The 57,671-nt window shown below is 42.5% G+C and carries 57 protein-coding genes, 2 pseudogenes and 1 other annotated feature (1 of these 60 running past the window's edge); of the genes and pseudogenes, 11 read left to right on the forward strand and 48 right to left on the reverse strand.

The window, feature by feature from the left end; translation table 11 throughout:
* The 13 genes and pseudogenes from G586_RS27490 to G586_RS0108270 form a co-directional block, all read right to left on the reverse strand.
* Positions 1-108: pseudogene (locus G586_RS27490) on the reverse strand (radical SAM mobile pair protein A); the annotation flags it as partial.
* Positions 105-542 carry a radical SAM mobile pair system MarR family transcriptional regulator gene (locus G586_RS0108215; protein ID WP_013282512.1) on the reverse strand — a complete coding sequence of 146 codons (438 nt, stop codon included), beginning with the start codon at positions 540-542 and terminating at the stop codon, positions 105-107. The pseudogene G586_RS27490 and the gene G586_RS0108215, both read right to left, overlap by 4 nt.
* Positions 543-650: 108 nt before the next feature.
* The gene (locus tag G586_RS0108220) at positions 651-1,853 is read right to left on the reverse strand and encodes an MFS transporter (RefSeq protein WP_026527378.1); all 1,203 of its coding nucleotides are present in this window, start codon (positions 1,851-1,853) and stop codon (positions 651-653) included.
* Positions 1,854-1,856: 3 nt separating this feature from the next.
* The gene (locus G586_RS0108225) at positions 1,857-2,183 is read right to left on the reverse strand and encodes a HigA family addiction module antitoxin (RefSeq protein WP_026527379.1); all 327 of its coding nucleotides are present in this window, start codon (positions 2,181-2,183) and stop codon (positions 1,857-1,859) included.
* 17 nt (positions 2,184-2,200) lie between these two features.
* On the reverse strand, positions 2,201-2,479 hold the full coding sequence (locus G586_RS0108230) for a type II toxin-antitoxin system RelE/ParE family toxin (protein ID WP_026527380.1): 279 nt from the start codon (positions 2,477-2,479) through the stop codon (positions 2,201-2,203).
* 302 nt (positions 2,480-2,781) lie between these two features.
* Positions 2,782-3,774 carry an SIR2 family NAD-dependent protein deacylase gene (locus tag G586_RS0108235; RefSeq protein WP_026527381.1) on the reverse strand — a complete coding sequence of 331 codons (993 nt, stop codon included), beginning with the start codon at positions 3,772-3,774 and terminating at the stop codon, positions 2,782-2,784.
* The gene (locus tag G586_RS0108240) at positions 3,758-4,561 is read right to left on the reverse strand and encodes a protein-ADP-ribose hydrolase (protein WP_026527382.1); all 804 of its coding nucleotides are present in this window, start codon (positions 4,559-4,561) and stop codon (positions 3,758-3,760) included. The genes G586_RS0108235 and G586_RS0108240 overlap by 17 nt, the downstream gene beginning before the upstream one ends.
* A 188-nt stretch (positions 4,562-4,749) precedes the next feature.
* A complete protein-coding gene (locus G586_RS0108245) occupies positions 4,750-5,190 on the reverse strand; it encodes an Rrf2 family transcriptional regulator (RefSeq protein WP_022776971.1) in 441 nt (146 codons plus the stop codon).
* 369 nt (positions 5,191-5,559) lie between these two features.
* Positions 5,560-6,165 (reverse strand): cyclophilin-like fold protein, encoded by a 606-nt coding sequence (locus G586_RS26945; protein WP_051204652.1) that lies wholly within the window; start codon positions 6,163-6,165, stop codon positions 5,560-5,562.
* A 12-nt stretch (positions 6,166-6,177) separates the two neighbouring features.
* Positions 6,178-6,720 (reverse strand): flavodoxin family protein, encoded by a 543-nt coding sequence (locus G586_RS0108255; RefSeq protein WP_026527384.1) that lies wholly within the window; start codon positions 6,718-6,720, stop codon positions 6,178-6,180.
* Between the two features lie 13 nt (positions 6,721-6,733).
* Positions 6,734-6,871 carry a hypothetical protein gene (locus tag G586_RS26025; RefSeq protein WP_155834062.1) on the reverse strand — a complete coding sequence of 46 codons (138 nt, stop codon included), beginning with the start codon at positions 6,869-6,871 and terminating at the stop codon, positions 6,734-6,736.
* Entirely contained in the window at positions 6,871-7,872 is a 1,002-nt protein-coding gene (locus G586_RS0108265) for an alpha/beta hydrolase (RefSeq protein ID WP_026527385.1), read from the reverse strand. The genes G586_RS26025 and G586_RS0108265 overlap by 1 nt, the downstream gene beginning before the upstream one ends.
* Before the next feature lie 22 nt (positions 7,873-7,894).
* Complete coding sequence (locus G586_RS0108270; RefSeq protein ID WP_026525885.1) at positions 7,895-8,119, reverse strand: hypothetical protein; 225 nt, start codon at positions 8,117-8,119, stop codon at positions 7,895-7,897.
* A gap of 241 nt (positions 8,120-8,360) precedes the next feature.
* Here G586_RS0108270 and G586_RS0108275 point away from each other — a divergent pair, with 241 nt between their 5' ends.
* Complete coding sequence (locus G586_RS0108275) at positions 8,361-9,242, forward strand: LysR family transcriptional regulator (protein ID WP_026527386.1); 882 nt, start codon at positions 8,361-8,363, stop codon at positions 9,240-9,242.
* Between the two features lie 145 nt (positions 9,243-9,387).
* On the opposite strand, the gene G586_RS0108280 is transcribed toward G586_RS0108275, so the two are convergent.
* From G586_RS0108280 to G586_RS0108305, 6 genes are all read right to left on the reverse strand, one after another.
* Positions 9,388-10,353 carry a carbohydrate kinase family protein gene (locus G586_RS0108280; RefSeq protein WP_026527387.1) on the reverse strand — a complete coding sequence of 322 codons (966 nt, stop codon included), beginning with the start codon at positions 10,351-10,353 and terminating at the stop codon, positions 9,388-9,390.
* Between the two features lie 3 nt (positions 10,354-10,356).
* Positions 10,357-11,838, reverse strand: a complete 1,482-nt coding sequence (locus G586_RS0108285) for a glycoside hydrolase family 32 protein (RefSeq protein WP_035772828.1) — start codon at positions 11,836-11,838, stop codon at positions 10,357-10,359.
* 8 nt (positions 11,839-11,846) lie between these two features.
* The gene (locus G586_RS0108290; RefSeq protein ID WP_196811562.1) at positions 11,847-13,178 is read right to left on the reverse strand and encodes a family 43 glycosylhydrolase; all 1,332 of its coding nucleotides are present in this window, start codon (positions 13,176-13,178) and stop codon (positions 11,847-11,849) included.
* Between the two features lie 113 nt (positions 13,179-13,291).
* On the reverse strand, positions 13,292-14,947 hold the full coding sequence (locus G586_RS0108295) for an ABC transporter substrate-binding protein (protein ID WP_026527390.1): 1,656 nt from the start codon (positions 14,945-14,947) through the stop codon (positions 13,292-13,294).
* A 55-nt stretch (positions 14,948-15,002) separates the two neighbouring features.
* Positions 15,003-15,914: a carbohydrate ABC transporter permease gene (locus G586_RS0108300; RefSeq protein WP_026527391.1), complete on the reverse strand. Its 912-nt coding sequence runs from the start codon at positions 15,912-15,914 to the stop codon at positions 15,003-15,005.
* Between the two features lie 13 nt (positions 15,915-15,927).
* Positions 15,928-16,848 carry an ABC transporter permease gene (locus G586_RS0108305; protein ID WP_026527392.1) on the reverse strand — a complete coding sequence of 307 codons (921 nt, stop codon included), beginning with the start codon at positions 16,846-16,848 and terminating at the stop codon, positions 15,928-15,930.
* A gap of 238 nt (positions 16,849-17,086) precedes the next feature.
* On the opposite strand from G586_RS0108305, the gene G586_RS0108310 reads away from it, so the two are divergent.
* On the forward strand, positions 17,087-18,139 hold the full coding sequence (locus G586_RS0108310; protein ID WP_026527393.1) for a LacI family DNA-binding transcriptional regulator: 1,053 nt from the start codon (positions 17,087-17,089) through the stop codon (positions 18,137-18,139).
* Positions 18,140-18,641: 502 nt separating this feature from the next.
* Here the strand turns inward: G586_RS0108310 and G586_RS0108315 are convergent.
* From G586_RS0108315 to G586_RS0108345, 6 genes are all read right to left on the reverse strand, one after another.
* Positions 18,642-19,145 (reverse strand): GNAT family N-acetyltransferase, encoded by a 504-nt coding sequence (locus G586_RS0108315; protein WP_196811563.1) that lies wholly within the window; start codon positions 19,143-19,145, stop codon positions 18,642-18,644.
* A gap of 18 nt (positions 19,146-19,163) precedes the next feature.
* Entirely contained in the window at positions 19,164-19,403 is a 240-nt protein-coding gene (locus G586_RS22210) for a hypothetical protein (RefSeq protein ID WP_330363256.1), read from the reverse strand.
* A gap of 72 nt (positions 19,404-19,475) precedes the next feature.
* A complete protein-coding gene (locus G586_RS0108325; RefSeq protein WP_242831987.1) occupies positions 19,476-19,742 on the reverse strand; it encodes an aspartate dehydrogenase in 267 nt (88 codons plus the stop codon).
* The gene (locus G586_RS0108330) at positions 19,739-20,290 is read right to left on the reverse strand and encodes a GrpB family protein (protein ID WP_026527396.1); all 552 of its coding nucleotides are present in this window, start codon (positions 20,288-20,290) and stop codon (positions 19,739-19,741) included. Before G586_RS0108330 ends, G586_RS0108325 begins: the two co-directional genes overlap by 4 nt.
* 278 nt (positions 20,291-20,568) lie before the next feature.
* A complete protein-coding gene (locus tag G586_RS0108340; RefSeq protein ID WP_026527397.1) occupies positions 20,569-21,036 on the reverse strand; it encodes a GNAT family N-acetyltransferase in 468 nt (155 codons plus the stop codon).
* The gene (locus tag G586_RS0108345; protein WP_026527398.1) at positions 21,037-21,564 is read right to left on the reverse strand and encodes a GNAT family N-acetyltransferase; all 528 of its coding nucleotides are present in this window, start codon (positions 21,562-21,564) and stop codon (positions 21,037-21,039) included.
* 75 nt (positions 21,565-21,639) lie between these two features.
* Here G586_RS0108345 and G586_RS26030 point away from each other — a divergent pair, with 75 nt between their 5' ends.
* A complete protein-coding gene (locus G586_RS26030) occupies positions 21,640-21,816 on the forward strand; it encodes a hypothetical protein (protein ID WP_155834064.1) in 177 nt (58 codons plus the stop codon).
* Here the strand turns inward: G586_RS26030 and G586_RS0108350 are convergent.
* Genes G586_RS0108350 through G586_RS22215 form a run of 3 tightly spaced genes read right to left on the reverse strand, consistent with a single transcriptional unit; the run spans position 21,813 to position 24,146 of the window.
* Complete coding sequence (locus G586_RS0108350) at positions 21,813-22,613, reverse strand: ABC transporter permease (protein ID WP_026527399.1); 801 nt, start codon at positions 22,611-22,613, stop codon at positions 21,813-21,815. The two genes, G586_RS26030 and G586_RS0108350, sit on opposite strands and share 4 nt — an antisense overlap.
* Before the next feature lie 7 nt (positions 22,614-22,620).
* The gene (locus tag G586_RS0108355; RefSeq protein ID WP_026527400.1) at positions 22,621-23,403 is read right to left on the reverse strand and encodes an ABC transporter permease; all 783 of its coding nucleotides are present in this window, start codon (positions 23,401-23,403) and stop codon (positions 22,621-22,623) included.
* Positions 23,400-24,146 carry an ABC transporter ATP-binding protein gene (locus tag G586_RS22215; RefSeq protein ID WP_051204654.1) on the reverse strand — a complete coding sequence of 249 codons (747 nt, stop codon included), beginning with the start codon at positions 24,144-24,146 and terminating at the stop codon, positions 23,400-23,402. Before G586_RS22215 ends, G586_RS0108355 begins: the two co-directional genes overlap by 4 nt.
* Before the next feature lie 109 nt (positions 24,147-24,255).
* Between G586_RS22215 and G586_RS0108365 the strand changes: the two genes are divergently transcribed.
* Positions 24,256-25,128 carry a LysR family transcriptional regulator gene (locus G586_RS0108365; RefSeq protein ID WP_026527401.1) on the forward strand — a complete coding sequence of 291 codons (873 nt, stop codon included), beginning with the start codon at positions 24,256-24,258 and terminating at the stop codon, positions 25,126-25,128.
* A gap of 198 nt (positions 25,129-25,326) precedes the next feature.
* On the opposite strand, the gene G586_RS0108370 is transcribed toward G586_RS0108365, so the two are convergent.
* The 4 genes and pseudogenes from G586_RS0108370 to G586_RS27215 all read right to left on the reverse strand — a co-directional run.
* Positions 25,327-25,851, reverse strand: coding sequence for a hypothetical protein (locus G586_RS0108370; protein WP_026527402.1), 525 nt, complete (start codon positions 25,849-25,851; stop codon positions 25,327-25,329).
* A gap of 211 nt (positions 25,852-26,062) precedes the next feature.
* Complete coding sequence (locus tag G586_RS0108375; RefSeq protein ID WP_026527403.1) at positions 26,063-26,899, reverse strand: YitT family protein; 837 nt, start codon at positions 26,897-26,899, stop codon at positions 26,063-26,065.
* A 29-nt stretch (positions 26,900-26,928) separates the two neighbouring features.
* Positions 26,929-27,216: a tetratricopeptide repeat protein gene (locus tag G586_RS22220; RefSeq protein ID WP_051204655.1), complete on the reverse strand. Its 288-nt coding sequence runs from the start codon at positions 27,214-27,216 to the stop codon at positions 26,929-26,931.
* A pseudogene (locus tag G586_RS27215) lies at positions 27,205-27,270 on the reverse strand (hypothetical protein); the annotation flags it as partial. The gene G586_RS22220 and the pseudogene G586_RS27215, both read right to left, overlap by 12 nt.
* A gap of 762 nt (positions 27,271-28,032) precedes the next feature.
* Between G586_RS27215 and G586_RS0108385 the strand changes: the two are divergent.
* On the forward strand, positions 28,033-28,257 hold the full coding sequence (locus tag G586_RS0108385) for a hypothetical protein (protein WP_026527404.1): 225 nt from the start codon (positions 28,033-28,035) through the stop codon (positions 28,255-28,257).
* A gap of 12 nt (positions 28,258-28,269) precedes the next feature.
* On the opposite strand, the gene G586_RS26035 is transcribed toward G586_RS0108385, so the two are convergent.
* From G586_RS26035 to G586_RS0108455, 12 genes are all read right to left on the reverse strand, one after another.
* Positions 28,270-28,437 (reverse strand): hypothetical protein, encoded by a 168-nt coding sequence (locus G586_RS26035; protein WP_155834066.1) that lies wholly within the window; start codon positions 28,435-28,437, stop codon positions 28,270-28,272.
* 209 nt (positions 28,438-28,646) lie between these two features.
* On the reverse strand, positions 28,647-29,312 hold the full coding sequence (locus G586_RS0108400; protein ID WP_026527405.1) for an ATP-binding cassette domain-containing protein: 666 nt from the start codon (positions 29,310-29,312) through the stop codon (positions 28,647-28,649).
* 352 nt (positions 29,313-29,664) lie between these two features.
* Entirely contained in the window at positions 29,665-30,861 is a 1,197-nt protein-coding gene (locus tag G586_RS0108405) for a S66 peptidase family protein (protein WP_026527406.1), read from the reverse strand.
* A 318-nt stretch (positions 30,862-31,179) separates the two neighbouring features.
* Positions 31,180-32,562, reverse strand: coding sequence for a TrpB-like pyridoxal phosphate-dependent enzyme (locus G586_RS0108415; RefSeq protein ID WP_026527407.1), 1,383 nt, complete (start codon positions 32,560-32,562; stop codon positions 31,180-31,182).
* 247 nt (positions 32,563-32,809) lie between these two features.
* Positions 32,810-33,060, reverse strand: a binding site (T-box leader).
* A gap of 115 nt (positions 33,061-33,175) precedes the next feature.
* Entirely contained in the window at positions 33,176-35,623 is a 2,448-nt protein-coding gene (locus tag G586_RS0108420) for a glycoside hydrolase family 31 protein (protein WP_026527408.1), read from the reverse strand.
* Positions 35,620-37,884 carry a glycoside hydrolase family 95 protein gene (locus G586_RS22225; RefSeq protein ID WP_051204656.1) on the reverse strand — a complete coding sequence of 755 codons (2,265 nt, stop codon included), beginning with the start codon at positions 37,882-37,884 and terminating at the stop codon, positions 35,620-35,622. The genes G586_RS0108420 and G586_RS22225 overlap by 4 nt, the downstream gene beginning before the upstream one ends.
* A 225-nt stretch (positions 37,885-38,109) precedes the next feature.
* Positions 38,110-39,006 (reverse strand): DUF4097 family beta strand repeat-containing protein, encoded by an 897-nt coding sequence (locus tag G586_RS0108430; RefSeq protein WP_026527409.1) that lies wholly within the window; start codon positions 39,004-39,006, stop codon positions 38,110-38,112.
* Positions 39,007-39,224: 218 nt separating this feature from the next.
* The gene (locus tag G586_RS0108435) at positions 39,225-40,250 is read right to left on the reverse strand and encodes an NAD-dependent epimerase/dehydratase family protein (protein ID WP_026527410.1); all 1,026 of its coding nucleotides are present in this window, start codon (positions 40,248-40,250) and stop codon (positions 39,225-39,227) included.
* Between the two features lie 161 nt (positions 40,251-40,411).
* Positions 40,412-40,978: a TetR/AcrR family transcriptional regulator gene (locus tag G586_RS0108440; RefSeq protein ID WP_026527411.1), complete on the reverse strand. Its 567-nt coding sequence runs from the start codon at positions 40,976-40,978 to the stop codon at positions 40,412-40,414.
* On the reverse strand, positions 40,893-42,542 hold the full coding sequence (locus tag G586_RS0108445; RefSeq protein ID WP_242831989.1) for a phytoene desaturase family protein: 1,650 nt from the start codon (positions 42,540-42,542) through the stop codon (positions 40,893-40,895). Before G586_RS0108445 ends, G586_RS0108440 begins: the two co-directional genes overlap by 86 nt.
* Before the next feature lie 101 nt (positions 42,543-42,643).
* Positions 42,644-44,695 carry a glycogen debranching protein GlgX gene (gene glgX, locus G586_RS0108450; RefSeq protein ID WP_242831990.1) on the reverse strand — a complete coding sequence of 684 codons (2,052 nt, stop codon included), beginning with the start codon at positions 44,693-44,695 and terminating at the stop codon, positions 42,644-42,646.
* 82 nt (positions 44,696-44,777) lie between these two features.
* Entirely contained in the window at positions 44,778-45,620 is an 843-nt protein-coding gene (locus tag G586_RS0108455) for a transglutaminase domain-containing protein (protein ID WP_026527414.1), read from the reverse strand.
* Positions 45,621-45,781: 161 nt separating this feature from the next.
* Between G586_RS0108455 and G586_RS0108460 the strand changes: the two genes are divergently transcribed.
* Positions 45,782-46,192, forward strand: a complete 411-nt coding sequence (locus G586_RS0108460; protein WP_026527415.1) for an ATP-binding protein — start codon at positions 45,782-45,784, stop codon at positions 46,190-46,192.
* A gap of 66 nt (positions 46,193-46,258) precedes the next feature.
* Positions 46,259-47,833 carry a PP2C family protein-serine/threonine phosphatase gene (locus G586_RS0108465; RefSeq protein WP_026527416.1) on the forward strand — a complete coding sequence of 525 codons (1,575 nt, stop codon included), beginning with the start codon at positions 46,259-46,261 and terminating at the stop codon, positions 47,831-47,833.
* A 41-nt stretch (positions 47,834-47,874) separates the two neighbouring features.
* Here the strand turns inward: G586_RS0108465 and G586_RS24820 are convergent, their stop codons facing one another.
* Positions 47,875-49,062: a phosphotransferase gene (locus tag G586_RS24820; RefSeq protein WP_051204657.1), complete on the reverse strand. Its 1,188-nt coding sequence runs from the start codon at positions 49,060-49,062 to the stop codon at positions 47,875-47,877.
* 120 nt (positions 49,063-49,182) lie between these two features.
* On the reverse strand, positions 49,183-50,907 hold the full coding sequence (locus G586_RS0108475; RefSeq protein ID WP_026527417.1) for a hypothetical protein: 1,725 nt from the start codon (positions 50,905-50,907) through the stop codon (positions 49,183-49,185).
* Positions 50,908-51,170: 263 nt separating this feature from the next.
* On the opposite strand from G586_RS0108475, the gene G586_RS0108480 reads away from it, so the two are divergent.
* On the forward strand, positions 51,171-52,487 hold the full coding sequence (locus G586_RS0108480; RefSeq protein ID WP_026527418.1) for a diguanylate cyclase domain-containing protein: 1,317 nt from the start codon (positions 51,171-51,173) through the stop codon (positions 52,485-52,487).
* A 38-nt stretch (positions 52,488-52,525) separates the two neighbouring features.
* On the opposite strand, the gene G586_RS0108485 is transcribed toward G586_RS0108480, so the two are convergent.
* Positions 52,526-53,599 (reverse strand): endonuclease/exonuclease/phosphatase family protein, encoded by a 1,074-nt coding sequence (locus tag G586_RS0108485; protein ID WP_242831991.1) that lies wholly within the window; start codon positions 53,597-53,599, stop codon positions 52,526-52,528.
* Positions 53,600-53,800: 201 nt separating this feature from the next.
* On the opposite strand from G586_RS0108485, the gene G586_RS22235 reads away from it, so the two are divergent.
* Together G586_RS22235 and G586_RS0108495 are read left to right on the forward strand one after the other, a co-directional pair.
* The gene (locus G586_RS22235) at positions 53,801-54,391 is read left to right on the forward strand and encodes a hypothetical protein (RefSeq protein ID WP_051204658.1); all 591 of its coding nucleotides are present in this window, start codon (positions 53,801-53,803) and stop codon (positions 54,389-54,391) included.
* Between the two features lie 39 nt (positions 54,392-54,430).
* Positions 54,431-56,182 (forward strand): carbon starvation CstA family protein, encoded by a 1,752-nt coding sequence (locus G586_RS0108495; protein ID WP_026527420.1) that lies wholly within the window; start codon positions 54,431-54,433, stop codon positions 56,180-56,182.
* Positions 56,183-56,317: 135 nt separating this feature from the next.
* On the opposite strand, the gene G586_RS0108500 is transcribed toward G586_RS0108495, so the two are convergent.
* Positions 56,318-57,262: a type I phosphomannose isomerase catalytic subunit gene (locus G586_RS0108500; protein WP_026527421.1), complete on the reverse strand. Its 945-nt coding sequence runs from the start codon at positions 57,260-57,262 to the stop codon at positions 56,318-56,320.
* A 174-nt stretch (positions 57,263-57,436) separates the two neighbouring features.
* On the opposite strand from G586_RS0108500, the gene G586_RS22240 reads away from it, so the two are divergent.
* Positions 57,437-57,671, forward strand: partial view of an alpha/beta hydrolase gene (locus G586_RS22240; protein ID WP_051204659.1) — the start only. It continues 590 nt past the right edge of the window; 235 of the gene's 825 nt are visible here — the first part of the coding sequence; the start codon lies at positions 57,437-57,439; its stop codon lies off the right edge, out of view.

Here is a 57,671-nt window from a genome sequence, read left to right on the forward strand (position 1 = left end):
GATGTGATAACGCCTCGTATTGTTTCTGGCATAGCAGTACGGACATCCAACAGTGCACCCTATAACAAGATTCATGTTCTGAATCTGATCTTTAATACAGATACTCATTTGTCACTCCATTCCTCAAGGTTTACCCTGATGCGGTTAAGATACTCTTCAAACTGAAGAATCTCTTTATCCGTAAAATCACGATAATAAATATTCCCCATCTCATTGGATACGGAGTCATATGCTTCTTTAAGTTCTTTGGCTTTATCTGTGAGGAACAGAAGAGTTTTTCTCTTATCAGCTTCATCAGTTTTGCGGCTTATCAGTCCGTTTTTTTCCATCCGCTCAAGCATGGTCGTAAGTGAAGTAATTGCAAGTCCGCTTTTCTCGGAAATAATTTTAATAGGAACACCATCTTCCTGCCATAAGACATATAGAATCCTTCCCTGAGCTCCGTTAAATGCATCAATGTTTTTTTCTGCCAGTATCCTTTCAAATATACGATCACCCAACTGTTTTATTTTTGTAACAAGAAATCCACCATTTGTCTTCATAATTAAATACTCCTATATCGTAGTTTTATACTACGATATAGGAGTATTTTTGTCAAGCACACATATCATAACTTCCGGTATAATGCTCATTCCAACAAACTGGAATTGTTAACACTCTGTCTTATTGCACCGGAGGCATAAAGCATAAAATGCAATCGCCAGAAACTGTGATACCACAGACACAGTGACAAGATACACAGGATTCAAATCATACAGGGCACCGAGAAGCCAACTGCCCAGAAACCACGCAATACCAAATCCTGTCTCAAATATTCCGAAACCGGTGCTTCGCATGGAACGCGGGACGATTCCGCTGACAGCTGCTTTCATAATACTTTCCTGCGCACCCATTCCAATCCCCCACAGAATTATCCCAGCTCCGATCAACCAGGCATTTCCAGTCATAAAAACAAAACATGAGAAGAATGTGCTGCATAGTGTGGAAATGATCAGAGCCTTCAGCCCGACCTTATCATAAAGCCAGCCAAAGAATAGTGCAGCAAAGGCATCCACAGCCATTGCCCCAGCATATAGCAGGCTGAGCATGGATTCATTAAATGCTCCGGTATTAGCCGAATGAAGTGTGATCAGGGTGAAGTCTGCAAAGCCAAAAGCAAAAAAGCAGATGGCCGCCATGAACAGAACAAATGACTTCCTGAATTCAAAGCTTGCCGGTTTATCTTCCTGCTTTTCAAAGATCTCCGGATCAGGGTATCTTATCTTTGCTGTCAAAACAAGAGCTATGGTGATCATTGCAGGAACAAGCAGTATCGCAAAAGAGATCCTATACGTTGTAAAAAGGTCGTCTGTACCTTTTACAAGAGCTGTTACAAAAAGCAGTACCGGTCCGAGAAACGCGCCAAGCTGATCCAGAAACTCCTGATAGGCAAAGCCTTTTCCGGTTCCGATCTCGCTTGCCGCAAAGCTTACCAATGTGTTTTTGGCAGGCTTTTTTATCGCTTTTCCGATACGCTCCAGGATCACAAGACCGCAGGCCCAAATCCAGCCATGTTCAGGTACGAGTGCCAGTGCAGGAATCGCAAGAGCCTGTATTACATAGCCTGTGATAACAAATGTCCAGTATTTCTTCGTTTTATCTGCTATAAATCCGGATATGAGCCTTAGTGAATACCCGCACAATTCTCCTATACCGGACACAAATCCGATGGTTGCAGCGGATGCCCCTGCGAGGTTCAGATATTCGCCCAATATGCTTCTGGCGCCTTCATGAGTCATGTCCGAAAACAGACTTACGATTCCCATCAGGGTTATAAATATTATGGCGCCAGACAAAGCCCTTTTTTTATCCATGTTCTACTCCACTAATCCCGATTTGCTTATTTCATTATCTTCTTTTACTGCGTCCAGAGGAAAGGGTATTACATTTGATGGTTCATTTTGTTGTGCTATCCATAGCGTCAGTTTCTGCTGCATATTCATCCAGCTTTCCGGAGATGTATTAGTCGCCTTGCTTATCCTTATGGCCATTTCCGGGCTAAGAGAAGCTTTCTCATTAACAAACTCTGACAATGCTTTTCTACTAACTCCTAGCATCCTCGCTGCATCGGTAACTGTGAGATTCAATGGTTTCATTACATCTTCCAAGAATACATTTCCTGGATGTGTAGGTCTTCTAGTCATGTATCTTTCCTCCTTCCTCAGTGATAGTCCATGTAGTCTACAAGAACTGCATCCTGACCCTCAAAGTAAAAAGTCATTCTCCAATTACCATTTACAGTAACAGCCCACATATCCTGCTTATCACCTTTAAGTGAGTGTAATCTATACCCAGGCAAGTTCATATCTTGAGCACTGGTGCTGGCATCCAATCGGTCAAGCATTCTCGCTAATTTCGGTGCATGATCTGGCTGAATTCCCTTCTTTGAACCAGTTTCATAGAAGTCTTTTAAGCCTTTATGTGCAAACGATTTTATCATGTCATTATTATAACCTGTAACGTTACAGGTGTCAAACTCCCTTTCTGTTTGCGCTTAGCCTTGGATCGTCATCCGCTGGCTGGTTACTGACATAAGAAAAGCGCCAGACCCATGAGTTTTAATTCTCATGAGCTGACGCTAAATCAGCCGATATTCTTTTGCAAAAGAAATGAACTCGGAAGTGAGGTGCTTTTTGTTTTCCTCATTTCTTTGTCCATTGTAAATATAACACACCCAAAATTACTTGAAAACAGACATCAAGCCGATATTTTGCAGACATTATGCGGACATTTTGCAGACATTTAAGAAATCTGCGGCTCAAATACTTCTCCTATATCACCATCAATGCATATACTTCTATCTGCAATTTCCTCAGGGCAGAATGCTTCACCGAAATTTACGCAGGCATATACAGCCTTATCATTTGCCAATGTCATCTGCCAGAACGGATACTTTATTATTACGGGCGTATTAGCTCCTACTCCCAATTCAAGGTAAAGAACATGGTGATTCTCATGTCTGCGAATAAAATCAGAATATGCCGCAGATGCCCTATGCCATCCTTCATCCTCGACAAACGAATCATCAGCTCTCAAATTCATAGTCATATCAGAGCCGTCATCAGGGCACTTTGGAATCATTTCAGAAGGAATTTCCATCAGTAGCTTACCATCAACCGGTACCTGAAATACTCCCTGAGCATCTCTTACAAAACCTTGTGCTTCCATAGCTTTCATTACCCACTCTTCATTATCAAAGGTTTTCTGAATAGCAGGATTCACGCTCTGAAACAAACCATAATCACCCTGAGTATAGAACAGTCTTTTCTTGTCAAAACCTGCTCTTTGAAACTGGTGATCTACATTTGTTGTGATAACAAAATAATCCTTATCGAAAACCATCTTAAGAAGATCCCTATACACTGGCTTTGGAGCATCAATATATCTGTTAAAATAAATATGTCTCGCCCACCAGGCCCAGCGTATTTCTTCGCTCGGAAACGGATAGAAACCACCTGAATACATATCTCTTATTCCAAATCTTTTGGCAAAGTCATAGAAGTATTTTTCAAAACGCTTGCCACTATACGTCAATCCGGCAGATGTAGAAAGTCCAGCACCTGCACCAATAACAATTGCGTCTGCCTCATTAATCTCTTTTTTTAGTCTGTTAATCTGCTCTTCTTTGCTTCCCTTACCATAGGACATGCTTGTAGTAAAGTATCTCACAGCATTCATTCCTTTCTCTATAGTTTCCTGATAACCATTAGGCATATCATCATATAAGTTTTTCATAAATGGCCTTATCCTCATCTTTGAAAACATTGAATATCACCCTTTCTATCTTACCAGGATTATCACTGAGCCATTCTGATACAGTCTCAACGGCAATCTCAGCTGCTTTTTTGTTAGGAAAATGAAATACTCCTGTTGAAATACAGCAAAAAGCAACGCTCTTCAAGCTATTTTCAGCACACATATCCAAAGTGTTTCTATAGCAGTTCTCCAAATCCTTTTCCAATTCAGGAGTAAGTTTGTACTGAACAATTGGTCCTACTATATGAATTACTTTCTTTGCCGGAAGATTATAAGCTTCAGTTAGCATTGGAACGGCGGTCGGCTGTTCATAGTCTCTTCCATATCTGATTCGAAGTTCATTCATCTGCCTGTAGCACTCAGCTCTTAATTGCACTCCAGCAAAAGTATGGATACAGTTATCTATACAGGTGTGCATCGGAACAAAACAGCCCAGCATCTGCGAATTTGCAGCATTCACAATAGCATCCACCGAAAGTCTCGTAATATCACCCTGCCAAATGGATAGTCCGTCCCTGATAACCGGGATGTCTGGCAGATTCACCACACCCTTTTCAGCCGCTCTCTCTAATAAATATTCATCCTGTACTTTCATTACTTCAGAGGACAATTCTTTTGGCATACGGATGTTCATAAGCGACCTTAAGATTCGTCTTTTATCTTCCGTACTATTTGGAGTCTTTAAATTCTTATATTCATCAGAATCTTCCTTGAACTCTTCTACAAGATAATCAAGACGTTCTTCCTGTGTTTTATTATTAGACATATCACACATCCTTCCAAGAAAGCATGTTGCTTGCAACATGCTCGCGCCGAGCGCGGTTGCTGAAGGCAACATATTCCTATCGCGCGAGTGCGCATCCATAGCGGAGCGCTTTTTATGATATAGGAATTTCGGAGAAATTTCCTATATCATAAAAAAGACTCTGAAGTAAATACCTCAGAGTCTCACGTTTACGCCTCTTTTGCCAACAGTTCCTGCATTCCGGATCTTAAATCATTAAGCGTGTATTTTTTCATCTCTGATTCCATCGCTTCCTGGATGTTTTTCAACTTATCATCCAATAGCGAATGTATATTCCTACCAACAGGACACTCTGGATTTGGTGATTCATGAAATCTGAATAGATCTCCATCCTCCAAAGGCTCAATTGCCTGATACACATCATAAAAAGTTATATCTTTAAGATCTCTTGTAAGCTCTATTCCGCCTGTTCCTCTGATAACATTTATTAGACCTGCGTTCTTAAGCTGAGTAAGTATCTTTCTAATGATGACAGGATTCGTATTTATACTGGCTGCAAGAAAATCGCTCGTTACCTTGTGTTCATCCTTAAATGTATCCACACATGTAAAAATATGAAGTGCAACCGTAAATCTGCTTGATATCTGCATTTTTAATCTCTCCATTCCATTTCGGTCTGCGCAGAACAATCGTCCACTGGACGATTTGCTCCCTCCTGCCAGATTATCCCAGTGCTCTGCAATCTTACCGTCTGCATCGAATCTAAAAACATCGAATCCGACCTGCTCTCCTGCTCCTGCAAAATTATATACTGTCTGAAGGAAAACCTTATCTCCATCCTCGAATGTTAAAAAGTTCATTGATGTAACCGCCGTGGTTTCATCTGATAGTGCAAATATATCACCTCCGAGATGTAATGTCAATAGTTACATCAAAATAATTTAAAAAAAATAGTGACTATTAATCTTTCGACTTGTAGCCACCGTTTTTGTACCAATATATTTCCACTTTAATAATCCCTATCCCATGCTAATAGTTATTGTAACATCGCCATTTGAAAGCAACTCAGTCATGCCAGCCTCATCCTTATCAGATATGTGACCTAACCGTGTGTATGACCAGCTATTAGCCCCATAGAACACAACCATTTGATTCCCTGAATAAAGAACTATATCCCCTGATGATGTTGTCGTCTGTTTGTCATTTCTTGGAAGACTCTGACCTATAGATCCCACCTGCTCAAATCCGCCATACATTGACATCTGAATTATGACATCGCCTTTTTCAACCATATTTCGCAGCGCGTCTACTGCCTGATTATTTTCCCAATCTACATTTACTTTAATATCACCAATTTTCATTATCATAGTTTTTTCTCCAATACCCGTATCATCAGAAGAAGTGTCACTCTCAACAGCTTGATTATCAGTTTCTTCTGTGTGATATGTTTTTACGTCTTCTGATAAAACGATTTCCTCTGTACTTTCTGCTTCTATATCTTCTGATTCAGAAATGGCAGCGCTCAAATCATAGTTTTCATATGGTGTCTTAGTATCACCTGAGCATGCGCTGGTACAAAGCATCATGAACACACAGAGTGTCATCATAATCAATTTCGTTTTCATCGCAAACTTCCTTTATTTTAATGTTTTTCCAAACTCATAGGCTTCACTTAATTCCTCTTTTTTACCTGAAGCTTCGCCCATATCACCTATTCCTCCACAGAATAAGGACCCTGAAAATTCTGCCTTTTCAAAGCAGTCAACCCATCCCTGAAGTCCGCTTTCAGCTTTTTTAGGCACAAACTCTTCATCCTCAGCCGCAACAGAGAGCATATATACATTCCTGAACTTATAGTCTGAAGGATACAGTGGATTGAGTCTGTCCAAAAGAGTCTTCATCTGACCGCTCATCTCGTAGTAATAGATTGGTGTTGCAAAAACCAGGGTATCTGCATTCTTTACTTTTTCTGCAATTTCAACAGTATCATCTTTAATGATGCATCTCTGAGTGTTCTGGCAGGCCAGACATCCTATACAGAAACTGATATTTTTCCCTTTCAGGCTTATATGTTCCACATCATGACCTGAAGCTTTTGCTCCCTCTATAAGCTTTTCCGTAAGTATGTCGGAATTACTCTTTGCTCGAAGACTTGTAGAAATCACTAACACTTTACTCATATCATCCCATCCTTTATTTCTTTATCGGTTTAACATTCTCTATCTTCTTGATAAATTGGCTCTGCCTCATGGAACATTCATGCATCTCTTCTGTCATATCTTCTACTCTGTCCGAATTAAGATATTTCAGTGTTTCCTCAACGGTTATCATTATTTCAGATTCTCCTTAAAGAAGCTCTCCAGCTTGTCAAAAGGAATATAATCCTTATCTCCGCCATCATATAGATCTGTATGCACCGCATCAGGGATTATCATAAGTTCTTTATTATCAGCATACTTGCTGTCTTTAATCATATCTGCATAAGCATCCTTTGAGAAATAACATGAGTGTGCCTTTTCTCCATGGACAAGTAATACTGCACTTCTGATCTCGTTTGAATATTTCAGGATGGGCTGGTTTATGAAAGACTCACATCCGGTCACATTCCAACCACCATTAGAGTTAAGGCTTCTTGCATGATATCCACGATCGGTCTTGTAATAGCTATGGTAATCCTTAACAAAGAAAGGTGCATCCGAAGGCAACGGATCGACAACTCCACCGCCAAGCTTATAATCACCCGATTTCAGATCCTCCAACCTCTGAGCACACATAGCTTTCTTCTTCTCATAACGTGCCTCTTCACTGTCCTCACTGTCAAAGTAACCTTTTGCGTTCACCCTGGTCATATCATACATGGTGGATGCCACGGTTGCCTTTATTCTCGTATCAAGTGCCGCCGTATTGATCGCCATTCCGCCCCAGCCGCAGATACCTATGATCCCTATCCTGTCAGGATCAACTCTGTCATTCAGGGAAAGAAAGTCAACCGCCGCCATGAAATCCTCAGTATTGATATCCGGGGAAGCCATATATCTTACATTCCCGCCACTTTCTCCGGTAAAAGAAGGATCAAACGCTATTGTCAGAAAGCCTCTCTCTGCCATGGTCTGCGCATACAATCCACTGCACTGCTCCTTAACTGCACCAAAGGGACCGCATACTGCGATTGCGGGAAGTCTGCCCTCTTTATCTTTGGGTACATACAGATCTGCCGCAAGTGTTATTCCATATCGGTTCACAAAGGTCACCTTGCTGTGGTCTACCTTATCGCTCATAGGGAATGTTTTGTCCCATTCAGTTACCAGTTTCAGTTCTTCCTTTTTGATCATGATTGCATCCTCCGTTCTCTTATCACTGTTTATCCGCTTCTTTTTGTGTCTGTCTGATCAGATAGTCCATCCTATCAACCTTCCTCTGACTGTCGTGCATTTCCTCCACCAGATCACATCGACATTTTCGAAGATACTTTACGAGCCCGTCCATATCTCCGGCTTCGTAAAGTGCTTTTGCTCTCTTTGTTCCTTCCGCAGAGCATCCACTGTCTGTAAGATTTTCTATCAGGGTTTTTACTTCCATCTGTCCTACCTCGTATCCTCATTATATTTACTTGACGAGTTCTTCGCTAATGAATAAAATGAATATCGTGATATTCCAAAATGGAATGTCATGTAGCAATTAGCAGTGCATATGAATTTATAATTAGTGCGTTGGGAGTTTGCTCGCATAAGCACTAAATTATAAATCCATATATTCGGCGAATGCCGAAGAACGAAAAAATGCGAAGCATTTTTGAGTGCACTGCGAACTGGAGGATTCTATGGAGATCAAAAGCCTGCGATACTTCCTTGCCGTCGCAAGGGAAGAGAATATGACAAAGGCTGCGGACATGCTTCATGTCACACAGCCTACGCTTTCAAAAACATTAAAATCACTCGAAGATGAACTGGGAAAGAAGTTGTTCACACGTCACAGCTTTAGCATATCCCTGACTGATGAGGGGATGCTTCTTCGCGACCGTGCGGAAGATCTCATCGCCATGGCCGACCGTATAGAACAGGAATTCATCACCCTTGACGATATCACCGGCGGGGATATCTATTTTGGACTGGCAGAAAGCTTTCAGATACGGCATCTTGCAAAAGAAATCCACAAGTTAAAGAACCGATATCCCGGTTTTACCTACCATATCACCAGTGGAGATACCGAGCAGGTGACGGAAAAACTTGATAAAGGCCTGCTTGATTTTGCGGTATTATGTGAAAAGCCAAACTCTGCAGAATACGATTACTTGAAATTTCCGGAAGCCGATGTCTGGGGAACTGTCATGCCTGCTGATCACCCTCTCGCCAAGAAGAAGTCCGTTAGAGTAAAGGATCTTATCGGTAGGCCATTATTCTGCTCTGAACAAAGCTGGAACAACGAAATTCCTCAATGGGCAAAGGATAGTTTTGACAAGCTTCATCTTGAGGGCTCTTTCCGTCTGTCCTATAACGGTTCCATGTTTGCAAAGGAAGGGCTTGGGATCCTGCTAACCTTTGAGCATCTGATCGACTGCTCCAAAGAGAGCGGGCTTGTTTTTCGTCCCCTTTCACCTAAACAGACATCCGAGTTGTATCTGATTTGGAATAAATATCCTTCTTTTACTCCCATAGCTGAAAAATTCCTTACACAGATCAAAACATCGTTCCACAAACCGTAGCAAAATTCTCTTCCCGTTCTATCTTCCGGTTTACAGGAAGCTATATCATAAGGAAAAATCCACGGCAGATGCCGTGGACTTTGTCTACAGTCTGAAGTGATTAACTTAAAGTTAATCACTTTTCGCATATTCTTTGTTCTTATCATTACTTGTTTGTTAGAAAAGCTGTTATTTCTTCTTGGGTTGGCATTACAGAAAGTGCACCTTTTCTGGTGGTTATAATAGATGCCGCAGCGTTTGCAAACGACAGGCATTCAAATAATCCGTCTTTTGTCAGATTATCAAGTCCGTTTCTGTGGATGTAATCTATGGCACAGGCACAGAAGGTATCGCCTGCTCCTGTAGTCTCTATAGTAGCAGGATTTCTGTACCCGTCTTTTTTGATCACCATATCTTTGTAAAGAGCTATACTTCCTTCAGGTCCAAGTGTGGCAAACACGATTGGAATACCAAAGTCTCTCTTCATTTTCCTTGCTCCTGCCTCTATATCCTTAAGGCCTGTAAAAAGCTCAATCTCATTATCTGAAATTTTCAGGATATCACAGTTTTCAAAGCCATATTTCATAGCATCTATTGCATCGTCTACGTTCTTCCATAAAGGTTCTCTGTAATTTGGATCAAAAGATATGACTGCTCCGCTCTCTTTAGCTATTGTAACAGCTCTGACAGTTGCCTCTTTTGCAGGTTCGTCTGTCATTGACAGTGTTCCAAGATGAAATACATCTGCATTCCTGATAAGATCAGCATTCTTCTCAACATCCTCTGCTGTCAGCATCATGTCTGCTCCGGGCTTTCTGTAAAAAGAAAAATCTCTGTCTCCATTTGGAAGCTTGTTTACAAATGCAAGGGTAGTATTTACCTCCTCGTCAAAGACAAGTCCGGTAGAGTCTATACCCTGCTTTTCAATTCTCTCTCTTAACATTCTCCCAAAAAAGTCGTTTCCAACCTTGCCGATAAAAGCTGTGCTGTTGCCTAAATTCTGAAGCATTGACAGCACATTACAGGGTGCTCCGCCTGGATTAGCCTCAAATAAAGGATTTCCCTGGTTGCTGTCTCCGCTTCCTGTAAAATCAATAAGCAACTCCCCTAGCGCAACTACATCTTTTTTCATAAGTTATTTCCTCTCAAGCTCATACATAGTAACATCCATAAGAAGTTCTCCAACTGCCTTAAAACTGATACCATCAGCTCTGACATCTGTAAGGATTACCATAGACATTACCTGCTGTCCATTATTGATGAAGAGCTCCATGCTGTATCTGTCAAGAACAAGTCTAAGTGAAATCTCACCCTTATTTCCTGCAACCTTACATCTTCTCTGATGAACAATGGCTCTTCTGCTTCCTGAATGCTTTCTGTCTATCTTAACAATATTGTCAACAGGATCATATTCAATCGTTGAATAAGCCTTGCCATTATCAGCAAAACGAATTTCAAATTTTTTATATGAAAGTTCTGCCTGTGTAGATCTGACTCTTACTGTCATGTCTACGCATCTGCCCTCAATACTTGAAAGTGAAGCACTATCAGAAATAAGTACATTCTGTCTGCTGATTCTTTTGCCGTAATAATTCTCTATCTCTCTGGCAGGCCACTGAATAAGTCTGTTATCCTTAATAGATATTTCCCTTGGAATACTCATCTGGCCAAACCATGGGAAGTCATCGCGCCTGATTCCGCATGTATCCCAGTTCTGCATCCAGCCGATCATGACTCTTCGTCCATCAGGAGTCTTGATTGTCTGTGGCGCATAAAAATCAATACCATAGTCAACAGCCTGACAGTTTTCTTCGCAGAATTCTCCATTTTCATCGATACTTCCTATCACACACAAGGTTCCGTTTCCGTTGTGGAACTCAAGCTCTTCAGGGAGCATATCCTGCGGGCTTGTAAGAAGGAGCTGTTTGCCGTCAAGTGAAAAGTAATCAGGGCACTCCCACATTACACCGAATCTGTGATTATTCTTGATAACAACCTTATCATAACTCCAGTGAATACCGTCATCACTTACATACTGAAGTATCTGTCCGTCCTTATCAATGGTCTTGTTGCCAACAACCATGTAATACTTGCCGTTTTCCTTCCACACCTTGGGATCTCTGAAGTCGAATTTTCCGGCTCCTTCAGGAAGGCTGTCTGCACTAATTACAGGGTTATTCTCGTATTTCTCATAATCAACACCATCACCTATAGCGATACATTGTGTCTGATACTCGCGGATTTCGCCGTTTTCATCCTCTTCTTTTCTAACGCCTGTATATACGAGAAGTTGCTTGCCGTCTTCCATCTCAATGGCACTTCCTGAAAAGCATCCAAACCCGTCATATTTTCCATCGGGCGCCATTGCGCAGGGAAGATACTTCCAGCTGATAAGGTCAGTACTTTCTGCATGTCCCCAGTGCATAGGTCCCCATACTGTCTCATAGGGATAATACTGGTAAAACATATGATATTTTCCCTTATAGATGCTAAAGCCGTTAGGATCGTTCATCCAACCGCATCTGGGCGTTAAATGAAAGAGAGGACGCTGCTCCTCAGGTATCTTGGCTTCCTTTTTTACTTCATATTCTCTTGCTTTATTTAACTTATCACTCATAATATTCCTCATTTACCATAAATCTTTATATCACTTGCGTCTGCATTTTCCATATTCAGCTTCCAGGTAGCTCCAACTGCTGAATAAATGCGGTTTGACAGTGCCTTTTGCCCGTCTACATAGATAACCACTATGTCTTTTTCAACTACAACATCAACCTGATATTGTCTGCCTTCCTCCAGCTTCATAGCCTGATAGTTGGGAAAAGCATTGTATGAAATGTTGTCCTCTTTATTATTTACAGAGATCTTGTACTCTTCTCCCTTTTCAGTATTGGAAAATACGAGATCGCATATTCCATCTGCCTGCATCGTAAGTTTATAGCTTAAATGACAGGTATCGGGTACATCTCCCAAATCAAGTGAACTATCTGCAGCTGCCTCAGATAGTATCTCCTTATTAAAATACTCATTATATTTCTCAGGCATGCACACCCCCAGTGTGCCATCCTGCAATTGTCTAAGCTCATATACCAGTACGCTTCCTGCCCATGTGTACATGAGGCCATCGCTTTCTCTCTTTTTGCGATCAAGAAAGCCGATCAGATATCTTTTGCCTTCGTACTCACATGTTTTTGCTGCATAGAAGCCATTGCCGTCAAATGTGTCAATCTCCGGTTTCTCCCAGGGTCCGAAAAAATCAGACGCTGTTCTGTAGTAAACTACATTGTTCCAGCTAAAGACGAGATAGTATTTATCTCCAAGCTTGAACACATCCGGACATTCCATAAAATAAAGTTCTTTGCTTGTATAAAAATCACCCTTAAAAGTCCAGTTCTCTAAATCCTGCGATTCATAATATATGATTGCACTTTCATCTTCTGCTTCTTTTCTGGCGCCAACCAGCATGATATAGCCGTCATCCATCTTAATAACCTGAGGATCACGGAAATCATTGGTACTGTAGCCATTAGGAGCATGCATTATTTCATCATAATTCTTCTCATATTTTTTGTTGTCTTTACTTGTTGCGTGCATTAAGCACTCTTTATCAAGTCCGTAGGTGTCATAATAGTCATTATGACCTGTGTAAAAACAGTGATATTTCCCACTGTCATCCCTGATAAAGGAACCCGTTCCTATAGCAAGATCCTGAACTTCAGAATCCTCTGCGAATTTTAGAACCTCTCCCTTATCTTCATATGTAGTAAAATCCTTGGTAAAAAACTGATGAAGCGGGTGATAACCCACGCCATTGTGATCAGTTTCATATAAATAATTCAGATATACGCCTTTATCAGTTGAAAGAGCCATTACATCCCCAACGTAGCTGTCCTCTGCTCTTGGGAAAAGGCATTGCTCGCCCTTTTTATCAGCGCATCCGGTTAATAAACATAACATAATACCAAATAAAGCTATTGTTCTTTTTTTCATCTCTTATAAAAGAGGGAGGAGATAACTCCTCCCTCACCTTTCGCTTATCAAGCTAATCCCATCAGATGTAACAATGTGTATTACTTGTAGAACTCATCAAGGTACTTCTGATAGATTGCAAGGTAATCCTCAAGACCATAAGCATTAACCTGCTTGATGTACTCATCCCAATCTGCATCTGTAAGGCCGTTCATAACGAAGTTACTTCTGCTGGAGTTGATGAAGCTGATAAGATCAGTCTGGATTGTTGTAAGCTTCTCTGTGTCATCAGCTGTCATGAATACGTTAGGATATACATACTCGCCGTGCATATCATCTGTGTAGTATTCCTTGATCCAGTCAAGACGATACTGAGCATCATCAGGGCATGTTACATATACACCATAGTACTCATCAAGGATTGCAAGAGGCCCGCCAACTGCCTCAGCCTCACGAACTTCTACAGGTGAAGCATCGCCAAGAGGCGCGTGCTTGAGCATCTTCTCACCCTTATCGTTCTCAGAAAGCTCGAAGATATCGAACTCATCATCTTCACCATAGGTTCCCCAGTTGTTCTGAGGTGACTGGAAGGGATCATACATACGATCAAGCCATGCACATACAAATGCAGGGTTGTCGCACTTAGCTGTAACTACGCATCTGCCGCGGTCAAAACCTGATGTGAATGAACCGTTCATAGGTGTTACGTTCTTGGTATCAGCCTGAAGAGCTGCAAGAGGCTCATAGTCCTCAAGGTTGTCGATGTTAGCAACGTCCCATGTGAAGCATACGCCGTATCTGTGAGATTTTCCCTTAGCAACGTATGTTGACCAATCCTGTGTGAAGCACTCGGGATCGATAAGTCCCTCATCATAGAGCTTATGAAGCCACTGCATACCTGACTTGAAGCCGTCCTGAGTAGCTGTGCAGATAACCTTCTTGTCATCTGTTACAGCGATGTGCTGTCCTATATCGTTATCACCATAACCTTCACCAAAACCGTTGATAAGAAGGCTGGGATCCTGATCGTTCATGATGCATGACATAGGGATGATATCACCCTCGATGCCAAACTCTGCCTGAAGCTCTGAAGCGTGATCCTTGAATGCCTTAAGTACTTCTTCGAACTCGTCTACTGTTGTAGGCTTTTCAAGTCCTAGGAAATCAAGCCACTTCTTGTTGATGTAAGTAAAGTTGTTACCTACTGTCTGGATAGCTGTCTTGTTGGAACCAAGCTGCTCGATCCAGGGAAGAGCCCAGATATGGCCCTCTGAATCCTCACACATTGTGCGATATTCAGGATACTTATCGAATACAGCCTTAAGATTAGGCATGTTTTTGTCAATATATTCTTCAACAGGAAGAATAACGCCCTGGTCTGCATATCTGATAAGATCAGAGTTACTGAATCCTGCATTGAATATGAAATCTGTAAGCATGTCCTTGTTAGCCATTGTCAGCTGAATCTTGTCTCCCCACTGATCGTTTGAAATAGCTGTCCAATCTACATGTACATTGGTCTCCTCTTCAAGTCTCTTGAAGATTGTTCTGTTGTTAGGCTCAGCCTCTGTTCCTGAAGGATAGCTGATTGTACCTGTGATAGTAACCTTCTCTTCAAGAGGGAAAGTGATGTTCTCAGCATCTACCTTAGCTGCACCACTGCCAGTTGAAGTCCCCTTGCCACAACCTGTGAGCGCACTTGCTGACATAGCAATGACAAGCGCTGTAGACAGTAACTTTGTTGTTTTCTTTTTCATTGTCCTCTCCTTTTCATTAGAAACTATTCAAACCTGTATAACAGGTGAATTAACGTTAGCCTTTAACTGAACCAACCATAATTCCCGAATCAAAATACTTCTGGAAGAACGGATACATAACTATCAAAGGCAAGCTTGAAATGATGATAGTTGCATATTTCAAAAGCTCTGCAAGCTGTGCTCTTTGTGCAGTACTCTGCATATCTGCGATCATACCCGGATCAGGCTCATTCTGAATAAGGATTGCTCTAAGAACGAGCTGCAAAGGCTGCTTACTTGCTGAATTCAGATAGATCATTGCATCGAAATAGCTGTTCCACATTCCTACGAACTGCCAGAGGATAAGCACTGCGATAAGTGGTGTACATACAGGAAGCAGTATTCTAAAGAAGAATGTAAGCTCATTAGCACCATCCACATCAGCTGCCTCTCTAAGCTCGCCGGGAACGCCCTTATAATAGGTTCTTGCTATGATCATGTTCCAAACACTGAATGATCCCGGAAGAATTACAGCCCACATGCTGTCTAAAAGTCCCATATTACTTATAAGTAAGTATGTAGGGATAAGTCCGCCTCCGAAGAACATTGTTATGATGAAAATCGTGTTGAAGATTGATTTTCCCTTAAAATCATCTCTTGACATAGGATAAGCACACAAAAGAGTTATAAATACTGAAATTACTGCAAACAGTACGGAATAAAGAATCGCATTGAAAAATCCCGTCCATATCTGTGAGTTGGTCATAACTCTCTCATAAGCTGTCAGTGTCCACTTACTGAAATCAAAAACAATACCTTTATTCTGAAGTGTTATCGGATCCATAAATGAAGCAACGATGATATAAACCACAGGTCCGATTATAGCCAGCACGAAAGCTGCAAGAATGATATATCCCACAAGAAGGAATATTTTATCTCCAAGAGAAGCTCTTGCGAACTCGCTCTTTTTATTTGTTGTCTTAATCATTTTCTTTTTCCCCTTATAATCCCTGTCCATCGTTAAGCTTCTCAACTATCTTGTTAACCGCAATGAGAAGTATTACGTTTACAATTGTATTAAAAAGTCCTACTGCTGTTGAATAACTGTAGTCACCATTCAAAAGACCCTTCTTATATACATAAGTAGCTATGATCTCGGATGATGCAAGGTTCATGTCAGACTGAAGTGCATACGCTTTTTCAAAACCGATACTCATGATGTTACCTGCCTGAAGAATGAACTGGATAACTACCATATCCTTGATGGCCGGCCACTCAACTGCCTTGATCTGTTGCCAGATGTTAGCTCCATCAATCTGCGCTGCTTCTTTAAGCTCCTTACTTGCATTGGAAAGAGCTGCTGTGTACATGATTGATGCCCAACCGGCTCCCTGCCAGATTCCGCTGACGATGTAGATCGGTCTGAACGCTTCCGGAATTGTAAGGAAGTTGATGTTTGTTCCAAGCATCATGTTAAGCGGTCCTGTGACTGAAAGAAGGATTCTGACCATACCGCAAAGTACGATGACTGAAATGAAGTTCGGCATGTACAGTACAAGCTGTATCTTCTGCTTGATCTTGCTGCTCGCTACTCTGTTAAGAAGGAGTGCTAAGATAATCGGCATCGGGAAACCCCAGAGAAGACCAAATACACTAAGCTTCAATGTATTTATGAGATACTGCATAAAGTCCGGTGACGATAAAAACTGTTGGAAATATTTAAGACCTACCCATTCGCTTCCAAGTATTCCTTTAAACGGGTTGTACTTTTGGAATGCGATCAGAATTCCTCCCATAGGAAGATACTTGAAGACGATTGTAAGAAGTAGTGCCGGTCCTAAGAAGAACACGTAAAGCTGCCAATGCTGTTTAACATATACCAGGGTGTTATGCATCGAATTATCTTTTACCTTTGTGTTCATGTAGTCCCTCCTAAGTTTTACATTTGCATAATTATTATTTGCATATGTAAAATATAGCACCCATATCTTCAGCTGTCAACATAATTATTTTACATTTGCACAATAAATATTTACATTTGACACTTTAATTTTTACATTTTATAATGATATAGGTGTCAAAAAGTCATAAATACTACTATCTGGGGCACACCCATCTTTTGACACATTCATCTTTTATTTAGAAAGTGGAGACTACATTATGCCAGCAAAAGTCACCTTACAGGATATAGCAGATGCTCTTGGAGTATCCAGAAATACCGTATCCAAGGCTATAAATAACACCGGAGTTTTAGCTGAAGCTACCAGACAGAAAGTTTTAGAGAAGGCTATCGAAATGGGATACAAGCAATTTTCTTATGCCAATTCCATTTCAGACATTACAAATCCTTTCAGTTCCCAGCCCAAGGCTTCAGGAGAGATTGCTCTCTTTTCAGGCAGTTTCCTTAATAATTCTCACTTTGCTTCTACCATGCTGGATAAATTTCAATATGAAATTTCTATGCTTGGCTATAGCCTGACAATGCACCGGGTTGATCATCAGAATATAGAGTCAAGAACTCTTCCTCTCTCATACAGACCGGATAACACCAAGGCTATTGTATGCATCGAAATGTTTGATCACTCCTATTGTGAAATGTTGTGCAGCCTAGGATTACCTGTTCTCATGATAGATGCTCCCGTTGCAAGCTACTGGAGACCATTAAACGCAGATGTTCTGCTCATGGATAATTTTTCCAATATATATACAGTCGTTAATGACATGAGCAAAAAGGGAATTACAAAGATAGGATTTGTAGGCCAGGTCACACATTGCCGTTCTTTCTACGAGCGATTCATAGCCTTTAGGGAGGCAATGTATATCAATAATCTGAACTTTAACGAAAAATATTGTCTTACAGAGGTTCATCCTCACGGATTAGAATATAGAGAATACTTATTCGAAGCTCTTACGAAGATTCAAGAAATGCCCGAACTCTTTATTTGTGCCAACGATTTTGTAGCTCTCGATCTGATATCCGGCCTCAAGAGAATGGGAATAGAATGTCCACGTGATATCAAGATATTCGGTTTTGATGATTCCCCCGAGTCCAAGATCATGTCTCCTTCTCTCTCAACCAGCCACATACACAGCCAGATAATCGGTTATTCAGCTGCCAACCTTGTAATCTCAAGGATTGAGCAGCCTGATCTCAATTACAGGATAACCTATACAGAGACTGATCTTATTTACAGAGAATCAACACAGATGTAATAAAATGCAAGAAAGGCTGTCTTGCGTTCCAGTCCCAGACTACTGCCCCTTCACTTTTTTGCAGGAGCCTTTTTCTTGTCCATCTATGCTTGCAAATCCTTATACTACAAATTTAAAATGGGAATGTCATCGCCGCAGCAGTGAACATTCCCATTTAGTGGTTGATTTTTCCGTTGTCTGCCAACCTCCAGCACCTATGTCTGGATAATATCAGGTTTTTCCGTTGCCTGCCAACCTCCGGCACCTACGTCCGGAAAAAATATCAGATTTTAGGTGTCAACCCACCAAGGCTTCTGCCTTTTCTTACCTATATCATATATCGGCTCATCCATAAAAACAATGTACATTTTCTCCAAAAATTCTAAAATTAGTCGATCATGAATACCTTTTTGTGTTATCTAAAATGTATTTTAATACGTTTTATGCACCGGATGTGAAGCAATTAACGACCACATTCACCTGGAATATAATTCCCTATTGTTTAGCCCGATATCTCGCAAGTTTACTCTCTTTTCTTTACCATTCTGACTATTGAAACGGGAGTGCCAAGATTCCATTGCTTTTTGCACCCATCAAATTCAAAGCCAAATTTGTGATAAAAACGAATGGCTCTCTCATTTTTTTCAAGAACCCACACAAATATAGTGTTATATTCACTAAGCCTGGAACATGCTTCATTCATCAATCTATATCCTATTTTTTGGTCATAATACTCTGAAAGTACATAGATTGCTACAACCTCTCCTGCATCCATCAAATCTTCATCTCTTGATGGCCCATATACTGCAAATCCTACAACTTTCTCTTTATCCTTAGCTACAAGAGTATTTTCCGGGAACTGCCTGGCACGCGCTGTTGTAGCCTCTACAGTCATCGTATCAAGATATCTGTCACATACAATACCTCTATAGGCTTCTTGCCATGAAGTACAATGCACATATCCTCTCCCGCACAATTCCTCATCCGTATCAGCTAATTTGATGCATATTGAATCATTCTTTACCATAATGATTTTATCCTTCAATCATTTTTTCCCTGTAGTATTTTCCAATTTATCCAACTCCCTAAGAAGCTTCTCCTTCATCTCCTCAAGTTCTTCATTTCCCGGCCTATTTGCGTCAGAATACATCTTTTCAGTTGGATACCACCAAACAGGGCCTTTGCCGCTGTTTCCATAATTTTCAATGTCACCGGCTCTTCTTGGAAACAAATGCCAATGAATATGTGCACCGCCTTCACCATTTCCCAGGCATTCATAATTCATCTTCTGTGCGCCGAAGGCTTTTTTTACAGCTTCCGTTAAACATAATTTCTTATTTCTATAAACTGCGAATTTTTAGTATTCTTTCTTTATCTCATCTAACTTGTATATTTCCTTAAACTTTTCTAAATCATTATCATCTCTAATTAGCATTACCTCAGTGAAATGACCATCTTCTTTATTCCTAAAACCTGCTACCTGCTCTCCGGTACAGATACTGCACTTAATTACAGCTATCTGTTTGTCGGGATCAAAAGGTATATCTTCGCTAAGATATTGCTCACTGTTTGGTTTCTTACCAAAATGAAAGATATTAACGTTAGGTATCCTAAATTTACTCATTTATTATTTCCACCTTTATTTTCAAAATCAGAATTTTGCTGCTCTATTTCTGCATAGATCCTCTCGATGAACGGAGACTTATGTTCTATGTATCGCTCAATGTCATAGGGATACAGTTTTGCTCCTTCTTCTTTGATATGGCTGTATTCTCGCACAGCATCAGAATGATTCCGCAGATAGTCTCTGAAAGCAATGTGTCTTTTCAGTTCCGGTGAATCTGCCGGGCACACATATAAATGATGTTTTCTCAAATGTTCTTTGCCGTCATATTTGAATGCCTCTCGCCCAGCGATACCTAAGTCGCCTTCATGGCTATAGCCTATTGATTCCAAAGCTGCTACAACTTCCTCAAACACTGTGTAATCCTTAATGACAACATCTATATCAATGATGGGTTTTGCAGATAAATTCTCCACAGATGTGCTGCCAACATGTTCAATTCCCATTGCAAGTTGTCCAAGCGCAGATGTGAGCTCATCTTTAATCATGAGGAAATCCTGCTTCCATTTTTCATCGTATGGAAGGACAACAACATGCTTTGTAACCATTTCTATCACCTCAATTTTATCTGATAACTTAATCCTATTTCACAATTATACAGAAAAAGGATTCCGATTGCCTACAATTAACAATCAGAATCCTTTATTTATTTCAGAAATTTGCAACCACAAGATATAGAGATGGGATATCTATATCTCCATCTTTACAATCGCTTTTTCTAATAGTTCCTTTAGCAGCCGCTGCTCATCCTGATCAAGTTTCATGCAGCCTTCCATTTGACAGTACACTTCTTTACTATACATTAACTACAAAAGATAACATGTCTCTACCCTCTTCTTTTCATCATCAGATAGCAGTTAATCCCCTCTTTATAAAAATCAGTTAGTTCTCCAACACACTTATATCCCAGATTTTCATATAATTTCTTCGCTCTCGGGTTAAAATCATCTACAGTTAAAAAATATTTTGCTGAAGAAGAATCGGAAGCATTATCCTCAAAAAACTTCATAAGCTGTTTACCGATGCCATAATTCCTGTATTCTTCCTTTACTGCAATAATATGAAGATAAGGGTAGCTTCCAAAAACACCATTCGTCATGTAGTAAATAAACCCCAGACATTTCTCATTTTCATCCAATGCAACATATATGTTTTCTTGTCCCATTGCATATGTAAGCATATTAGTTGCCTTTTCATGATCGCTAAAATACGCTTTTCCTAAATCAGAATTTTGCAAAATGTCTATGCAGCTATCAAGATATTTCATATCTGCAAGTTGAATATGTATATTCATTTATCTCTTACGCTCCACCAAATAAAATCTATATAGCTCTTCTTCTGCATCATTGATATCTTTGTACATTTTTTTCTCTGTCAATGAAAAGCCTGCTCTTTCTATCGTTTTCCATGATGGGAGATTATCCTCACGTATAGTGGCAATTATCTCATTTTCATCGTAATGCTCGAAGAAATAACAAACATACGCTTTTATTGCTTCTGAAGCGTATCCATTATTACGAAAATCAGCTCCGATAAAATAAGTAATGCCGACTTTTTTCAAATCTTCATAAAATGAACATCCAACAGATCCGACAGACGAACCTGTTTTTTTATCTTCAATCACATAAGCAAGATAATATTTTCGAGGATTGTCCTCTCGCGCCAGATTTTGTGCTTCTTTAATCCAGTCGCCCATCCAGGAACTACAATCTTTGTCAAAGCCTACATCATTCAGGCTCCCATCAGAAGCCATATTAATGAACGCCTCTCCATCCGACTGTGCTACATCTCTAATTATCAATCTATCATTTTCTATTTTCATGTCGCTCTCCTATAACTCACCTCTCTGAAACAAAAGCTAACATTATTAGTTACGTTATACTAACAATGTTAGTTTATGTCAAGCATAAAATGCTTCTTACTTTCAAGCGACCTGGCAACACTGTTTGGTGGAAGAGTATTCGAGGTGAAACTTTATCCATTCTCTTTTGGTGAGTACATGAAATATTATCCATCGGACGATGTAGACGTAGCATTTGATGATTATGTTAAAAATGGCGTACTTATCTGTTAATTTGCCGACTCATATCGGCGAAGCCCCATATGCCACAGCACAGAGCTGATAACCGCGATGATCAGGGCGACCACCGGCGATATATATGCAGCAACCGGGAATGGAACCGTTTTTCCTAGGAGATGCGCGATTGGGTAATATCCTGTAAGGGCGTAGGGTATGACAAACGTCAGAAGCACCGCTGTGCCCTCGCCATAGATTGTAATTGGATAGTCTGAAAAATTCTTGAGGCCATAGTTATTGTTGGTGAGTAGTGACACTATAGCCTCACTTTTTATGGCCCAGAAGCTGATTGAACCTGTGATCACAGTGATTGACGAGTATATGACAAAAGCCGATACCATGCTGATTGCGTAATAGATGATGGCTCCCGGAGTCCAAAGGATGGCAATTTTTCCAATACTATAAATCCAAAAAACAAGCGCCAAAGTCAGCCTCGGGATAAATGTGTACTGGAACTGCTCAAGGATCAGGTACACCATGGGGCTTATGGGGCGGCATAGATAGAGGTCGAGTTTTCCAGTGCGCACCAGCTCCCCCATGTCCTTCATGGGACTCCAGAAGAAGAAACAGCTCACGGAATATGTGAGCCAGCTGCTGGTCATCATGAAAAGAGTTTCATACTTGTTCCACCCTCCGATGCAGTCAAAATTATAAAAGATAACGAAGAACCCCGAGAAAAACACGCTGATGAGTATTGTGTTTGCGATAAGCTCAAAGGCCAGCGACATGTTATACTCAAGCTTTCCTTTCATGTAGGTAATGACAAATCTTCTGTAAACACGCAGATAATTCATATCTAGTTTAACCTCCTTGAACAACCAGCTTTTTATACCCCTTCATCCAAACAAATTCTGCCAAGATCAAAAATACTGAAAGCCACATGAGCTGGCACAATATACTCCCCTTAACGTCCCCGGCACTTCCTGTAAGCAGGCTTACGGGAATCGCGTACACAGCGCGAAAAGGGAGAAACATATTGATCCTGTAAAGAAACTCAGGAAACATAGTCACAGGGATCCAGATACCTGAAAGTATCTTGTATATTGCCCCAAGAAGCATGTTGAGTGGCCATGTGACGATCAGGAAAAATGCAAGCATTCCAATGACCAGGGAATAGAGAAAATGGATGGCATACGCCAAACTCACGGAAATCAGCCCCCACAAAAGCCTGTCTGTAGAAAATGGAATACCGGAAATCAATCTGATAGCAAACAAAAAGGTCGGAACCGCGATAAGAAGCGATTTTATCACAGTGTTCCCAAAGTGTTTGAACAGCATCATCAGTTTGAAATCCATTGGCCTAAGAAGGTCATTCACTATGTCCCCGCTACGGATCTGCTGATTCATGCGATCAATGGTATTGCACTCGATAATGATGGAAACGATGCAGGCCGCTGCGACATACTTAATTGTATCAATATAGCTTAGGTTTCCATGCATTGTAGAGCCATCAAACAGCGCCTTCCACAAGCAAATCTGCATGAAAAGATATATTAATTTTGATGCCAGCTCCGCAAGAATATTACTGGGATAGGCGAGATATTCTTTTATTGAAATATAGGAATAACGTAGATATTTTCTCATACCGCCTCCCCAGCAAAGATATTTTTCACAATGGTCTCAAGATTCTCAGTGTGAGCATCCGATTTAAGTCCGCAAAGTGTGCCATCGTAGCGTATCGCACCCTTTTCCAAAATGATCATATTCTCGCAAAGTGCCTCTATATCCGACATATCGTGTGTGGTCAGAATGATAGTGGTCCCCCGGGTCTTATTGATCTTCTTTATGAAATTCCTGATCTTCTCTTTTGACAGGACATCTATGCCAATCGTAGGCTCATCAAGGAAAAGAACATCGGGATTATATAGGAGCGATGCCGCCAGATCAGCCTTCATGCGCTCTCCGAGACTAAGCTGCCTTGGAGGTTTGTGAATGGTCTTGTCAATGCCGAGAATATCTGAAAAGGCTTCAAGATTTTCCTTGTAGATGTTTGTCGGAATTCGATAGATATCTTTGAAAAGTCTGAAGGTCTCTATTATCGGAATATCCCAGCACAGCACGCTTCTCTGGCCAAAGACAACGCCAATTCTTCTCATGATATCTTTTCTGTTTTTTTCAAAAGTCATTCCATCAATACTTATAGCCCCCGCATCCGGCGTGAGAATTCCGGTCATCATCTTGATAGTAGTTGATTTTCCTGCACCATTTGCCCCAATGAATCCGGTTATTGATCCCGTCTCAACAGTAAAAGAGATATCATTAACCGCATTGATAACGGCACGGCGCCGCCTGTAAGTCTTCGACAGATTCCTAACTTCTATGCCCATATTGCTTGCACCTCCTATTTTTTAGGTGTATGATATCAGCAAAAGACAATTCAGTAAAATTGAAATATTTAATATTTTAATTCATTTATTTTGAATTAGGAGATTTTCTATGACAATAATTCAGCTTGAGACCTTTATAAGCATTGAAAAGACGGGAAGCTTCTCAGGAGCTGCAGCTGAACTGGGTTATGCTCAGTCAACCGTGACCATGCAGATGAAGCAGCTTGAAGATGAACTTGGATGCCTTCTCTTCGACAGGCTTGGGAAAAAAGTCGTTCTCACCGCCGAAGGCGAGCGACTTTTGGGCTATGCCATGAAAATGATTCAGCTGGAAAGAGAGATAAAATTATCAGTCCCTGAAGGAGATGAGCCTTCCGGCACGCTGCGTCTCGGAATATCAGAGTCTCTGTGCTACAACAGGATTCCTGACATTCTCATGAAGTATAAAAAGCTATATCCGAAGGTGTCCATTCAGATCCAATTCATCATGCATGACACTTTTCCCATGCTACTAAAAAACGGTGAACTCGATCTCGTTTACACCCTGAATCCTCTCATAGAGTGCGATGAACTGAGTCTCTTACATAAAAAAGAAGAAGCACTGGGCCTGTATGTGGCTCCAAGTGATCCTCTTGCAGCTAAAAAATCCGTGAAGGAGAAGGATTTGGCTGGCGTTCCTCTTCTGCTAACTTCACATAAATGCAGCTTTAGAGCCATGCTCCTCTCTGCACTTGATAAGCATGAAGTTCATCCAACCATCGCCCTTGAAACCTCCAACAAAAGCATATTAAAGCAGTTTGCGCAAAATGGACTTGGCGTAGCGTTTATTCCTGACATGGTAGCTATAGATGAATTAAATGATGGTTCCTTAAAAAGACTTAACTGGAAAGGTGATGCTTTCCCCATTTATTCGCAGGTTTTCGTCCACAAGGACAAGCACCTTAGCCCAGCAATTAAGGCATTTATTGAAATGACATCCTAGTCAGGCAGGATTGCCCGGTCTTATAGCCTGTAAATCCGGATATGTAGATGGGTACGAAATTAAGCCAAATAAATGAAACAGCAACAATTTTGTTTGTGATCAAGCATATTGTTGCTGTTTTCTTGTTGTAAGCACTTATTTTTTTGCTTCCGCTATCTCCGCATTCATATATTATTACATTTCACTATTCATATATTATTACCTTGCCGCATTCATGTATTCTACAGCATCAAAGCTATCCGGATCAGCGTCCTCAATAAGCTTAAAGCTCATGGGACGGTCTTCTGCGCCATCAAAATATCCATAAATAACGCCATTCTCCACAGCTGTGATATTGAGGATCTCTTCGGGCTCCTCGTCTCCGCCGAATCTTATCATTATCTTTCCATTTGTCTGGGTGCACTTGAATGGAAGACCTATTCCTACTGTGCTGTCCTCTGTATGTCCAACTGCGCCATCCTCGAATACATAAAAGTATTTTAACTCAGGATTCTCAAGGCCTTCAGAGTAATTAGCATATACTCCTCTCTCAAAGTAAGGAGCATCCATGCTTAAAACTCCATCACCCAGCTTCGCAGCCATTGCTACAGGTGAATCCTGAATTGTTTCAGTGCCCACCTGGACACTCATGTTTCCGAATATACTCACGCTTAAAACAAAGGCCAGAACTGCCATTGTAGCCGCTATGGTATATATCTCTATTTTCATAGCACCGTTTTTCATTAAAATATCCCCCTATATAAACATATCATCGCGTCTCTTACCTACTGACGATATTATGTTATAAAACCTCATATCACAGTTTTATCACATAGTGCCAACAAAATGTCTACATGAAAAGTGAATACCATCTTAATATCTAATCCAAAGTGAATACCATCCTAATATCTCATCAAAAGTGGATACCATCCTAATATCCCATCTGAAGTAAATATCACCTAAGTATCTCATCTATGGTAGATACGGTACTAAAACTTCCCTTATTACGGGAGATGATCTCCTTCATTTTCTGAAGTTCAAAATAGCTCACATAGCAGATAAGTGTCTTATTCTCTCCTGCGATCATTCCGTAGGAATTCATAAGAGTGCAGGTCTTATTCAGCTCTTCTTTTATTTCTTTTACGATATTATCGGGGTCTTTCGTTATGATGGTTACCTGCTTGATAGCATCAAAGTGGTCGGTAACATTGGTGATAACTGATGTTGCGACCACGTAAACCAAGAGACTAAGGAGTGCTGCATTCTGATTTATTACGATAAATGCCGCAATATATACACACGCGTTGAAGGCTAGCAGGAAATATGTAAGACTGTGGTTCCTGCCCGTCTTCTCTTCAAGGAAATCAACGATTATATTCGCAAGTATCTCCGATCCATCAATACAGCCGCCCACTCTCAGGATAAGCGCAAGTCCAAGTCCAAGAATCGCTCCTCCGAATGCAACAGCAAGGAAGTGCTCTGTATTTAGCTCAAAGGGCACAATCTTAAACGCTTCAAGCCCCGCTGTGTAAACAACGGAGCCGATGAGTGATTTAATGCCAAATGTTCTGCCGAGGCGTCTTGCGCCTAAAATCCAGAACGGCACAAAGGTTACAATTACACATAGGGAAAGATTGATTCCAGTGAGCTTACTGATGATGATCGCAATGCCTGCTGTTCCATAGTCAATCGCATCATTGGGAATCAGAATGCATATAACAGAAAAACTGGCTAAAAGTGCGCCGATGATGATGATCAGATATGAAAGCAAATCCTCGAATTTTTTACCCATAAGACCTTCTTTGTTTTAGTGTTATTTTTTTATCCAAGTACTTCGTCGATAATAGCCTGATCCTCTTCTCCGGGCTCAAAACCGTGATCTAAGGCCTTCTGATACATTTCGGCGGACTTCTCAAAATCCTTTTCTACGCCATTGCCCTTGTAGTAGCATTCACCAAGCGCCACCCATGCCTCAACCAAATCCTGATCCGCTGCAAGATTAAAATATCTCACAGCCTCCCCGTAATTCTGCTCTGCACCAAGACCGGTATAATAGCTGTAAGCGACGGCATACTCTGCCAAAACATACCCCTGATCGGCAGCCAGCATATAAAGCCTGAACGCCTCTTCTTCATCCTGTTCCACACCGTAACCGAAAAAATAGCACCAGCCAAGCGTCTGTTGGCCTACCGGCTCGCCTGCTCCTTTTCATTGATTATACCTATCCTTTTAAAACGCACCTAAGAAAGCGTATAAACATCTACCACTTCTTTCAATATACCATGCCTGGCATGTAACTATTGTCAATTACCCACGGTCTAAAGACCGATGGGCTTGCGACTACCCAGTAGTTCGCTAAAAGCTCCTACCTTTGATGCGGTGTAACTTCCGTGGTGTCGCATTAACGGGTGATTGACAACACCCTTTGTATAAGAGATATGCTCTTATACAACTGTATCAGGTACTAAACTTCCCATGCCGTACAGTCGGTAATGCCTGAGTATATTTTACGCTGTCGCAGGACATTTGACAGCAACCTTATATATACTTGCCAATGTTCAAAAAGAGTGCCTTTGGTCGATATGTAACCTCACAGATACATCTGCCTAACGGTTTTCTCTATAAGAATATTATACCACTAAAGGCGTGGGTTAACAATTTACAAGGCTCCTCCCACCGCCCAAGGGCAGTGGGTTTCCGCCTACGACAACCGAAAGGATTTGTTTTATGAAATTTGTATTAAAATACGCATAATACATTGATTCCAATTATTTAATACTTATTTAATTCCTTCCCCACCTTCATCCAAATACAATATAACAGAGAAGCATTAATGTAGATTACGCAAGTAAGCTCAGTACAGATATGTTAATCCAGAATACAAATTTTTTGAAAAATGAATACAGGGCAGCTCTGTTACCATGTATGCTTTCGATTTTAAGCGGATGCCTGAATATTTTGGCAGACGGTGTCCTGGTCGGACAGCAAATCGGTCAGGTGGAGGTAATCCGGCTTATACTGGGAACTTTTGAGAAGTTCGAGCAGACCTTTTCCGTCAGAGATGGAAGGCGCTGTGAACAGACAAAGCCGCTAAAAATTATTCAGGAGCAAGCGCAGATATCATTTTTGCGAACACAGATAAAAGCTTAGGCAGTAATGCGCTTAATGCGCATTACTGCCGTTTTCTCCATCAGCGGGTGTCTCTTCAACAAGCTCAAACCTGTCGTCAGGTTGCTTACATCTTGGACACACATCGATGTCTCTTATGCTCTTGCCTTCTTTTTCCTCATCAAAAATGTATCCGCATGCTTTGCATCTGTATACTGCCATAATATGACCTCCTTTGCCCCTCATCCGTCAGCTTCGCTGACACCTTCTCCCAATGGGAGAAGGCACTATAGATTATTCTCTGCCTTCAACACTCCCTCAACAGAGGGCTTCTTTAGATTATTCTCTACCTTCAACACTCCCTCAACAGAGGGCTTCTTTAGATTATTCTCTGCCTTCAACACTCCCTCAACAGAGGGCTTCTTTACATGTTAATTAACATCTACCCTCTGCCTTTCGACAAGCTCCGCGAAGATTCCGTTTTTCTCTATAAGTTCGTTATAGGTTCCTTCTTCTGCGATCCGTCCCTTATCAAATACGAGGATTCGATCGCAGTTCTTTATGGTTGAGAGGCGGTGTGCGATTACGATTCGCGTGCAGCCAAGGCCGTAAAGGGCCTCGGAGATCTGCTTCTGTATTCTGTTATCGAGCGCACTTGTGGCCTCGTCAAACATCAGTATATTGGGCTTTGATGCAACGGCGCGGGCGATCATGATGCGCTGCTTCTGGCCGCCTGAAATGCCTCCCTGTCCCTCGGAGATGACTGTGTTCATCCCCATGGGCATTGCTCTTATATCATCCGCAATTCCAGCAATTTCAGCCGCTTCCCACGCATCCTCAAGTGTGCGGTGCGGCGTGGAGACCATAATATTTGAGTAGATGGAGCCATGGAAAAGGCCGCTGCCCTGCATAACTGTGCCGATTCTCCTGCGAAGTGACTGCAGATCAAGCTTACTTAAATCCTTACCATCGTAATAAATCGCACCCTTTTGCGGTGACTCGAATCCCAAAAGGAGACGCATCAGCGTGGTCTTGCCGCAACCTGTGGCACCGACGATCGCTATATACTCGCCGGCATTTATGGTAACTATTTTCATAGTTATATAGTAAACTCATGACTATCACAGGATAATCACAATAATTTTTTCATCGATATGTAAATGAAATGCCATTTTCATTCATATTAAATCATACGATAATTTGATTATTTAAATTGTAAAAAAGCAATAAATTTTCATTAAAGTATTCTAATGTAAATTAATACAAGAAAGCATGTTGCTTGCAACATGCTCGCGCCGAGCGCGGTTGCTGAAGGCAACATATTCCTATCGCGCGAGTGCGCATCCATAGCGGAGCGCTTTTTATGATATAGGAATTTCGGAGAAATTTCCTATATCATAAAAAAGGCCGCACTACGGCAGCCTTCTCGAATATTTTATAAAGTTTAAACTACTCCCAATCTATGGTGTAGCTGTTTTCGGATATATTTACATGTACTTTTTCACCCATAAGGAGTGGATAATTCACATTTGCGTGTCCTGCAGGAAAACCGAAGGCAACAGGGATGTTCAGATCAACCAGTAATTCCTTCCTGATCATGTCTGCAACTGACGAAAACTTACCACCTCGGGGAAATGCGTATTCACCGCCCTTCACAGTGGGAATATCTGTCCACTCACCAAAGATGATAGCCTCGGCATTATCGAGAACTCCGGTATTTTTAAGTACCGTAAGATACCGCTGAATATGCGTCAGATTCTCAGCTATATCTTCAAAAAACAGCACATAGGGTTGCCCGGTTTTTGTGCAGTCATAGACCGTATCGACAACCGTAGTAAAAGTCGCAAGATTTCCTCCTATAAGAATTCCTGTGGCCTCTCCCGGTATACATTTTTCCTCGGTTTCGCATTTGTATGAAGGAATAAATCCCATCATCATCTGCCGCTCTGCCTCCCTGCATTCCTCAGCAAGGTCCGTAAATGTTACACTCATGCAGGCATGCATTGATGGAAGTCCTGCATAAGTCCAGGCTGAGTGGTACACAGTTATATCACTGTAGCCGATGATGGGTTTTTCCGCTCTTTTTATCATATCAGCAGATATTGAATCCATCACATAAGTTGCTCCAAATCCGCCCCTCACGCAGAAGATAGCCTTAATCTCCGGGTCTGTAAGCGCCCACTTAAAATCCCTGACTACATCCTTAACTTGGCGCGATTCAGTGCATACGTATTTTCCCTCAACCGGAACATATCCCCACTCTTTAAGTCCGTTTATTGTAGCATCAACCTGCTCGCGGTTTGGAAGTGCTGAAGGCGATATAACAGCGATTTTGTCGCCCCTGGATAAAAAATATGACTCATGCTCGCCCCGATATTCCTTGTACACCGTTATCTCACAATTTGTATTATCTCCCTCTGAGTATGTTTCATTTAGCTCTTCTTCCTCGACCTCAGTGATCTCTTCTTCTACCTCTTTGGTAACTTCTTCAGGAGCTTCTTCTACTTCCTCTTCTGAGACTTCTTCCTCTTCCTTTATATCGGGTTGTTCATTTTGCACACGTGGCGGCACGCATGCTGAAAAACAAAGGCACATGGCCAGCAAAGTCAATGACGCAAGTGTTCCGGTAAATCTCGATGTTTTCATTTCTTTTCCTTTAAGATTTGTCTGATTTATTGGTAAAAATATTATTGTATAAAGATATCTTATTTACAATGACTTTTTGCTGGCAAAAGCGGAAATGCCTGCAAAAAGTCATAGATTAATTGGCGAAGCCAGACAATGCCGGGATCAAACGCCCAGCACTGCCTGGCCTCAGGTTATTTTGAAGATTATGTAATTCCTCTTCAAGTAGATTCATTTTACCTTTTCACATCAAAAGATGCCTATTAGCAAAATTGCCAAAAACATTTGTTTTTGAAAGATATTTTCCTGATCGGAGATTGTGTTGTTTTTAGAGTTTCATCAAAGTTCTCCAACATCCGGTAATGTAGCAAAACTCTTCTGAAGTTCCTCGTCTGAAGGAATATAGTCAGTCATTTCACCATCATTGTACTTCTGGTAAGCAACCATATCAAAGTAGCCTGTTCCCGTAAGACCAAAGAGGATTGTCTTCTCTTCGCCTGTTTCCTTGCATTTAAGGGCTTCATCGATAGCAACCTTGATTGCATGTGAGCTCTCGGGAGCGGGAAGAATACCCTCAACTCTTGCGAATCTCTGAGCTGCCTCAAATACGGATGTCTGCTCAGCGGTTACAGCCTCCATATAACCGTCATGGTAAAGCTGTGAAAGAATAGGGCTCATGCCGTGATATCTAAGTCCTCCGGCGTGGTTAGCGGAAGGAATGAAGTTGCTGCCAAGGGTATACATCTTTGCAAGAGGACATACCATTCCGGTATCACAGAAATCATATGCGAATTTACCTCTTGTAAAGCTGGGACAGCTTGCGGGCTCTACAGCGATGATTCTGTAGTCCTTTTCACCACGGAGCTTCTCACCCATGAATGGTGAAATAAGGCCTCCAAGGTTGGATCCGCCGCCAGCGCAGCCTATAATAATATCAGGTGTTATACCATATTTATCAAGCGCTGCCTTTGCTTCAAGACCGATAACTGTCTGGTGAAGAAGAACCTGGTTAAGCACGCTTCCAAGTACATATCTGTAGCCTTCTGTCTTTGTAGCAACCTCAACAGCCTCTGAAATTGCGCATCCAAGAGATCCGGTTGTGCCGGGATGCTCTGCATTGATCTTTTTTCCTATCTCGGTTTCCATGGAAGGAGAAGGTGTTACGCTTGCGCCGTAGGTACGCATAACCTCGCGTCTGAAGGGCTTCTGCTCGTAAGAAACCTTAACCATATATACCTTGCAGTCAATTCCGAGATATGCTGAAGCCATTGAGAGGGCTGTTCCCCACTGACCTGCACCGGTCTCTGTTGTCACGCCCTTAAGGCCCTGCTTCTTAGCGTAATAAGCCTGAACGATAGCTGAATTGAGCTTGTGGCTTCCGCTTGTGTTGTTACCCTCAAACTTGTAATAAATCTTTGCAGGTGTACCAAGTGCCTTCTCAAGGCAGTAAGCTCTTACAAGGGGAGCGGGTCTGTACATCTTATAGAAATCCTGAACCTCCTGCGGTATATCAACATAAGGAGTTGTATCATCGAGCTCCTGCTTAATGAGCTCATCGCAGAAAACAGGTCTTAAATCCTCAAAGCCCATTGGCTTATGAGTACCGGGATTAAGAAGCGGAGCAGGCTTATTCTTCATATCTGCTCTGACGTTGTACCACTGCTTCGGAATTTCGTCCTCGCTTAAATAGATTTTGTAAGGGATTTTTTTCTCTTCACTCATGATTTTTTGTCCTTTCTGTAAGTGGAATCAAGTATTATGGGACGTTTTGTTCTGAAATATCATAGGAACGATATTTTCTATGAAACAAGAAAGCATGTTGCTTGCAACATGCTCGCGCCGAGCGCGGTTGCTGAAGGCAACATATTCCTATCGCGCGAGTGCGCATCCATAGCGGAGCGCTTTTTATGATATAGGAATTTCGGAGAAATTTCCTATATCATAAAAGAAACCTGTCCCAACAGTTACTTGCTGGGACAGGTCTAAGATCAAACCTGCGGTGCCACCCGGCTTGGTGAAAAATCACCCACTCATACGTACTACCATACGCAAATCTTTGTTGACGGAGGATTATCTCCGGCTCACATACAAGTCATGAATAATGACGTTCAGCTCGCCCTCAGAAGCCCATTCACAAATGTCTCTATATCGTCTCGCACCAACCGACGACTCTCTGAAATAGAAGATCAGATGCTACTCTTTCTTCTTCAACGGTTTAAAACATTAAAGCATTTTCAACAGGTAAAGTCAACCACCTAAAATGGCATTTTTATTCTTTTTCTTTCATTTACGATCTACACTTTTACTTTTTCAAATACAGCCTAATTATTTGAAGCTAATTTTGAACAAGACTATATGTAATTCTCCCAGTCCTGAACCCTTCATCTCCTGTCACGTTATATGAAAATTCGCCCTTTTCGTCATTCCAGGTAAGCTCTGTAATGCAGTATTCTCCGTTCTCATAGCCATATCCATCGCCGGCATCCTCATAGAGCTTAAAGCTCGCATCAGCCCCGGGATATACTAAAACCTCGATATCACAGCCCTTCATGTCATCAGTACAGCAACCGGGCTCCTTTACAGGTATCAGCGATCCCGCCTTAACAAATACAGGAATGCTGTAGAGGTCGCACTCGCATTCAATCTCCTGTCCGCCATCATAGTATTTATGCGTATAAAAATCGTACCATCCGTTATTTTCAGGTAGATATACGGTACGCTTATCCTCACATCTGACCACAGGGCACACCATGAGACTATCTCCCAGCATATACTGATCAGTAGAGTTAAGAGCTCTTTTATCCCCGCTAAAATCAAAGAACAGTGGTCTCATTATCATCTCATCATCAAGAGCAGCTCTTGCTCCAAGTGAATAGAGATAAGGAATCAACCTGTAGCGCATTTTGATGGTCCTGCAAATGGCTTCGTAATAAAGATCACCGCAATCACCAAAGGCCCAGGGCTCGCGCTCCACATCGGTTCCATGTGCCCTGAAAACAGGAAGAAACGCAGAGTACTGAAGCCACCTCACATACAGCTTTTTATATGCCTCGTCTATTCCGTCCTCAAAATCGCCATTCCAATACCACTGAACGCCCTTTTTCACGAAAAATGCGCCTGTATCAAGGGTCCAGTACGGCATTCCGCTTGCAGCCATGCTAAGGCCCGCAGTAACCTGCTGTCTTAGGCAATCCCAGCTTGCAGAGATGTCCCCCGACCACAAAATAGTGCCATATTTCTGGCTTCCGGCCCATCCGCTCCTTGTGAGGTTCACAACGCGCTTATCTTGTGAGCACGTTCTCTGCCCCTCCCAGATGGTCCTTGCGTGATATTTTCCGTAGGCATTTGCCATATCAAAAGGCATGATATTTGCGGCATCGCTCTTAAATTCATAGTATTTATCGCTGTCAGATGGCTCCATTTTGTGCTCCCACTCAGGTGTTATGGGTTCACTCGAATCACACCACCAGGCATCGACTCCTGCCGGATAGAGGGCTCTTTCAACCTGATTCCAATAGAGCTTTCGCCCCTCTTTTGAAAAAGCGTTGTAAATATCAGTTCCCGGAAAAAGCAGCCCCTTTTCCTTAAACTCCGTATTGTTTTCAGTGCCGGGACTCATGTTTGGCCAGATTGACATCATAAACCTGATGCCCATCCTATGGAGTTCATCCGTCATTTTCTTAGGATCAGGGAATCGCTTCTCATCGAAGCTCTTCTGTCCCCACTCATTGTCCCTCCAGCTCATCCAGTCAAGGACAAGGCAGTCTATGCCTATCCCTCTCTTCTTAAATTCTCCGGCAGTTTCAAGGATTTCCTCCTGGCTCTTGTATCTTTCCTTAGACTGAATGTAGCCATAAGCCCACTGCGGCAGCATAGCTGCCTTTCCGGTTAGTCTCCTGTAATTCTTTATGACCGAAAAAAGATCACTCCCAAAAAGGAAATAATAATCAAGGTAATAGTCAGCCTCTGTCTGGATAAACGCCTCATCATCACTCTCAGAGAACATGCAAAGAGAGTTTGTGCTCAGTAAAATTCCGTAATTCTTTGCTGAAACCATCATCGGAATGCCTATTTTTCGGTTGGCCTGGTGAACATAACGGGTGCTATTCCTAAGGCTCCACTCGCCCCTTTCGCCCTGTCCAAAGCCCACAAGAAGCTCATCCTCATCAAATTCAAAGTATGTTCTCGTCTTATATGCAGAGGCATACTCCTCCCTGTCAGCAGCCTTTATTTTCTTCTTTACTCCGTCTGCAGTAACTATCTCCTCAACCTGCGTTGCGCCTGATTCCACCGTTCTATAAAGCGAAATCTGCTCCAGCTGCCTGGGCTCAAAGGAGCGCTCCTTAAGCAAAACAGCGCCTGTAGCGTCATAAAAGGTTATGGCCCCGCTCACCTGGGACACGCATACAGAGCCCTCAGAGGTTTTAATCCATATTTCCTTAATGCTCTGTGTGCTACTTTCGCAAATCTTATTACCTGCCTCAGCCTGAGGCTCAGCTTCTAAATAGTCAGGCGCAGAATGAGTCTCCAAAATATTCCGCCCATCACAGGCAAGAAGATTAACTCCCCCGCTAACTTCGTAGGGAATACTCCCTGAAAAATCCGCGTAATCTCTGCCCTGCTCACCCCCAAAGGTACCATCTTCTGAAAATGACACCCTGAAAATTCCGCCTATCTGCGGGATAATTCTCAAAACTCCCGTCTCGGATTTTAAGAAAACCGCGCCATTTTCCTGACTAATCTCTGTAATAGCCGGACTCTTTGCCGGTATAACGTCCATCATAGTTTAAGCCTCTGTTTTTCCCCATTAACGTCAACTGTTATCTCATCTTGATCGAAGGCTACGCCCTCTCGTCTCTTAATCTCAAAAGCCGTTACTGTCATGTCCTTCCACTCCATCGACAGCTCCAGGCCGCCCCTTAGGCACACTCCGCTTACGCGCCCTTCCGAAAAAGCCTTAGGCAGCGCAGGAAGGAGCTTTACATAGCCATCTCTGCACTGAACAAGCATCTCAAGCATAGCCGCTGACGCCCCAAGATTACCATCAATCTGGAAAACCGCACCCGCGCCGTAGGGATGATTGTCCATAAGGTTGACGAAAGTTGTTTTGCTAAGAAGCGCCTCCAGGTTCTTATAAACCTTCTCACCCTCAAGGAAGTGGGTCCAAAGACCTATTATCCAGGCTCTTGACCAGCCCGTATGGCCGCCGCCGTGGGCAAGACGCCTCTCCAGCGTAACCTTTGCCGCCTTCATCAGCTCGGGCGTCTTTTCATAGCTGATCGAGTTTCCGGGATAAACTCCGTAAAGGTGGGAAATATGCCTGTGTCCGGGCTCCTGCTCGTCGTAATCCTCCATCCACTCCTGGATCTGACCATGCTTTCCAACCTTGATTCCCGGGAGCTTATCGAGGATTTTCGTGGCTTTTTCTTTCGCTGTTATCAGTTTCTCAACGCCGCCCTCACACAGATTCGCTTCATTCTTATCCTGCTCAAGCACCTTGCATGCACTAAGGAAATTGCCGAGAAGCTCCATAAGAATCTCTATATCCATGGTTGCGCCTTCGCAAAGGCATCCTCTCGTTCCATCCTTCATGATGTAGACATTTTCAGGGGAAACTGATGGCGATGTAACCAGCTCTCCCTTGTCGTTCTCAATAAGAAAATCATCAAAGAAATCCACGCACTGCACCATCACTCCGATGTTTTCAGAAAGAAACTTCTTATCCCCCGTATAGAGATAATGCTCCCAGATATGTGTCGCCATCCAAGCCTCACCCATAACCCAGAAGCTGGCTGGAATATAGTGGTCCTGTGGAGCTGTATCGGCAAAAACATCGGTATTATGATGCGCAACCGAACCACTGCATCCATACATCTCCTCCGCTGTTTTCTTTCCGTTTTCACATACGCGCCTTAACAGCTGAAAATATGGCATATGGCAATCCGAAAGGTTTCCACTCTCAGCAAGCCAGTAATTCATCTCTGTATTGATATTTATCGTAAATTTGCTATCCCAGGGCGGCGTGAGGCTCGCATTCCATATGCCCTGCAGATTCGCGGGAAGGCACTTACCTCTGCTTGATGAAAAAAGCAGATACCTTCCGTATTGGAAATAAAGAGCGAATAAATCCGGATCCTTCTTGCCTTTTCTGAAATCCGAAAGTCTCTTGTCCGTTGCCTTGGTTCGCCTCTCCTTAGCTTTGTCATCACCAAGCTCAAAAGAAAGGGCTCCGAATTTCTCCAAATACTCGGTTTTATGCGCCTCAAGGAGTTCTTCACGAGTCCTTTTAATAACACGTGCAATATTTTCTTTTCCCGCAAAAATCCAGTCCGCATTGTAAAAATGAGTCTGTATATCGATGAAAAGCTCCGCTTCGGCTGCATCTTTTACTATGAGATGTTCTCCTATCGTGTCTACACTGCCGCCTGACACTCTCGCCTTGAGTCGCACTGCGAAAGGAATTCCGGTACCGGTAGCTACTTCAAAGCCAATCTCATCGCCTTCACCCCAGACTCTGTCCAGCCTGTGATGACATCTGTCCAGTCTGCAGGTAAAGTTAAGTTTCCCGCCATCCGCTGCGAGATGATAGCAGATTATCTGATCCGGATATGAAGCTAAAAGCTCCCTGTTGTACCTGCATCCGCCGGCCTCATAGGAAACCGATGCAATTCCGGTCTCTAAATCAAGCTCTCTTCTATATTTCTTAAACTCGGAAGAGCCCTCAAAATCAATAATAAGTTCCCCCGCAGGCTCATAGGATCTCTCGGAATTAGGCGTCCCAGAAAGAGCCATAAGCGAAAGCTTCTCCGCCTCCTGGATTTTGCCTTCTCTTATCAACCTTCTTATTTCTCCTAAGTATTTCCGGGCGTCCTTGTTGATTCTGTTCGCAGGGCCGCCGCTCCAGATACTATCCTCATTCAGATAGATCACCTCACGGTTTACGCCCCCTGTCACCATGGCTCCCATTCTTCCGTTTCCCACGGGGAGAGCCTCCTCCCACTTATTTGCTGGGTTTTCGTACCACAAACTCATTTTTTCACTCATAGCATCCTCTTTCAGTTTCTATCCTTTTCTTATATTTTATAAAGTAAAAAACTTTTATCAACCCTTGACATACCCACTGAAATTTCTTTTTAAATAAAGGAAAAGCGACATGCTCTCGCACGCCGCTTTTTACTCTTCATCACCAAAATGTCCGGTGCAGTAAACGACATAAGCCGTAACCTATGTCATTTACTATAAAATATGCTTACTCGTAATGATAAATTTTTAATTAGAGAATGAAATATCAAGTTCTCCGCTTGTCATATCAACTGAAATTCTATTATCCTTATCGTCGCCTGATTTGAAGTCATGGTCATAGGTTTTTCCATCCACTCTCATATCACCTGAAGTGGATCTGAGATCGTAAGAATAATCTTTACTGTTTCCTACTACATGCGCATCAATTTTTCCGGAAGTCATTTTAAAATTTGCGCTATCAAACTTAATCTCATCAAGATCCATGTTTCCGCTTGTCATGTGGGCATCAAGGGCTTTTGTATCGCACTTATATGCCTTCAGATCACCTGAGGTGAGCTTAAAATCAAGTTCATCGACGTTAAGATTCTCAAGATTTATATCTCCTGATGATGCCTTGAGTTTTAACTTCTCACCTTCAATGTTATCAAGCTTCACTTCGCCTGAAGAAATCTCGATTTTACCGGCCATATCGATATTCTCAACACTGATCAGTCCTGATGAAGCCTCCAGATCAACATCCAAAGCGCCGGCATCCTTGGGAACTGTCAGCTTGTAGTACTGCTCTTCCTCATCAAACCAGCTGCCAAGATGAAATACTATTCCGTTGTGAGAAGGCTGTCTGATTTCAAGCTCATCGCCCTTTTCCTCAACCTTCGGAATATAATCCTCATACACGCGATATTCAAGCTTGTAGTCATCCCCCTGCTCTACGTATACATTCATTGATGCCACATCAATTTTAAGTTCCTTGAACTTGGCAAGATCTACTGTGTCCTCGACTATTTCTCCTCTTCCTGCCTTTGAAAATGCCACGCTGGAAATTGTACTTGCTGCTTTTGATATGGTCTTTGTCATCAGTGAGAAAGCTCCTGTACAAAAAACCAGAACTATACCTATCAATATAAGAACTTCTTTTTTCTTCATTTTACCTCTCCTCAAATACTAATATGCTGCTGTTAACTCAGCGCTGTACACTTGCTGCGCTGACGTGAGAATGTTTAAAGAAATGTCATTCTGATAGATATAACGATAGCACTTTGCAAATGTCTTCAAATTTTTTCACGGAATCAAACATTTTTTGCACTGATTTTTGCGGTAAAAATGTCCGATGCCTTTTTGGCAGTCCCCTATCTGCCCTTGTTTTAGTTAAAAGCTGCCTTTGATTTCTCCAGAGCATCAATTACCTTGTCGCAGAATTCGTCAAACTCGGGATCTTCAACCTGGCGCTCCGGATGGGAAAGGACATAGTCAAGCGAGATGCGAACGCCCTGATCAAATCTGATATTTGTGCGCATTTGAGGCACAAGTCTCTTAAGCTTGCTGTTTTCAAAAACAACTGATACAGATTTATCGCCAAGAAGGCTTCCCTCAAAGTCATAGCCGTACTTGCTGCCAACTTCGGCAAGATAATCGGAAGCAACATGATATGCATGAAGCTCTACGCCCAGGGCATCAGCTATTGTTTGGTATATCTGATCCCAGGTCAGTGTCTCATCACCGGTTATCTGAAAAGCTTCGCCGATGGCGTGGCGGTTGCCCATAAGGCCCGTGTAACCTATGGCAAAGTCCTTATTGAAGGTTACTGTCCACAGAGATGAGCCATCACCCTGGATTATAACCGGCTTACCCTCCTGCATTCTTTTTACAACCTGATAAAAGCCCTTGTTGCCGTGTACTCCGAGCGGAATATTTCGCTCGTCATAGGTATGGCTGGGTCTCACGATGGTCACCGGGAACCCCTCTGTGCGGTATTTATCCATGAGGAACTCCTCGCAGGCAATTTTGTTCCTGGAATACTCCCAGTGCGGATTAGCAAGGGTCGTACCCTCAGTAATTACATAGCTTGCTGCAGGCTTGTTGTAAGCCGATGCGGAACTGATGAACATATACTGGTTCGTTTTTCCCTTAAAAAGTCTGTAATCGCGCTCTACGGCACTCACGTCAAAGGCTATGAAATCGCTTACCACGTCAAAGTGCATACCCTCAAGCTTTTTTGCCACATCCTGCTCATCATAGATATCGGCTGTTATCTGATGAACTCCCGCAGGTACCGCGTCCTTACGATTTCCTCTGTTTATGAGCCATACTTCCCAGGAAAGCTCCTCGACAAGCCTTCTTACGATTGCTGTACTGATTGTTCCTGTCCCACCAATAAATAAAGCCTTCATAATCTAACCTCTCTTTTTAAAATAATTTATGAACCCATATGTTAAATTGTATCAGAAAAAACCTGCAGATTATAGATACTGCAGGCTCTTTTTTGTACACTATAAGTATTTACTGTTCACACCTTGCGGTGCGAATAGTTGTATTATAAGTAACTATAAGGTTATACCCGTAAAATGGAGATAAGCCACTCGGGATCAGGTGATTCCAGCTCCTTATTTATCGTCATCTCCTCCATAATCCCCTGGATTGCTGACCAGAAGCACACTGCAAGAAGCTTGGGATCTCCTTTTCTGAAAATACCATCCTTTTGTCCCTTCTCGATGAGCCTTGCAGTATTCTCTGTTGCCTCGACTGACATGGCGAGTTTTCGCACATCTTCCGGCATTCCGGCCCTCCGCGCCTGGGACATAAGCACAAACATATTCGACACATAGGGCTGCTTTTTCACATATTCAAACAGACCATTCAGCATGCCTTTTAAGAAAACATCCCCCGGAACCCCTTCGGCTCCCGCTGTGACGCCGGTGAAATTTTTCCCGGTTTGCACCAGCTCCATAAGAAGCTCCTCTTTTGATTTAAAATAATGGAACATAAGGCCGGTGCTCATTGGCACCGCAGCCGCAATGTCGCTTACCTTAGTCTCATGATACCCTTTCTCCACGAACAGAGTCAGCGCTGTCATCAAAATTGCCTGCCTTCTCTCTTCCTTCTGTTCCTCTCTCGTCATGATAATCCTCCTCATTCAAAACACTCTCGGGCATGTCCAAATTTGCAGGCCAGCTCTTACGCATAATTCTCTGAATCGCAAATTTACCGTTAGTTACTGCAACGGGAAGTCCTCCTGGTGAGCTGTTCCACTGGCCGGCGAACCAAAGGTTCTTTATTCCCTTGATAATGCCCTTATTTCTTACCGCCTTCGCGCCGGGTGTTGTTATGAAGCTCATGTAGCTGCCGTGATAAGCGTTGCAATAGCGCTCGTAAGTAAGAGGTGTCCATGCATCAAGGAACTCCAGGTCGCCCTTAACCTCCGGAAAAGCTGCCTCAATCCTCGCTACCACAGCCTCTGTAAGCTCACTCTTTGCCTTTTTATATTCCTCCGGTGAGAGGCGCTTCCAAGCCTCATAGTCATCATCTGACTGGAAAATACTGGTCTGAACCACCTGTCTGTCCCCTTTTACAAAGGCCGGATCATATCCATAAACCTTGACATACATTCTATCAAAGGTAGTTGCTCCAACCTTCAGCGGCTCGATGTCTATGAAAACTGTCTCCCCTGGATTGAAGCTCTTATTAACTGAAAATGCAACCTGGAAAGAGCTTGTTGCAGGGTACTTTGCCGTTTTTTCATATGCAAGCTTCATATCCGAAGGCATGTACTTTCTGTCGATTAGTTTCCCGAAAAGAATATTTGTATCAAGTGTTGCGATGTAGTAATCTCCGGTTGCCGTGCTGCCATCCTCAAAACGTACTGCGCAGGCCATTTTCTTGTCTACTGTGATCTCGGATGCTGCCTTGTTATAGAATATCTTGCCGCCAAGCTCCTTAAAGCGCTTCTCCATTCTAAGAGACATCTGGAGTGACCCGCCCATGGGAATTCCACCGTTTCCATCGGCTATGGAAGCATATGATACAAGGAATGAATATGCTGTATATTCCTTGGGAAGATAGTCGCAGAGCATCTTTTGAATAACAGGTGATTTGAATCTTTTGCTGTATTCTTCAAGGGAAATCTTGCTAAGCTCCTTCATTACTTTTACAAAATCACCCATTGCTTTTCCGTAATTGATGTAGTCGCCTATTCCGAACATATCAAGCGGCTTGTCTGCCGGCATTACACACTGCTTGGAATACTCTGTATATTCGATGAACTTGTTGATCTCAACTTCATCCTCGGGAGATAGCTCTATCATCTCTTTTCTTGTACGCTCGAGATCCGCCCAAAGTGTAACCCTTTTTCCTGCATGACAGGTTGTAAAAAATGAATCAAGCGCCGCATATTCGGTGTCATCGGACAATGCCCCAACTGTTTTCCATACCTTGTAAAGTTCAGTTTTCTTGTTGGTTCCTGTAAGCCAGTGAATGCAGTTATCAATGTGGTAGCCTTTTCTGTTCCACCCTATGCACTCGCCGCCAGGTATCGCGTTCTTCTCATATATCTCAGCATCCATGCCGCACAAGCGTGCATATATACCCGCTGAAAGTCCTGAAATTCCCCCACCAATGATAATGATCTTCTTCTCTTTTTTCATGATTTTGTCCCCTGTTGTGTAGTTTGTTGAATAGCCGTTCATTGAATCTGTATTCAATATAATATTAAACCATCTTCTTGTCAACATTATTTTTGTAATTTACAACAATTCAGCTCATATTCATTGATTTGTTGCCTATCCCCCTATTTCCTGCCAATCAGAATTACCGTAGTCCTCGGCCCCAGTGTTACAGCCGACTGGTTCGCAAGCTTATCCTCCTTCCCTTCCTCAGCGCAGTATCCGTAGGCCTCGAAGGCCATATACCAGTTATATTTGTCCGGCAAAGCAGGAAGCTCATAGGTCTGTTCTTCCCAATAGGCATTGACCCCGATATAGATGAATTCATTCTTCCCGGTTCCGTACTTCTTACCATCCTCAGCAAACATATATGCAAAGCAAAGGGCAGGCTCGCCTCCGTTAAAATCCCAAGCCCTTGTGCCATGGAAGGAAAGCTCCGGATAACCAGTACCATTCTCGCCAAAAGAATAGTCAGAGGCTAGCAATATCGGGTGTTTTTTTCTAAAATTGATCAACCTCTTGATATACTCGTAATAATCTCTGTTGCGCTCAAGAGCTGACCAGTCAATCCATGAAATATCATCGTCATGGCAATAAGCATTATTATTCCCATATTGGGTGTTACCCATCTCATCCCCTGACAATAGCATGGGAATTCCTCTGCTTGTCAGCAGGATTGTCAGCATATTCTTCATTTGACGAAAACGCAGGCTCAGTACATCAGGATTCGAGGTGTCACCCTCTTCTCCGCAGTTCCAGCTGTCATTATCATTGCATCCGTCCTGGTTTCCCTCGCCATTAGCTTCGTTGTGCTTATTGTTGTAGGAAACAAGATCATACAAGGTAAACCCATCATGACATGTGACGAAATTCACTGATGCCGCCGCACTTCGCTCACCGTACATATCCCCGGACCCGCATATGCGAGAAACCAGTTCCGGAGCGCACTCAGCGCCGCCCTTTATGAATCTTCTCAGGCAATCTCTGTATCTTCCGTTCCATTCAGCCCATCTGCCCCAGGAGGGATAGCTTCCAACCTGATATAAACCATCTGCGTCCCAGGCTTCTGCAATAAGCAGGCACTTCCCCAATACAGCATCATGCGCTATTGTATCTAAAAGCGGCGGGGATAGCATAGGCGTTCCATCCTGATCTCTAGACAAAATCGAAGCAAGATCGAATCTGAACCCATCTACATGATAGGAGTATACCCAGTATCTGAGCGCATCGAGAACCACATTTCTCACAACAGGATTGTTGCAGTTCATAGTATTCCCGCAGCCACTGAAATTAATGTAATACCCATCATGTGTCAGTAAATAATATGTCCTGTTATCTATGCCCTTATAGGATATGACAGGCCCATTCTCATTTCCCTCAGCCGTGTGATTAAATACCACATCAAGGATTACTTCTATTCCGTTTTTGTGAAGGGTCTTTATAAGATTCTTAAGCTCGTCCGCCTCCATTCCAAAGGGTGCGGAAGCCGCATATCCAGCCTTCGGTGCAAAAAAGCTCACCGTGGAATAACCCCAGTAATTGTAAAGCTTCTTTCCGCCTACTTCTCTTGCATTTTCAAACTCATCAAACTCGAAAATCGGCATGAGTTCTACGCAGTTTATGCCAAGTTCCTTTAGATAGGGAATCTTTTCAAGGATACCCGCAAAGGTCCCCGGTCGCCTCACACCACTCGACGCATGCTTTGTAAAGGAGCGGACATGCATCTCATAAACCACAAGATCGCAGGGCGCAAGCTCCAGAGGCTTATCACCTTCCCAGTCATAATCCTCCAGAATTATCCGGCCTCTATGCTGAAAATTCTTTGAAGCATCAGGTTTTCTCCCCCATACGGTCCGCCCGGATACAGACTTGGCATAGGGATCAAGAACAACATTATTTTTATTGAAAAGTTGCCCCTTTGAAGGATCATAAGGTCCGTCAAAACGGTACCCATATTCCATGGTCTCGATGTTCAGGCCATAGACCATGATGCTATAGACATTGCCTATTCTGAATTCCTCCGGCAGAGGGATTTCAACGTAGGGCTTTTTGCTCCCATGATTATAAATAACAAGGGTGCAGCCCGTAGCATCCTTTGAAAAAATGCTGAAATTGACTGCACCGTCCTGAAGGAAGGATGCACCAAAGGGCAGCATCCTTCCCCTTCTGTATTCCAAATCTTTTATTTTGTTCGTCGGAAAAGTGTCTATCAGTCTCATATTTTCACCTACAAACCTTCAAAACACTCTGACCAATCTCCTAGTTTTTCCCCTTATATCGATACTTGGTACCTGTGGCTACAGGAGTCACCTGCATAAAAGCATTTGTTGCCTGATCAAGTCCGGTCCTCTGATGATAATAACTGCAGCCATTAAGCGTCATATTCGCCATCTGTGATGTGCTAAGGCAGAAGAAAGCATGTGAATTAACTCCTATATCGAAAGTTACATCAACCTCATACCATTTTCCATCATCCAGCTTTATGACATTCCATTGGTGAGCACCACTTGCACCAACACCGCCCGCATTGCCGTAAACGCAGTAGCACGGTATTCCGACTATATCGCACATAAGCTTATACGCTCTGGAAATTCCGGCGCATACAGCCGTCTTTTTGACCAATGCTTCATATGCAGACTGTCCCTGATAAGGTCCGCCCATGGAATAATCGTATTTTGTATAGCGCATCAGGGCATCGTGGAGCGCCAGCGCCTTCTTATATTTTGATTTTTTGCCCTTTGCCTTCTTTGTAAGGCTCTTTGCAACGTTATAGGTCTGCTTGGATTCCCTTACACTAAGTGCCTTTGAACTATTTGCGAATGCCGAAACATGGTCCTGTAAAAAGAACATCTTTCCCATCACTTCGTCCATGCTGTAGCCATAGCCGGTAGAAGCATTCTTTTTATACTCCTTTCTTCCGGCACTATAGCCCTTCCTGTAATTCTTTGGCATCTTTTTGTAGTAAACGCCATTCTGCTTGATGTACTTGCTGTATGAGCTGGCTGCCTTTGCTTCAACCGTAACCGGAAGGGACAAAACAAGCATCAATGAAAGAATAAGTACCAAAAAGCTACTAAATTTCTTTTTCGTTGCATTTTTCATAGGCATTACTCTCCTGAAAACTATTAAAAACTTTCTATAAACAATTATAAATTATCAGTTTCTCCACAAGTGTTAAAATCCAACGTATTTGATAAAAGTTTTATAAAACAGTGTCCTCTCATATGTTATTATTGATATATATATTCTTAAAAGGAGACGCCATGAAAGAAATCACTCTTGAAGCAAAAGTTGATAACCTTAACAATGTAATGGTCTTTATCGACGAAGAACTCGAAAGCGCCGGTTGCACCATGAAAGCTCAGATGCAGATTGATGTTGCGGTAGAAGAACTCTTTGTAAATATCGCCAGTTATGCTTATGGTGATGGCACAGGGAATGCCACAATAATCGCTGATGTTGATGGAGCTGCCTCCAAGGCAACTATTACTTTCATAGATGAAGGTGTCCCTTATGACCCGCTTGCAAAGGATGACCCTGACGTAACCTTATCCGCAGCGGAGAGGCAGATCGGCGGTCTCGGAATTTTCATCGTGAAAAAGAGCATGGATGACGTCATCTACAAATATGAGGACGGCAAGAATATCCTTACCATAGTCTCTTCCTGGGGATAATATTTTTAGTGCATCGATACTCTTGTCATTTTAAGCTTCGCCATACACTAAAGGAGTACTCTGGTAATGAAAAAAAGATGGGGAATTAACAGAAAGACTCTGACTGCGATCATTGTATTTACCCTTCTGATTAACATAATATCCTGTATTTGCGGCTCTATCATCTTTGATCGCGCAATACAGAAGCTCTATAACGATAAAGGCTACGTCGTAGCCAATATTATTCTCAACGATATAGATCATGATAAAATCGCTCAGTATGCCACCACGTGGGAAGCTGATGATTATTACTCATGGATGGTGGAATATCTCCATCACATCGAAGACTACTCAAACGCAGCGTACATCTACATTGCAGTACCCTATGAAGACAAAACCATGCGTTATATTTACGATTCGGATACCTATATAGGCGATTCGGATCCTATTGCTGCGTCCTTTGAAGAAATATGGACGGCTTATACGCAAGGAGTGCGCCCCAAGAGCTATCTTACAAGACATTCCCAGAAATATGGCTTCCTGACCTCAAGCTGCCTGCCCGTAAAGGACAGCAATGACAAGGTTGTTGCTCTCCTCTTCGTTGATACTCACATGGAGGTTGTATTATCCACTCTCCGAAGCTACATCAGGAGCATGCTTACAATTTCAATTTTGCTCCTTGCCATTTTCTGTGTACTTCACTGGCATTTCATGCACAAATACCTGATTGGTCCGCTTATGCTCATTAGGAAAAATGTGAGCGATTTTGCCACTAATAATACTGAAGTTGATGATTCTTTAGAGACCATCAAAACTAATGATGAACTTGAGGATCTTGCCACTTCTGTAAATAAAATGGAGACTGATATTGTATCCTATATTGACCATATCCAGACCATTACAGCGGAAAAAGAGCGCATTGGGGCTGAGCTGAACGTAGCCACACAGATTCAGGCGGATATGCTTCCAAGGATATTTCCACCGTTCCCTGACAGAAAAGAATTCGATATTTATGCCACAATGACTCCTGCCAAGGAGGTTGGCGGCGATTTCTACGACTTTTTCCTGATCGATGATGACCATATAGCACTGGTCATGGCTGACGTATCCGGAAAGGGCGTACCTGCCGCACTTTTCATGGTGATCGCAAAGACCCTTATAAAAAACAGAACAATGATGGGCGGAAGTCTCTCTCCTGCTGAAATACTCTGCGATGTCAACAATCAGCTATGCGAGGGAAACGATGCCGAGCTTTTCGTTACTGTCTGGCTCGGGATTCTTCAGATATCGACAGGTGTGGGCATTGCCGCAAACGCAGGCCACGAGCACCCTGCCCTCAGAAGAAAAGATAGTGAATACGAGCTTATTAAGTATAGGCACTCTCCCGCAGTTGCCATGCTTGATGATATACGCTTTGAAGAGCATGAATTTAAGCTTAATCCCGGGGATAGCCTCTTCGTCTACACCGATGGTGTACCGGAGGCAACAAACTCTGCTGATGAGCTTTTCGGAACCGACAGAATGATATCTGCACTAAATAAAAACTCCGCTGCAGACGCAACGGAGCTCCTTGGTATCGTTAAAGATGAAATTGACAGCTTTGTCGGCGATGCGCCACAGTTCGACGACATCACTATGCTGAGCTTCAGATATCTGGGTTAAAGCCCTGCTTTAAGGCCGGTCCCGGAGATCTCCGTCCGCCCTTAGCTTGGCTCAGTGCTAAAGTATAGGTTATCAACCCTTGGAAGCAATTCACGAAGGTGCTGCTTAGTGTGGTTTATTCTTATAGCACCAAGCTCACCATTTTTATAATCCGTAACAGATATAATAAATAAAAATCTGATGTAAGCAACTATCTTGAGTTTATCGAGTATAGTTGCTTTTTCTTCTTCCGAAAACCCGCTGAAATATCGGTTAAAAATCTCATTCCAGATGTGCGTGGCCATAGCATCTGTTATTCCAAGAAAACCCTCACTGTTACCGGGCTCATCTTCAGGAAATGCCATGTATGCAACATACAAACCGGCAAGGTCAAATACAGGTTGCCCCGCCATAAGCGTGTCCATATCAATCAGCATCAGCTCACCGTCCACCATCATCACGTTTTTCATCATTATATCGCCATGAACCACGTGATCATCCTGCGGAAGCTCAGAGAGATACTTCTTAAGTGTATCGTAGATATCATCATCCAGATACTCTCTCTCTACATCAAGATGGTCTATAAATTCATCCCTTGCATAGGGCAGGATTCCCTTCTCCATAACCGTGCCATGTACCGTCTTGATAAAATCCACGTATTTAGCCGTGATATCATCAACATTTTCCGGATTCTCAATCACAAGGTCATTGAGAGTTTTGGCCTTAAGCATCTCAAATACTGAACCATAGCTGTCTCCCACCCTTACAATATCATATGATATTGCAGTAGGGATACCGCTTCTAAAGGCCTGTTTTGCCCTCAGCTGCTCATTCTCGATCATAGGAATACTTTCAGGCGACTCATATACCTTAACGATGGTATCTTCGTCGATTCTGTAGACAGTTCCGTAAAAACCGCGGCCTATGACCTCGCATCCGTCAACGGATATCCTTCTCATCACCTTTCTGACGTTCATGATGTCCGTGAACCCCGTAACATTGAATATATCATAGACGTCAGAGCTAAGCTCCGTGAGCTTTAAGTCCTTTACGGTCTTTTGAATCTTAAGAAATATCCTGAGTCCGGCACTGGATACGTACTCTATGCCTTCCATGTTTATCTCAAGCTTAAGTCCTTCATTTTCTTCAATGATCTTCAGAAACTCTTCCTGATAATCGTTGGCTGTTTGAGAATCAATGCGCCCTTGTGGGTACGCTATCACATAATCATTTTTAATCTCAGTCTTCATATTGGTTTCCCTCATAGAAACATTACCGGTTAAGAAAAATTATACCTGCTTGAACCTATAATTCAAGCAGGCATATTCTAAACAAATTATAACTATTTTATGGTTAATCTGTATTAAATCTTACTGTGGAAGCCAGCCGTAGCTTCTCACATCAATGCTGACAACTTTTCCATCATGTGTCAGAATTTCGTATCTGTTAGCTGACTGAGTTCTGTCGTTGCCGGTCTGGTCAAAAGGAATCGTATAAAAACCGGTATCCTTCGAGTAGTCATAGTTTGTGATGCCATTATCCTTAATGAAATCAAGAAGCTCGGCCTCTGTCATATCGCAGCTTAAGCCTGCAGGGAACTTCATACCATTTCCATATAATCCGTCAGGATCCACACCAACGCTAGTTACGATTGTGTTCTTTATGATATTCGCCTTGTCTGACCAGTTATAGGTAACTACGCATACCGCAAGGCTTCCCTTTTCAATGTTAATAACATATCCCTGTCCTGCGCCTACGGTATAGTTTTCATCGACATCACACTTCCAGCCATTATCCTGGAAAACCTGAAGCGGAACGGGCAGATTATAGACAACACCATCCAGCTCAAAATTACCTGAAAGCGGATCATCACCAAGTGACTTTGGTGCAACATAGTCGTTAAGATAAGCCGGAACATCCGTGCTTACTTCGACCTGCTCCACATCCGCAGGAGCATTATCATTACATATGGTTATCATTTCAAAGATATCGTCCTCAGATATGCTGCATGCGACATATCCGCCGCCCGTATCGTACTCATCATGTGAAGGATCATAGTAATAATAAGTATCAGGAGTTGTTCTGTCAGGTTCGCCAAATGCATCAAGCACTTCAGCTGAGGTGGATTCCATAAGCGTTGCTCGCCCGTCTTTCACGGTAATCTGCTTGCCTGACTGATCGACAACATATTCACTGAAAGTCATCTCTGTAACGTAACAGTCCTTTGCCTCCTTGGCATCAAGACTGAAATTTGTCAGATCAACAGAGATTCTGATATTTTCATCACCCGGAAGAAACAGGGAAAAATACTCAGTACCGCCGGCGCTAAGTAGCTGTGTCTCTTCCTTTTCGCTGTTAAAGGTCCATCCGTCCTCCATAAAGTCACTGACCTTCTCCGGAAGCTGATAAGTTACTCCGTCAAAAGTAAATGCGTACATATTGTCGGGATCAATACCTTCTCTGGGCTCTGAAGGCTTTGTCGCAACCGCTTTCTCTTTTACCTCCTCTGCAGGTTCATCTGCAGGTGTCTCTGCTATATCCGTCTCTTCATTCTCCGTGGATATCACAGGCTCTTCATACTCCACAGTTGTATCCGGCTCTTCATCCCATTCAGTCTCAGGAAAAATGTCTCCATCATCAATTGTGTTTTCGACAACGTCCTCATTTCTCTCAGCGAGGCTCCTTTTTACCAGGTTCTTCACCTGGATTCCGCCGACGATAAGAAGTCCGAAAAACATTACTCCTGCAAAGCCAAGAACGGCAAATGCCAGTTTTTTGTTCTTCTCTGACTGCTCTCTCTCGATGGCTGCAGGATCGTAACCATAGGCTGCAGGCTGCTGTTCCCCAAATGACTGCTGCATGCTATAGTCCGGTGCCCCAAATGACAGCTGCGGTCCTGTTTGATACTGCTCACTGTAAGTACTTTGTACATTTGCCTGCTGATTCACAGGCTGACCCGTCATGGGGTCAAATTTAGCTCCCTCTGTTTGAGTCTGATTGATTGGCTGCCCGGTCATCGGATCGAACTTGTAACTACCGGGATAAGCCTGATTGATTGGTTGTCCCGTCATGGGATCAAAATTCCGTTCACTCATGTCTTAACTCCTTCAAAACTTTTTTCATAAAAGATTGTAATCAGTTTAGCAAAATAACTGTTACATAACAATCTCTATAACGCCCTAATATCGCATATTACAGCCCTTTATCCCATCCGTTTTTTCCGAATAATTTAATAAATATTACATATTTCTTTCATCGCCCACATGGTAAAATAATAACGCTATCCGGTATATCTTACCGGAGTCGTTTTTTCAGTCATGGTACGATCTGCACATATGACAGCAACAGAGGTGCTATTATGCAGAAAATAATGGTTGTGGATGACGAAGAGCTTTGCCTTTACGTCACAAAGAACATGCTGGAAGGTGAATATGATGTTGTTTGCGCTTCTTCAGGTGAAGAGGCTCTTTCCATGTTTGACAAAGAAAATCCGCAGCTCGTTATTACCGATCTTTTGATGCCAAACATGTCCGGCTTCGAGCTTCAGAAACATTTCAGGGAAAAATACGGTCAGGGTGTACCCATGATTTTCATGACTTCCGATGCCCGTGAAGAGCAGGAAGCCATGGGCCTGAGAATAGGTGCCGCGGACTACATCCATAAGCCCTGTAACAAGGAAATCCTCCTTAGCCGCGTAGGTCGAGTATTTGACAATCTGGAACATATGAAAAACCTGGAAGCTGAGGCCAGAACTGACCTTTTGACAGGATTATATAACAAGAGTTATTCAGAGTCGGAAATTGCATCATGCTGCGAGCACAGATCCGGTGTACTCATGGTTGTTGATCTGGATTCCTTCAAGCTTGTAAATGACCTGGCCGGTCATGACGCCGGAGACGAAGTTCTGGTGAGCTTTGCCGGAATCTTAAAGACAGTTATCAGAAACAGAGATGTGGTCGGAAGAATCGGCGGCGATGAGTTCATTATTTTTTGCAACAATATCAAGGACAAATTCATTATTGATGCAAAAACCAGGCAGATGAACCGCATGCTCAGGGCGGAGGCAGAGCGAATCCTCGGTGAAGACTGCAACATACCCCTTGGTGCCTCTGTTGGAGCGGTATTTGTTCCTTCCGAGGGTACGGAATTTGCAGAGCTGTTCAAAAAAGCCGATAAAGCCCTGTATCAGGTAAAGCAAAACGGAAAACATAGCTTTTGCATCTTTGAATCCGCAAATAAAGAACCTGCTCCGGATATCAATGCGAATATCAAAAACTGCTTTGCTCTTCTGGATGAGCGAGGTGAGCCCGGCGGCGCCTTTGGAGTATCAAACGACGCATTCACTCAGATCTACAGATATTTAAAGAGATCAGTTTTCAACTATAACACCATGGTTCAGTTCGGGGTGATCTCTCTGGAATTTGCCTCCGGAATATCCGCTGATGATGCGGAAGAAGCGATGACAGCTTTTGCAGGAGTATTAAAAACCTCCTTGCGATTCAGTGATGTTTACACAAGAAAAGGGAAAAATCAATACTGGCTCCTTATACCGGAGTCTAACCGTGAAGATTCCGTTTCTATCGTAATTGAACGAATACTCACAAAATGGAAGGCCACGCCTTCATCTGAAAAAGCAACCATAAGTTATGAAATCGAAACAATAAAATGCTCCTAAGCTAAGGCTTAAGAGCATTTTTGTTAATGCGTCTTGTTTTATTCAACTATTTTGAACTTCAATACCACCGGGTTGTGATCCGCGTACTTAAATTTACAGTCTATAGTCTGTAAATCCTCAATTTCAACATTCTTCGATACTAAAAATCCATCTATAACATAAAACTGAAACGTTGAATCATCGGCTCCCACATATGGTGTTGCCAGCGATCTACAGCTTGGACTGTTATTTGACATACAAATCTGAAAATTACTGCTGAAATCTTCCGCATTTATCTTTCCGGGCTGCCAGTTGCCTTCAAATACCGGATAGGCTGAAGTATCAATGTTTGAAAACGTCTGATTAAAATCGCCACCTGCAACGACGTAATTACCCTTACTAATCTCATTTTCAAGATAATTCTTAAGAAGAGCTGTCTGTGCTGCTTTACCTTCACCGGAATCATAAGCTTCAAGGTGAAGATTTACAATCACAAGCTCCTTTCCGACATCTCCCACGGGAATCCTTGAAACAAGCAGACATCTTCTTAGGTTTCCAAGCCTTTCAGGCCACGAAAATGGACACGGCAGGGCAATTCTCGAAGCACTTTCTATATTGTATCTGGAAAAGGACAATAGCCCGCCCTCAACCTTTCCTATTGGTGGAATTGGATATGGAATATAGAAAACCTTATAATTGTACGCAAATGTGCTGCTGAAATCGCTAAATCCTGACGTTATCAGCTCGACCTCATCTCTTCTGTGGGATCTGTCCGAATTTCTGTCAACTTCCTGCAGAATAGCAAAATCAGGTGATATCTGTTCGATAGTCTCCCGAATACCTGCGATATTTTCATCTACCTCGGCTGCCGTGTTAGATCTGACATCCTTACCACCATCCATGAAAAAATCGTCATTTTCATCAAGTGCCCCAAATCCGATGTTCCAGGTCATTATTGTATAGCTGTTATCCGTGCCCGGAAGTACGGCTTCATTTTGCACAGGCTTTACATCTTCGACATCAGCAGGCTTGTACTCAACAACTGTCAGGAACAGCATAAAAAGACCATAAGCCAGCAATGGAACTAGGATGACGATCAGTAACCCGATCAGTATCTTTTTTAATGTTTTCATTGTCATAATCTCCCTCTCATGCATTCTTAACTATTAATTATAAATATTATTTAACATCATCAGAAGAACAAAATCTCTCAAATACATTACAAAATTAATCTAATTTCTAAAAAAATGATTAAATTTGTCATCTTGCAATAGCGCGTCAAAGTGATAAAGTGTTCGTTAAGTAAAATAAGTCAATAAAAAAGGGGACATTTTATGACATTTGGGGATGTCTATCTGAAAGAGCTTCTTCGAAGATATGAAGCAAGCTTCGATATCACAAACAATTTCACATTAGGTAACACCACATATCCTGCATATGCGCGGTTTTGCTCACTCAGCGAGAAATACGTCCTGAAAAAAGAGGCAAAGCTTTGGGCTATCAAAGCCTTTGAACATGTTCTTTTTATCAGAGAAGACGAGTTCACAAATGAGAAGCTTGAAAACATCATGTCAGTCATCAGGGATCACGCCGAGCCGGAATTCGTCAGAATGGGCCAGAAGTACCCTGAAAAGGATCACATGTGCACTTACCTTACTTTTGTGGTTTTGGCGTCTAAAACGCCCGATAAAGCACTAAAAAAGGCTATCAAAAAGTTCCACTTCGACAGAGGTTATCTTTTCAATTTCAGAGGACACAGTGAAGCGAGACTCGCTGTGGTTTCTTTGGAGGATGGCGATGTAACTACCAATTATTCTGGCAGAGAGTTAAAGGACCTGTTAATTGATGTCTATAACAAAACAGGTGCTTTCTCGGAAAATTTTACAGAGGCTGCAACTGACGAGGTCTATGAATCCGTCAGTTGATATATACCCTAAGGGGGATTTCTAAGGAGGAGAAAGAATATGAATGCAGCAGTATTACTTATTGTAAGTATTGCAATCCTCGCTGCCGGATATGTTTTCTACGGTGGCTGGCTTGCAAAAGAATGGGGAATTGACCCGAGTCGCAAGACTCCGGCGCACGAGCTTGAGGACGGTATGGATTACGTTCCTGCTAAAACACCGGTAGTTATGGGTCATCACTTTTCATCAATCGCAGGAGCAGGCCCTATAAACGGACCTATTCAGGCGGCAGTTTTCGGATGGGTTCCGGTTCTGCTTTGGGTACTCATCGGTGGTATTTTCTTTGGAGGTGTCCATGATTTTGGCGCACTTTTTGCTTCCCTTCGCCATAAGGGTCAGTCAATCGGCGAAATCATTGATGATTCCATGGGAAGAACAGCAAAGAAGCTGTTCCTTACATTTGGTTACCTTACACTATTACTCGTAGTAGCAGCTTTCAGCTCAATCGTTGCTAGTACCTTCGGCACAACAACCGCAGCAGGAGCAGCTGTTGAAGGCGCAACTCTCGCTGCTAACGAGTCTACAGCTATGATTTCAATCCTTTTCATAGCACTTGCTATGGTTTTTGGATACTTTGTATACAGAAAGAACGCACCTGTTGGTATTGCATCTGTAGCTGGATGTCTTGGTATCGCAGCTATCGTAGCTATCGGCCTTAACTTCCATCCTATCTCACTTACCTACAACACATGGATGTGGGTAGTTGGAGCTTATATCCTTGTTGCTTCAGTAACTCCCGTTTGGATTCTGTTGCAGCCCAGAGATTACCTCAGCTCCTTCCTTCTCTACTTCATGATCGCAGCAGGTGTTATCGCTGTAGTAGGTGCAGTAGTAACAGGACATGGTCAGTTCGCAGTTCCCGCTATGGGAGATGCATCACTTAAGGGAACAGGCGTATTCACAACAGGAACAGCTTTCCCTGCACTTTTTGTAACAATCGCATGCGGCGCTATTTCCGGATTCCACTCACTGGTTTCATCCGGTACATCAGCTAAGCAGCTCGACAACGAGAAAAACGCTAAGCCCGTTGCTTACGGCTCAATGCTCATTGAGTGTACCGTTGCTGTTATCTCACTTTGCGCAATCGGTTTTGTATGGTCCGCTGCTTCAGATGGAACCTATGCAAGCCCCACTCAGGTATTTGCAGGCGGTCTTTCAGCAATGATCGGAAGCTTTGCTCCCGGCATGAAGGACATCATGTACCAGATGCTTATCCTTGCTGTATCAATTTTCTGCCTTACATCACTTGATACAGCTACAAGACTTGCAAGATACATGTTCCAGGAGTTCTTCCTTGAGCAGGGCCAGACTTCAAACGAAGCTACAGGCTACAAGAAGGTTCTTGCAAATCCTTACGTAGCAACTGTTATCACAGTTGTTCTCGGTGTAGCTCTTGGTATGACAGGATATACAAAGATTTGGCCTCTCTTCGGTGCAGCTAACCAGCTTCTTGCTGCTGTAGGACTTCTTGCAGTTTGCACATGGCTCGGTTCTGTAGGAAAGAACAACAAGATGTTCTATGTACCCATGGTATTCATGCTTGCAGTAACTATCTGCTCACTTATCCAGACAATTACAGCAAAGCTCACAGCATTCAGTTCAGGTGCTGCTGACATCTGGGCACTTATCCAGGCAGGAATCGCCGTATTCCTCGTTGCTCTGTCACTTGTACTCGCAGGAATCGCTGCGAAGGTACTTGTTGCTCAGCACAATAACAAGAAAAACGCTAACAAGAAAGAGAATGCTGCTTAATAAATCAGCATCAGGACTTGAATAAAGGCATAAGAAAACCTCCCACCGTTTTATACGCGTGGGAGGTTTTTTAAATATATCTGATGTCAAATGCGGCATGTTTAAAAGTATTGTCCTTTTAATAGCCTATGCTATTTATTCCTCATAGGTAATAAGCGCCTCGCACTTACCTGTGATCTCATAGTCACCGCTACCTGCAGGAAGGAAGAAGCTATCACCCTTTTTATATTCAAGCTCATCACTTCCGTTCACAATCCTGCCCTGTCCATCAAGAATGAGTATATGTAAAAATGTCTCATCCGAAACAGTTCCTGTAATTTTATCCGTGATTTTACCTGAAAGAGTCACACGATCAACCGCAAAGTACTTGCATGATCCGATATGTCCGTCCACAGGGTCAACTCTCTTTGCAGGTGCAAGGGTTGTTACTTCAAGCGCCTTATCAACATGGAGTTCTCTGAGATTGCCGTTCTTATCGCGGCGTCCATAGTCGTATACACGATATGTGACATTGGAGTTCTGCTGAATCTCAGCAAGCAGGATACCGGCTCCTATTGCGTGTATAGTGCCTGACTCAATAAATACAACATCACCCTTTTTTACATGATAAGGATTCAGCACCTCAGTAAGCGTCTGGTCCTCTATTCTTCTTGCAAATTCTTCCTTTGAAATCTCACGTTTAAAACCGTAATACAAAAATGCATCCTCTTCGGCATCGATTATGTACCACATCTCGGTTTTTCCGTACTGATTTTCATATTTCCTTGCATATTCATCGGAAGGATGAACCTGAAGAGAAAGATCCTTCTTGGCATCGATAAACTTGATAAGCACGGGAAAATCCTCAAATTTCCCGCATTTTGATCCAAGTACTCCTTTTCCCTTTTCACTTATATAATCAGTAATAGTCTTACCTGCAAAGTCCCCGTTCTCGATGACCGATTCACTTCCCGGGTAGCATGAAAGCTCCCAGCTCTCGGCGGTAACGTCACCTGCAGGTGTCTTACCAAAATCCGTGACAAGCTTATTTCCACCCCAAAGATAATCCTTTGTTGCTGCTTTTAGCTTTAAAATTGCCATTATTAACCTCTCTTTGATATTGCTGTTTAGATTGGTCTTTAATTATAATCACAGCGCATGAAATTATGCAACTATAACATTTTAATGCAATTATTGTGTTATACTGATATTTATGATAATATCCTCACGAAATCCAAGTAAATGGTTTTCTGATTATATAAATAAAGGCGTAAGATGTTAGAAAAAATTAAGAAAATTCTTAAATGGATCATAATATTTATTCTGATAGCCGTAGTAGGTCTCTTCGTTGCGTTCAAATTCTATACTCATAACTACTATAGAACTGATATTAGCATTACTGATAACATAAAAGAGCTTCTTAGCAATGAGGTTCACTCCTACTCAGATAAAAACGGTATGGTTTTCATTCCTCAAAAAGAGGAAATAAAGGCTGTTATTGTATTTTATC

The sequence above is a fragment of the Butyrivibrio sp. VCD2006 genome, assembly GCF_000423925.1.
GTDB lineage: Bacteria > Bacillota > Clostridia > Lachnospirales > Lachnospiraceae > Butyrivibrio.

Coding starts and splice junctions, on each gene's coding strand:
- G586_RS0108215 (WP_013282512.1), bottom strand. CDS start 542: ATGAAGACAAATGGTGGATTTCTTGTTACAAAAATAAAACAGTTGGGT.
- G586_RS0108220 (WP_026527378.1), bottom strand. CDS start 1,853: ATGGATAAAAAAAGGGCTTTGTCTGGCGCCATAATATTTATAACCCTG.
- G586_RS0108225 (WP_026527379.1), bottom strand. CDS start 2,183: ATGACTAGAAGACCTACACATCCAGGAAATGTATTCTTGGAAGATGTA.
- G586_RS0108230 (WP_026527380.1), bottom strand. CDS start 2,479: ATGATAAAATCGTTTGCACATAAAGGCTTAAAAGACTTCTATGAAACT.
- G586_RS0108235 (WP_026527381.1), bottom strand. CDS start 3,774: ATGAAAAACTTATATGATGATATGCCTAATGGTTATCAGGAAACTATA.
- G586_RS0108240 (WP_026527382.1), bottom strand. CDS start 4,561: ATGTCTAATAATAAAACACAGGAAGAACGTCTTGATTATCTTGTAGAA.
- G586_RS0108245 (WP_022776971.1), bottom strand. CDS start 5,190: ATGCAGATATCAAGCAGATTTACGGTTGCACTTCATATTTTTACATGT.
- G586_RS26945 (WP_051204652.1), bottom strand. CDS start 6,165: ATGAAAACGAAATTGATTATGATGACACTCTGTGTGTTCATGATGCTT.
- G586_RS0108255 (WP_026527384.1), bottom strand. CDS start 6,720: ATGAGTAAAGTGTTAGTGATTTCTACAAGTCTTCGAGCAAAGAGTAAT.
- G586_RS26025 (WP_155834062.1), bottom strand. CDS start 6,871: ATGATAACCGTTGAGGAAACACTGAAATATCTTAATTCGGACAGAGTA.
- G586_RS0108265 (WP_026527385.1), bottom strand. CDS start 7,872: ATGATCAAAAAGGAAGAACTGAAACTGGTAACTGAATGGGACAAAACA.
- G586_RS0108270 (WP_026525885.1), bottom strand. CDS start 8,119: ATGGAAGTAAAAACCCTGATAGAAAATCTTACAGACAGTGGATGCTCT.
- G586_RS0108275 (WP_026527386.1), top strand. CDS start 8,361: ATGGAGATCAAAAGCCTGCGATACTTCCTTGCCGTCGCAAGGGAAGAG.
- G586_RS0108280 (WP_026527387.1), bottom strand. CDS start 10,353: ATGAAAAAAGATGTAGTTGCGCTAGGGGAGTTGCTTATTGATTTTACA.
- G586_RS0108285 (WP_035772828.1), bottom strand. CDS start 11,838: ATGAGTGATAAGTTAAATAAAGCAAGAGAATATGAAGTAAAAAAGGAA.
- G586_RS0108290 (WP_196811562.1), bottom strand. CDS start 13,178: ATGTTATGTTTATTAACCGGATGCGCTGATAAAAAGGGCGAGCAATGC.
- G586_RS0108295 (WP_026527390.1), bottom strand. CDS start 14,947: ATGAAAAAGAAAACAACAAAGTTACTGTCTACAGCGCTTGTCATTGCT.
- G586_RS0108300 (WP_026527391.1), bottom strand. CDS start 15,914: ATGATTAAGACAACAAATAAAAAGAGCGAGTTCGCAAGAGCTTCTCTT.
- G586_RS0108305 (WP_026527392.1), bottom strand. CDS start 16,848: ATGAACACAAAGGTAAAAGATAATTCGATGCATAACACCCTGGTATAT.
- G586_RS0108310 (WP_026527393.1), top strand. CDS start 17,087: ATGCCAGCAAAAGTCACCTTACAGGATATAGCAGATGCTCTTGGAGTA.
- G586_RS0108315 (WP_196811563.1), bottom strand. CDS start 19,145: ATGGTAAAGAATGATTCAATATGCATCAAATTAGCTGATACGGATGAG.
- G586_RS22210 (WP_330363256.1), bottom strand. CDS start 19,403: ATGAATTATGAATGCCTGGGAAATGGTGAAGGCGGTGCACATATTCAT.
- G586_RS0108325 (WP_242831987.1), bottom strand. CDS start 19,742: ATGAGTAAATTTAGGATACCTAACGTTAATATCTTTCATTTTGGTAAG.
- G586_RS0108330 (WP_026527396.1), bottom strand. CDS start 20,290: ATGGTTACAAAGCATGTTGTTGTCCTTCCATACGATGAAAAATGGAAG.
- G586_RS0108340 (WP_026527397.1), bottom strand. CDS start 21,036: ATGAATATACATATTCAACTTGCAGATATGAAATATCTTGATAGCTGC.
- G586_RS0108345 (WP_026527398.1), bottom strand. CDS start 21,564: ATGAAAATAGAAAATGATAGATTGATAATTAGAGATGTAGCACAGTCG.
- G586_RS26030 (WP_155834064.1), top strand. CDS start 21,640: ATGTCAAGCATAAAATGCTTCTTACTTTCAAGCGACCTGGCAACACTG.
- G586_RS0108350 (WP_026527399.1), bottom strand. CDS start 22,613: ATGAATTATCTGCGTGTTTACAGAAGATTTGTCATTACCTACATGAAA.
- G586_RS0108355 (WP_026527400.1), bottom strand. CDS start 23,403: ATGAGAAAATATCTACGTTATTCCTATATTTCAATAAAAGAATATCTC.
- G586_RS22215 (WP_051204654.1), bottom strand. CDS start 24,146: ATGGGCATAGAAGTTAGGAATCTGTCGAAGACTTACAGGCGGCGCCGT.
- G586_RS0108365 (WP_026527401.1), top strand. CDS start 24,256: ATGACAATAATTCAGCTTGAGACCTTTATAAGCATTGAAAAGACGGGA.
- G586_RS0108370 (WP_026527402.1), bottom strand. CDS start 25,851: ATGAAAAACGGTGCTATGAAAATAGAGATATATACCATAGCGGCTACA.
- G586_RS0108375 (WP_026527403.1), bottom strand. CDS start 26,899: ATGGGTAAAAAATTCGAGGATTTGCTTTCATATCTGATCATCATCATC.
- G586_RS22220 (WP_051204655.1), bottom strand. CDS start 27,216: ATGCTGGCTGCCGATCAGGGGTATGTTTTGGCAGAGTATGCCGTCGCT.
- G586_RS0108385 (WP_026527404.1), top strand. CDS start 28,033: ATGCTTTCGATTTTAAGCGGATGCCTGAATATTTTGGCAGACGGTGTC.
- G586_RS26035 (WP_155834066.1), bottom strand. CDS start 28,437: ATGGCAGTATACAGATGCAAAGCATGCGGATACATTTTTGATGAGGAA.
- G586_RS0108400 (WP_026527405.1), bottom strand. CDS start 29,312: ATGAAAATAGTTACCATAAATGCCGGCGAGTATATAGCGATCGTCGGT.
- G586_RS0108405 (WP_026527406.1), bottom strand. CDS start 30,861: ATGAAAACATCGAGATTTACCGGAACACTTGCGTCATTGACTTTGCTG.
- G586_RS0108415 (WP_026527407.1), bottom strand. CDS start 32,562: ATGAGTGAAGAGAAAAAAATCCCTTACAAAATCTATTTAAGCGAGGAC.
- G586_RS0108420 (WP_026527408.1), bottom strand. CDS start 35,623: ATGATGGACGTTATACCGGCAAAGAGTCCGGCTATTACAGAGATTAGT.
- G586_RS22225 (WP_051204656.1), bottom strand. CDS start 37,884: ATGAGTGAAAAAATGAGTTTGTGGTACGAAAACCCAGCAAATAAGTGG.
- G586_RS0108430 (WP_026527409.1), bottom strand. CDS start 39,006: ATGAAGAAAAAAGAAGTTCTTATATTGATAGGTATAGTTCTGGTTTTT.
- G586_RS0108435 (WP_026527410.1), bottom strand. CDS start 40,250: ATGAAGGCTTTATTTATTGGTGGGACAGGAACAATCAGTACAGCAATC.
- G586_RS0108440 (WP_026527411.1), bottom strand. CDS start 40,978: ATGACGAGAGAGGAACAGAAGGAAGAGAGAAGGCAGGCAATTTTGATG.
- G586_RS0108445 (WP_242831989.1), bottom strand. CDS start 42,542: ATGAACGGCTATTCAACAAACTACACAACAGGGGACAAAATCATGAAA.
- G586_RS0108455 (WP_026527414.1), bottom strand. CDS start 45,620: ATGAAAAATGCAACGAAAAAGAAATTTAGTAGCTTTTTGGTACTTATT.
- G586_RS0108460 (WP_026527415.1), top strand. CDS start 45,782: ATGAAAGAAATCACTCTTGAAGCAAAAGTTGATAACCTTAACAATGTA.
- G586_RS0108465 (WP_026527416.1), top strand. CDS start 46,259: ATGAAAAAAAGATGGGGAATTAACAGAAAGACTCTGACTGCGATCATT.
- G586_RS24820 (WP_051204657.1), bottom strand. CDS start 49,062: ATGAAGACTGAGATTAAAAATGATTATGTGATAGCGTACCCACAAGGG.
- G586_RS0108475 (WP_026527417.1), bottom strand. CDS start 50,907: ATGAGTGAACGGAATTTTGATCCCATGACGGGACAACCAATCAATCAG.
- G586_RS0108480 (WP_026527418.1), top strand. CDS start 51,171: ATGCAGAAAATAATGGTTGTGGATGACGAAGAGCTTTGCCTTTACGTC.
- G586_RS0108485 (WP_242831991.1), bottom strand. CDS start 53,599: ATGAAAACATTAAAAAAGATACTGATCGGGTTACTGATCGTCATCCTA.
- G586_RS22235 (WP_051204658.1), top strand. CDS start 53,801: ATGACATTTGGGGATGTCTATCTGAAAGAGCTTCTTCGAAGATATGAA.
- G586_RS0108495 (WP_026527420.1), top strand. CDS start 54,431: ATGAATGCAGCAGTATTACTTATTGTAAGTATTGCAATCCTCGCTGCC.
- G586_RS0108500 (WP_026527421.1), bottom strand. CDS start 57,262: ATGGCAATTTTAAAGCTAAAAGCAGCAACAAAGGATTATCTTTGGGGT.